This window comes from Staphylococcus sp. LCT-H4 (genome assembly GCF_001866145.1).
Classification (GTDB): domain Bacteria; phylum Bacillota; class Bacilli; order Staphylococcales; family Staphylococcaceae; genus Staphylococcus; species Staphylococcus succinus.
Genome location: NZ_MODY01000001.1, coordinates 1038088 through 1095758 on the forward strand (window position 1 = coordinate 1038088; position 57671 = coordinate 1095758).

Consider the following 57671-nt stretch of genomic DNA (forward strand, 5'->3'; position numbering starts at 1 on the left):
ATGTGACTATGAGTAACCTATACAATACACAAGTAATTCGTATTCAGCCGTTCTTTAAGTTGTTTGGACTTTAAACACTTATATAGGACATATATACCAACGTTGATGTTAGTCTAACTTTTATACATATAATTGGGAAATGAATGTAGAAGGTTTAATTACAACAGCACAAGTTATAAGTTGGAGAATCACTGATTTTGGTATTGCAAGTTCACTCATAGATCCTGAAACTAAGTTAGTTTAGGGTTTTTTTTGTACACAAAATGAGGAGGTTTTTTCGAGTGGATTTGTTGAAACAGAAAGTCGAAGCAGATGGTGTAGTGATTGATGAAAAGATTTTAAAAGTTGACGGATTTTTAAATCATCAAATTGATGCAAAGTTAATGCATAGCGTGGGACAGACTTTTTATGAACAATTTAAAGAAGCAGGTATTACTAAAATATTAACGATAGAAGCTTCAGGTATTGCCCCGGCAATTATGGCGGCCATGCATTTTGATGTGCCATGTTTATTTGCTAAAAAGGCAAAACCTAGCACTTTAACAAAAGAGGCCTATCAAGCAGATATTCATTCATTCACAAAAAACACAACAAGCACTGTCATCGTCGCTAAGGAGTTTCTTGGAGCGCATGACCGTGTATTAATCATCGATGATTTTTTAGCAAATGGTGATGCTTCACTTGGATTAAATGAGATAGTACAACAAGCGCAGGCAACAACTGTGGGCGTGGGTATAGTAGTAGAGAAGAGTTTCCAACCAGGTAGAGAACGATTAGAGCAAGCAGGTCTTAAGGTTTCATCATTATGTAAAGTGGCTTCTTTAAGTGGTAATAAGGTAACATTTGTAGGAGAAGAAGTATGAAAACCTTCATTTTAAGTTTACAGCATCTGTTAGCAATGTATGCAGGGGCTATACTTGTACCAATAATAGTAGGAACAAGTTTAGATTTTACGCCAGAACAAATTGCTTTCTTAGTTACTGTGGATATATTTATGTGCGGTTTAGCAACATTCTTACAAGTTTGGAAAGGCACGGGTACCGGTCTTCCTATTGTATTAGGGTGTACTTTTACAGCTGTTGCACCGATGATCTTAATTGGACAAACGAAAGGCATTAGTGATTTGTACGGTTCTTTATTCTTATCGGGAATTTTAGTCGTAATCATTGCGCCATTTTTTTCACATCTAGTGAAGTTCTTCCCGCCAGTAGTTACAGGAAGCGTTGTAACAATTATTGGTATTAACTTAATGCCTGTTGCAATGAATTACTTAGCGGGTGGTGAAGGCGCAAAAGATTATGGTGATGCTAAGAATATTATACTTGGAGCAACGACATTAATTATTATTCTTATAGTACAACGGCTAACGACGGGATTTTTAAAATCCATTGCTATCTTAATAGGATTGATTGTTGGCACAGTTCTAGCATCATTCTTAGGTATCGTAGATGTAAATCAAATCGGGTCTGCGCATTGGTTTGCGCTACCGCAACCATTTAGATTTGCTACGTTTAGTTTTGATTTCGGTGCAACACTTGTATTCTTTATTGTTGCATTAGTCAGTTTAATTGAATCCACAGGTGTATATCACGCTTTAAGTGAAATTACTGGGAAAAAGCTTGAACGTAAAGATTTTCGCAAGGGTTATACTGCGGAAGGAATTGCCATCATATTAGGATCAATATTTAATGCGTTTCCTTATACAGCATATTCGCAAAATGTTGGTTTAGTATCATTGTCAGGCGCTAAAAAGAATAATGTTATTTATGGCATGGTTATATTATTGCTTATTTGTGGCTGTATTCCTAAATTAGGTGCCTTAGCAAATATGATCCCACTTCCAGTTTTAGGTGGCGCTATGATAGCAATGTTTGGCATGGTTATGGCATATGGTGTTAGTATATTAGGTAATATTAATTTTAAGAATCAAAATAATTTGTTGATTATTGCTGTATCAGTTGGACTAGGAACGGGTATAAGTGCAGTACCTCAAGCATTTAAAGCCTTAGGTGAGCAGTTTGCATGGTTAACGCAAAATGGTATTGTCCTTGGAGCAATTTCGGCAATTATTTTAAATTTCTTTTTTAATGGAATTAAGTATCAACAAAAAACGGAAGTTATGAAATAATGTAACTATCAAACAAATAATAGGAGGCTGTACGAGTATGTGGGAAAATAAGTTTGAAAAAGAATCTTTAACTTTTGACGATGTGTTATTGTTACCAGCAGAATCAGATGTTTTACCGAAAGAAGTAGATTTAAGTGTTCAATTATCAGAAGGTGTTAAATTGAACATACCAATCCTTTCAGCAGGTATGGACACAGTGACTGAATCAAAAATGGCTATAGCAATGGCGAGACAAGGTGGTCTTGGTGTTATTCACAAAAATATGAACATCGAAGATCAAGCAGATGAAGTTCAAAAAGTAAAACGCTCTGAAAATGGTGTTATTTCGAATCCATTCTACTTAACGCCTGAAGAAAGTGTTTATGAAGCGGAAGCATTAATGGGCAAATATCGTATCTCAGGTGTGCCGATTGTTAATAATACATCAGATAGACAGTTTGTAGGTATTATTACTAACCGTGATTTACGTTTTATTGAAGACTTTTCTATTAAAATTTCTGATGTTATGACAAAAGATAATTTAGTGACTGCTCCAGTTGGTACAACTTTGGATGAAGCTGAACATTTATTACAACAGCATAAAATCGAGAAACTTCCATTAGTAAAAGAAGGTCGCTTAGAAGGTTTAATCACAATTAAAGATATCGAAAAAGTACTTGAATTCCCGAATTCTGCTAAAGATGCTCATGGTAGATTATTAGTTGGAGCAGCAATTGGTATTGCGAAAGATACTGATATCCGTGCTGAAAAATTAGTAGAAGCTGGCGTAGATGCATTAGTTATCGATACAGCGCACGGTCATTCTAAAGGCGTATTACAACAAGTTAAACACATTAAAGAGAAATTCCCACAAGTTACTTTAATTGCTGGTAATGTTGCTACAGCTGAAGGTACAAAAGCATTATACGAAGCAGGCGCCGATGTTGTTAAAGTTGGTATAGGTCCTGGTTCAATTTGTACTACACGTGTAGTAGCAGGTGTTGGTGTTCCACAAATCACAGCTGTTTATGATTGTGCAACTGAAGCACGTAAACATGGTAAAGCGATTATTGCTGATGGCGGTATTAAATTCTCAGGAGACATCATTAAAGCATTAGCTGCTGGTGGACATGCAGTTATGTTAGGTAGCTTACTTGCTGGTACAGAAGAAAGCCCAGGAGAAACTGAAGTATTCCAAGGTAGACAGTATAAAGTTTATCGTGGCATGGGTTCTTTAGGCGCTATGGAAAGTGGTTCTAACGATCGTTATTTCCAAGAAGATAAAACGCCTAAAAAATTCGTTCCAGAAGGTATTGAAGGACGTATTGCTTTTAAAGGACAACTGCAAGATACAGTTTATCAACTTATGGGCGGCGTAAGATCTGGTATGGGTTATACTGGTTCACGTAATTTGGAAGCTTTAAGAGAAGAAGCTCAATTTACACGCATGGGACCTGCTGGTTTAGCAGAAAGTCACCCACATGACATTCAAATCACAAAAGAATCACCAAATTATTCATTCTAAGTTAAAGGAGATTTAAAGTTATGGAAATGGCGAAAGAGCAAGAGCTCATACTTGTTTTAGACTTTGGTAGCCAATACAACCAGCTAATTACACGTCGTATTCGTGAAATGGGTGTATATAGCGAATTACACGACCACGAAATAAGTATTGATGAGATTAAGCAATTAAATCCTAAAGGTATTATTCTTTCTGGTGGACCAAACTCAGTATATGAAGAGGATTCATTTACGATTGATCCAGAAATTTATAATCTAGGCATTCCTATTTTAGGAATTTGTTATGGTATGCAACTAACAACTAAATTACTAGGTGGTAAAGTTGAACGTGCCAACGAACGTGAATACGGTAAAGCAGTTATAAATGCTAAGACAGACGAGTTATTCTTCGGTTTACCTGAAGAACAAAATGTTTGGATGAGCCATTCAGATAAAGTAATCGAAATCCCAGAAGGTTTCGAAGTGATTGCTGATAGTCCAAGTACAAATTATGCAGCAATTGAAGATAAAGCACGTCGCATTTATGGCGTACAATTCCATCCAGAAGTACGTCACACTGAATTCGGCAATGATTTATTACGTAACTTTGTTCGCCGTGTCTGTGATTGTACAGGAGAATGGTCAATGGAAAATTTCATTGAAATTGAAATTGAAAAAATTCGTAACCTAGTTGGAGATCGCAGAGTATTATGTGCCATGAGTGGTGGCGTAGACTCATCTGTTGTAGCAGTATTACTACACAAAGCAATTGGTGATCAATTAACGTGTATCTTCGTAGACCACGGTTTATTACGTAAAGGCGAAGGCGATATGGTTATGGATCAGTTCGGTGAAGGCTTTAACATGAATATTATTCGTGTCAATGCACAAGAACGATTCATGAGTAAATTAAAAGGTATTTCAGATCCTGAACAAAAACGTAAAATTATCGGTAACGAGTTTGTGTATGTATTTGATGATGAAGCATCTAAATTAGAAGGCGTAGATTTCCTAGCACAAGGTACGCTGTATACAGATGTTATTGAATCAGGTACGAAGACTGCTCAAACGATTAAATCACATCACAATGTGGGCGGATTGCCAGAAGATATGGACTTCCAACTTATAGAACCAATTAATACATTGTTTAAAGACGAAGTACGTGAATTAGGTATCGAATTAGGTATTCCAGAACATTTAGTATGGAGACAACCATTCCCAGGACCAGGTCTAGGTATTCGTGTCTTAGGTGAAATTACAGAAGATAAACTAGAGGTCGTACGTGAATCTGACGCAATTTTAAGACAAGTTATCCGTGAGGAAGGGCTTGAACGCGAGATTTGGCAGTATTTCACAGTATTACCAGGCATCCAATCTGTAGGTGTTATGGGAGACTACCGTACGTATGATCATACAGTAGGTATTCGTGCAGTAACTTCTATTGATGGTATGACAAGTGACTTTGCACGTATTGACTGGGAAGTCTTACAAAAGATTTCAAGTCGTATTGTAAATGAAGTGGACCACGTTAACCGCGTTGTCTATGACATTACTTCTAAGCCACCAAGCACAATCGAGTGGGAATAATAGTATAGAATGAATCAACCCCCTTAGGCATAGGCTAAAGGGGGTTTTGTGCTGATACTTTTATTCTAATGGGTGAAAATCATAATTTAAAAGTATTTATTAAAGTTTATATATACATGAAATTGTTGAAACTATTCACCGCATTGAGTCAATGAATATTAAGAGAAGTAGTTACTTGTTCATGATGAAATACATACAATCATAAGGATTTATATATAAAATAATATGTAGTTTAATACAATATATTTAAGCTACAGATTAAATATTTAAATTAAATTACAAAAAGGGGTATACAAACACAAGTATTACAGTTATAATAGGTATTAAGTAATTTAGTTCGTGAAATTGATTTGTAGTTTTATTCTTTTGAATTTACTCCTTTTGATTTTTTTAGACAGATTACAAATATTCGTGCAAAAGCACATGGAGGAATTTAATATGAATAACGGTACAGTTAAATGGTTTAACGCAGAAAAAGGTTTTGGTTTCATCGAAGTTGAAGGTGGAAACGACGTATTCGTTCACTTCTCAGCTATCACTCAAGACGGTTACAAATCATTAGAAGAAGGACAAGCTGTTGAATTCGAAATCGTTGACGGCGACCGCGGTCCTCAAGCAGCAAACGTTGTTAAACTATAATAACGGTTAAAAGACGAGTCTAACTCGTCTTTTTTTTTATGTCTTTTTTTAATAATATAAACAACCTCTATATAATGAATATAGAGGTTGTTTATATTATTAAGTTAAAAACTATCGTCAACTTTTTATTTCTAATTACAATTAATAGAACATTGACGATACTAGCTAATATACCAATCATCAAAACATAATTCGAACCTAACGTAGCGATGAATAAACCGCCTATAAACGTACCAATTGTTGTTCCTGTATTAACAGCGGATAAAAAGATTCCATTAGATAAATCAGGTGCATCAGGCGCTGATGAAGTAATCATAAACTGAGTTGTATTTGCGGTAAGGCCTGCTAAAATTCCCCATACCATTGTAATAACCATCATAGGAATAAAAAATGATCCTAAACTAAACATAAATCCATATACTATAATTAAAGCAAAAGGTAATAATAACATTGCTTTTTTAGGAATCATCGTTAATAATTTTCCAGCAATAATATTACCTAATATATTTGAAAAGCCATATAAGAAAAGTGTAATTGAAACGAGGTTTCCATGAATTTCTGTAACGATATTTAAGTAATCAGTCAAATAACTATAAACACCAAAAATGGCTGCATTAAAAAATATAGCTGCAATGATTGAAATCCAAGTCAATGGTCGTTTTAATACTTTTAATTGTGAACTATACGAGTGAGATGATTCGCTTGGCATGGTAGGTACAAAGCATAAAGTCAAAATAAGAACAATGAGATTTATTAGTGCAAAGAACAATAAGGCGATTTGTAAGTTAAATTGAGTAGCTAAAAAATTAACGATAGGAACGCCCACAACCATGCCAGCTGATACACCAATAAATACACGTGATACAGCCTTAGGTACATCTTTTTTATCTACTGAATCAGCTGCAACTGAAAAAGCTAAAGCAGTATATACTGGGTGGAAAATAGCTGGAATAATTCGTGCAAGTAATAAGACAGCAAAACTTGATGTAAATACAGATATCAAATTACTTATTACGAAGATGGTTAAAACGAATAACATTACTTTTTTTCTTTCTATTTTAGACAGTAGTAATGGAGTAATTGGTCCAGATAAAGCAATACCAATTGCAAAAACTGAGACTAACCAGCCAGCAGTAGCAGTAGTCACATTAAATTGTTTGGCAATTTGAGGGATTAACCCTATAAATCCCATCTCAGTATTTAAAATACCAAAAACACCAATAGTTAATATGAGTACGATTAATTTATTGTTGTTCAAAGTCGATACACTCCTCAATAAATGATACAAAGTTTGATACATAAAGTGTAAAGGGTATAATAAGATATAACAAATACCTAATTATTATCTCCAGATATACAAAAAATGAATAACAAAGGTGGGTATTAAATGGAATTGAGAACCTTATATTATTTTGTCACTGTAGCAAAAGAAGAAAGTATCACACGTGCAGCAAACGCCTTACATATTACGCAACCAACATTATCACGCCAAATTAAAGACTTGGAGAGTGAAATGGGCGTTAAATTATTTAAAAGAAGCAATCACAATATTCACATTACGGAAGAAGGCATTTTATTAAAGAAAAGAGCAGAAGAATTGCTTGAAATGTCGCAAAAAATACAAGATGAATTTAAATTTTTAGATAAACAAGTAGAAGGTAATGTCTATATTGGTTGTGGAGAAACAAAAGGTATTAGAATTATTGCGGATATCTTTAGGCGCATTCAAGTACAACACCCTAATATACATTTTCATGTCTATAGTGGTAATGCGGAAGATATTACAAGTAGATTGGATAAAGGGTTATTAGATTTTGGAATCTTAATTCAACCAGCAAATTTAAATAAATATAAAGCTTTAAATTTACCTTCTTATGATGAATGGGGTATAGTCGTAAAGCGGGATCACCCTTTATCCAAAAAATCATTTATTGAAAAAAAAGAGCTTCTCCACATGCCACTGATATGTTCGAGACAAGTACTAGATAGGTCACTTTCAAATAATGAGTTTGCAGGGTGGTTTGGCGATGCTTTTGACCAATTGAATATTGTAGCAACATTTAACCTAGCCTATAATGCCGGATTGATGGTCAAAGAAGATGTGGGTTATGCCATTACTTTAGACAGTATCATTGAAGCATCTGTTGAAAATAACTTATGCTTTATACCATTAAAACCACAATTAATTGCAAAACATAATATTGTTTGGAGAAAAGATCATACTTTTTCAAAAGCAGCACAATTGTTTTTAGAACGAGCAAAAGATGTTTGTAAATAAATCGATTCGAAGAGGTGATTTTATAGTCCTATAATTCAAATAAAAAGCCCCCATCACTATGGATGAGGGGCTTTTTATTATACTTCACGACTGTTTGTAATTTCTTTTTTCGTACGAATCATCAATGTTAGGATAAATCCGATAATCAACAGTACTGTTGTAAATCCAAAGGCAGCATCTACGCCAAGTACAGTAGCGTGTTGTATAGAGTGACTGTTACCAGATTCAACATAATGTGAACGAACTATAGAAAGTATGGTAATCATGATTGCAGTACCAATTGCACCAGCAATAATTCTTAAAGAGTTCATGATTGCAGTACCATGAGAGATATCTTTATTATCTAAAGCATTAATACCAATTGTGTTTAAAGGCATAATGATTAATGCTACGGCAAACATTCTGACAGCGTAAATAATAACAATATACCAATAAGGCGTATCTGTTGTTAAGAAACAATGTAAGATGGTCATAACAATTAATAAGATAAATCCTGGTATCGCTAATACTTTCAACCCATATTTATCGAAAATTTTACCAGTATATACTGACATAAATGCATTGACTACTGCACCTGGTAAAATGACGAATCCTGATAGGATTGCAGATAATCCTAGACCAGATTGAATATACATAGGAATTAATAAAGCAGGACCTACGATTCCAATAAATAACACCATTGATGCAAATGCAGATAGTGAAAATGTTCTATTTGCAAATACACGCATATTTAATAAAGGATTGTCGATTTTAATTTGTCTTGTAACAAAAACAGCGACGATAATTAGTCCGAGAATTAATGAAATGATAACGATTGGTGACGTGAAACCAAGGTTACCCGCACTACTAAAGGCGTAAAGCATAAGTCCAAAACCAAAAGTAGAATAAATTACTGATGATTTATCTAATTTTGTATGTTTTGTTTCATTGTTACTTTCTACAAAAATTGCACCAATAATAAATGCAATAAGTGCTATAGCAGCAACGACTAAAAATGGAGCTCTCCAACTATAGGAATCAATTAAGAAACCAGTTAGTGTAGGGCCAATTGCTGGTGCAGACTGTGCCACAATACCTGTAAGTCCCATTGCAAATCCACGTTTTTCAGTTGGAAATAATGTGAATACAGTGAATTGCATTAACGGTAATAGTATACCTGCACCTATCGCTTGGATGACTCGTGCAAACATCAGTAAACCAAAAGTAGGTGATAATGCTGCGATAATTGAGCCAAGTAAAAATGCACTCATAGAGAAAATATAAAGTGGTTTGGTATGGAATCTATCCATAAGAAATGCAGTTAGTGGAATCATTATTCCATTAACTAACATAAATCCCGTAATAAGCCATTGGGCGGTTGTTTCAGTTATTTGCAACCCTGTGATAATTGCAGGTAGCGCTGTGTTAAGTAGTGTTTGATTCAGCATGGCAACAAATGCACTACTTAACATAACTAAAATAATAGTATTTCTTTTTTTGCTCGATAAAACTTTCTGCGACATTACAATTACATCTCCTTTTACTTCATCCCAACAGTAAATTTTAATAAATTTAAGTTAGCAAAGCAAACCATTAGGTTTAAAAAACTAAATAAATTTGAAACTATTTTTTATTGAAGTTATTATTTTTATAAGGTTGGTCGGAATCTATTTAGGTGATTATTTAAATGAAATAAATTATTAAGTATAAGATATAAGAAAATGTTTTATTTTATTCTTTAAGCTACAATATAGGGGTAATAGGAAAGGATGTTGTTAATGGAAATTGAAATTCACAATCCTCATCATGAATGGCAACAAGTGTTTGAAATTGAAAAAATTAAACTTGAAAAGCTCTTTGAAAAAGAAATGTTAAGTATACATCATATAGGGAGTACTGCAGTGCCTGGTTTGAAAGCAAAACCAATAATAGACATATTATTAGTGGTTGAAAATATAGAAAAAGTAAATAAATTTAATAAAAGGATAGAAGGCTTAGGTTATGAAGTCTTAGGGGAAAATGGCATTAAAGGTAGAAGATTTTTTATAAAGGGAGCAAAACCAAGAACACATCACATTCATGTATTTCAAAAAGACAATAGTTTGGATATTAATCGTCATTTAGCAGTGAGAAACTATTTGATTTACCATCATGATGTGGCGAATGAATACGGTGAATTAAAGGTAAAATTAGCGCAGCAATTTCCAAATGATAGAACAGGATATTGCAATGGCAAAGCCCATTTTCTAAAGCAATTAGAGCAAAAAGCGCTAGAGTGGGATCTGAAGCGTTAGAGAAAATGAATAATAGAGTCAATATATGCAATAGAGCTTAATATACGTAAACACACCATACTAAAGAATAAGTCTAGTATGGTGTGTTTAGTTTTATGAATCGAAATCAATGATATCTGAGACATATAAAGCGATCCGGATATTGAGTGAATGTAATGGATCTTCTATATTTGTACCTATCATATTGCTACATTTATTAATTCTATATTTAACTGTATTACGGTGGATGTAAATTTTTTCAGCTGTTTTTGTTATATCACATTGATTATCCATATAAACTTGTAACGTTTGTTTGAGTTCCAAATCTTTTTTGGTTTTAGGATAACTTAGGGGCCCTAATGTATGTTTGATAAAGGGCTGTAGTTTTTCATTTGGAATAAGTTGCAACAGTTCCTTGATATCTTTTGAATGATATTGTGAGATAAATGATTTTTCATTACTGAATAAGGCATTTTCATAAGCCTCATTTGCTTCAAAGAACGATGAAGGTAACTGAGAAAATTCTGTAACTTCATTGCCAATGCCAAAAGAAACACTACCTTCAAAAGTGTTGCCGTAATCGTCTTGAATACGTTTTAAATAATCAAAATAATGCTGATGATGATTTTGTAATAAAATAGCGAATCGATTATTACTTGGTAGTTTATAAATACTTATATAAGGATCAATGTCAGTCAACATATGCTTTAACCAATGGAATGTGAGCTGTTGACGTTCATTAAGATAATAACTATTTTCTAAAGTACTTTGAGTATCGATATTACAAATAATAATTTGATAATAATCTGATTTGAAAATATTGTATTGCTTGAGTAATTCAGTATGCTTATTGATTGATAATGCTTGATCTGTTTGATTATGAACGAGTGATTCAAAAAAACGATTAATGTCATTTTGTTCTGCTTCTTCAATTTTAGTGTTTTTATATAGTGCAAAACTTAGGACACTGACCACTTGTTCGATAGTTAATAAACTAAATGGGTAGGAGAGTTTATTAACTTGGGAGACCATAAGATAGTATGGGAAATAAGTATATCCTAGAACTTTAAAAATTACGTGATCTTTATCTTCGAAAACTTGTTTGTTTTTATCATAAACGAGTGCCTCTTGATAATGATTATGAAAGTATCTTATATGGTCAGTGGCTAATACTTTATTTTGTTTATATTGATGACTCATTGCTTCTGGTGATTTGAATGGATCGAAAAGTATAATAGGCACGCCTAGTAACTTACTCATACGCTCAATCATAGAATTAATACTAAACCCTTTAATCAATAACTGATTTAATTCTTGTTGAATGTGTAAAGCATAATTTAATTTTCCAGTTTCTGAATCTGAAATATAAGAAGATATTTGATGTGTGATTTCTCCTAAATTCCAACTTTCAGGAATCTCAATTAATGGAAATGCTAAAGCATCAGCAAAATCAATAACGTCCTGATCAATTTCATGTAAAAATCTAGACGTTTTGATTCCAAGACCAGCTGTATGAATATCGCTTAAGTCTTTGATTAATTTTTTTAAGTTTTCTTGATTGTCTTGAAAAAGTACGCCAGTTGTTAGAATAAATGAATTTTCAGAAGTAAAATGCTTGATATCATTATTCTCTGTTATATCTAAATTTGTGACCTCCGATGATAAATCTCCGTTCTTGTTAATCAGTTCTAGTCCTTTAAATTGAGGAACGGATAAAATTTCGTTAAGTGTTGTCATAATTCAGTCCTCCGAGTCTATAGCTTTATTATTATCAGAAAAATTAAAATAATCAAATTTTTAGCTGCAAAATTATTAGTTAAATGGTATTTTTATAAACATGGAATGTTTATTTATAATTGTATGAAATGACCTAAGTTATATATTATACATAATAAATTATACACATATTTTGTTCGAAATATATAATTTCAACATATAGATATGTCATTCTAAACAAAGAAAAACGCTTTCATAAGTACTAAACTAATAGTTAAGCATGATACATAAAGTTATAAGCTTATTAAAGCAAAGGAGACATATAGATGGGAAGACAGGGGAACGAAACGGTATATGACCATACCTTTTTTGAAAAGCGTGGTTATAATAAAGATATTATGCCGAAATCACCAATGCAGAGAAATAATTCTGCGTTTAACTTTTTCACATTATGGATGGGTGCTGTACATAATATACCTAACTACACGGCTGTTGGAGGATTCTTATTAATTGGATTATCTCCACTTCAAGTCATTTTTGCATTGATATTAAGTTCATTTGTTATTGCGCTTTTATTAGTCGCTAATGGTTATGCAGGATCCAAATATGGTATACCGTTTGCGATGCAACTCCGTGCAACATATGGAGATGTTGGTGCAAAATTACCAGGCGTATTACGTGGTGTTGTCGCTGGTATCGCATGGTTTGGTTTACAAACATTTGCAGGATCCCAAGCACTACTTATTTTATTAAATAAAATTTTTCCAGGATTCAGCGATGTTGGTCATGGCATAAATATATTAGGTATTTCCATTCCAGGACTTATAGCATTTTTAATTTTTTGGGCTATTAGTTTTGCAATTGGTTTTGGTGGCGGTGAAATACTAAATAAATTTACTGCTATTTTAAATCCATTGATTTATATCGTATTCGGCGGTATGGCTATTTGGGGTGTAACAGTAGCAGGTGGATTAAGCAATATTATGAACTATGAAATTGCAACAAAAACAGACGGCATCATCTACCCAGCCGTGCTATCATTTATCTTAATATTTAATTCATTATTAGGCGTATGGGCTGGTCCGGGGTCTAGTGTTGCTGATTTTACACAAAATGCTAAATCTACGAAATCACAAATTATAGGACAAATTTCAGGAATTGTTGTTGCTCATATTCTCTTCGCTATTGCAAGCGTATTTATTATTATTGGTGGCTCTATCTATTTAGGTCATCAAGAATGGAATATACTAACTATTATTAATGAATGGGGAAATTTCTGGGCTATTTTGATTTCTACGGGCGTACTATTAATGACGACGATTTCTACTAATGCAACGAGTAACATTATCCCGGCTGCATATCAGTTGAGTGCCTTATTACCTAAATGGATAAATTATCGCCGTGGTGTAGTCATTGCATCAGTTTTAAGTGTAGTTATTATGCCTTGGAAAATGATGGAAAATGAAGGCAGTATATTTTTATTCTTAAATGCCATTGGTGCAATTTTAGGGCCAGTAGCAGGTGTAATGATTGTTCATTTCTATTTCGTATCTAGATGTCATATCGATATTGATAAACTATATTTTGATTTGTATGACAAAGACATCAAAATACAACGTATCAATGTCTCAGCTTATATTGCCACAATCATAGGTGTTGTTATTTCTTTACTTGGTTTCTTACCAGCGTTTGCTGTAATAGCAGATTTCTCATGGTTTATTGGATTTATGATATCTAGTGCAATTTACATTGTTTTGCACTACGCAACGAAAGTATTCTCAAAGGAAAAAGAAGGAGTGAAGTATAATGAAGTATGATTTGATTATTAAAAATGGTTTGGTAATTTTAGAAAATGGTGAACACAATGTAGAAGTGGCTGTAAAAGATGGAAAAATTGCTGCAATCGGTCAAGCGCTTGGCGAAGCAGAACAAATTATTGATGCGCAAAACCAAATTGTTTCACCAGGTATGGTTGATGCACACGTACATATCACTGAACCTGGAGGCGGTTACCGTGATGGTTGGGAAGGGTATGTAACTGGTACAAACGCAGCTGCAAAAGGAGGCGTTACTTCATTTATTGAAATGCCTTTAAATCAAGTGCCCGCAACAACAGATCAAACATCTATTCAAGCGAAATTTGATGCTGGAGAAGGTGAGTTATCAGTTGATGTAGCGAGCTATGGCGGTCTGGTACCTTATAATTTAAATGGGGGTATTCAAGAACTAGACGAAGCAGGTGTAGTGGCATATAAAGCTTTCTTAGCAACTTGTGGAGATCGTTCAATCGAAGGTGATTTTGAAAATGTAGATGACTATTCATTGTATGAGGGGATGAAACAAATTGCAAAAACTGGCAAAATTTTATCCATCCATTCTGAAAATGCGACAATTACAGACCGTTTAGGTGAAATTGCAAAAGCAAATGGTGAAACAACGATGCGTGCTTACGTAGATAGTCGTCCTGTATTTACTGAAGTAGAACCTATTCGCAAGATTATCTTATTCGCTAAAGAAACTGGATGTCGCGTACATATTGTACACGTTGCTTGTGAAGAAGGCGTCGATGAGGTGGTTAAGGCACAACAAGAAGGTGTTGATATTACTTGTGAAACTTGTACGCATTATTTATATTTCTATAAAGAAGAATTAGATGATATTGGTGCAGTAGTAAAATGTTCTCCTCCAATTCGCGAACAATCACGTTTAGAGGGCATGTGGGAACGTGTGATTGAGGGTGATATTAGCTTTGTCACATCAGACCATTCGCCATGTACGCCTGATTTAAAAGATACAGATAATGCTTTTGAAGCATGGGGTGGTATCGCAGGTTTACAAAATAATGTCGATATTCTATTTGATGAAGGTGTTCAAAAACGTCAAATGTCATTACAAAAGTTTGCCGAAATCATCGCTACAGCTCCAGCACAACGTTTTGGTATGGAATCAAAAGGTAGTATTGCTATTGGGAAAGATGCTGATTTTGTATTTATTAAACCTAATGCCTCTTACACGTTATCTGCTGAAGATTTAGCTTATCGAAATAAAATGAGTCCTTATATCGGCCGTGAAATTGGCGCACAAGTAACACGTACTATTTTAAGAGGTCAAGAAATTTATAATCAACAAACTGGCATTTCAGATGTGAAAATTGGTCGTTTTATTTAGTGGATGATTAACATGAAAGATTCTGGTTTACATGAAGTGAAACCAGCCTATCAATCAATTCATTATAAATTGTATGCTGTTTTAAAGATTTTCTTAATTCTATACAATACCCCCTCAAATTGCTACGCGAATGCGCGGCTCTATTTTGAGGGGGTATTGTTTATAATAAGTGGGTGGAACTTCTCGTAGGTAAATGAGAAGTTTGATTATAACTTACCACATCACTATCTTTTGATGTTAAGCGAATGGTATTTAATCCACCGTTTGCAAGCTTCGTCAGGCCAGTACCTATTGTTCCATTAGAATAATGATAAAGTATAGCGCTTATAAAAGCGCCATGAGAGACAATTAAAATACGTTGATTATGATATTCCTGAGTTACTGTTTGGATTCCTTTAAGAAAACGGTCAGTGACAATATCAGCTGCTTCCTTATTAGGATACTGTCGATCTGGATATAAAATATCTCTTTCATGTTGAGCTAAGCCTTCAGCCTCACCAAAAGCTATTTCAATAAATGCTTCTCGTTCAATGAGTGGAATATCCAATTTTTGTTGAATAATCGTAGCGGTATGTTTAGCACGCTGCAAAGGGCTTGTGATAATTACATCCCATGATGATTGTGAGAGAAACTCTGAACATGCTTCGGCTTGCTTAATGCCAAACTGGTTTAAAGGAACATCCGTGCGACCTTGTAATTTTCCAATTGTATTCCAATCAGTTTCCCCATGTCTTACAAAACAAATTTCAGTCATTATAACCAACCTTCATCTAATTATTATATAGTGATACGTTTATCCGTATTTGAATGTTATCAATCGATGTGTTTGCTAAATCTGCATTCATTTTAAAAGTAAATCATTATATTTTCTAGAGATAAGTTTCTCATGGATAGCAATATTTTTCAAAAGGTGAAGTAAATATGAGTGATGCATTTAACAATAAAAGCAAGTGCACCGCTTGGGAAGCACTTGCTTTAAAAAAGATTTTTATAATATGTTAATCTTCTAATATTATGTCTGATTTTGCCAATTCAATCGTTGTGTGTATCAAGAGATTAACACCTTTTTCAACTTGTTCATAAGTAACGGATTCTTTTGGAGAATGACTGATACCATCTTTGCAAGGGATGAAAATCATACTTGTTGGACAAATTGGTGCAAAATTCATGGCATCATGACCGGCACCACTATACATATAACGGTATTCATAATTTAAATGTTGACATTTTTCTTCAGAAATTTGAGCAATCGTTTGATTGAAACTGCGAGGAGTGTCTTGTCCTAAATCTTCTATATGATAATTGCTACGGCGATGTTTAGTAATTGCATCAATAGATTGATGCATTTCTGAAACTACTTGTTCACGGATTGTTTTATCTTTTCCACGGATATCTATGAGTAACGTCACTTCACCTGGAATGGCATTCATGGTATTAGGATAAACTTGAGCATGGCCAACAGTAGTGACGATGCCTTTATCATGATAAGCTTGCCCCAATGCTTCGATTTTCAAAATAATTTCAGCAGCGGTTGTGAGAGCATCTGTTCTCATAGGCATAGGTGTAGAACCAGAATGACTCGTTACACCCTGCACTTTTAGTTTGAAACGATGTGGTGCAGCAATATCAGTTACAATGCCTATATCTTTATGATTATTTTCAAGTATGGGTCCTTGTTCAATGTGTAATTCTAAAAATGCTTTGATTTTATTGCGTTCAAATAAAGCTGTCTTACCGTGCATATCTTGGGCGAGCGGTGCCACTATATCATAAAGTATATTGCCCTCATTATCTTTAATAAATTTCATATCTTCTTTTGTCATCTTACCAGTAAGATATTTACTACCTAAGGTTGCTTCGTTAAAACGAGTCGATTCTTCACAAGCAAAAGCGATAATAATAATGGGGTGGTCAGTTTCAATGTTATGAGTATTTAAATGTTCGACTACTTCTAGTGCCCCTAATACGCCGAGCAAGCCGTCATATTGGCCTCCATCTTTTACTGTATCAATATGAGAACCTAAAACGATGGGTTTTAAGGATGGATATTTTCCTTCTCGACGTGCAATCACATTTCCAAAGAAATCAAAATATACATCTAAACCTGCTTTTTGGCATAGCATAGAAAATTTCAATGCGGCTAAACGTTCAGGATGTGTAAAGGCAATACGATTAATACCGCCATTGGCTTCATTACGTGCAAAGTTATTAAAGGTCTGAAAATTTTCAATTACATTTTGTAAATGCATTACGCCTCTCCTCCATTACTTTGGACAATTTGATCTAAAAATTGTACTGCTTGTCTGTAAATTGATTGGGCTGTTTCATTTACGTCTCTATCAAAATCATGGCTTTCTAAGGAAAGTGATTTGAAATGACTGTGGTTAATATATCGATGAATATGCTCGCTTTCACTATATGGAACATCAGGATCTCCAGTACAATGAACAATAAATGTTGGTGGAAATGCTTTGAGTTGTTTCGGTGAAATATTGTAATCACTTTGTGTCGAAGATTGAATGCCTAAGTAAGCCATCCATTGAGCTTGTCCTCGGACATATAAATAAATGGGATATCTTGTTTGAATCGGTCCAGATATCAAAGGTTTCGACTGAATGAGTTGATTTAATATAGCTGGTGTAATTTGTGACGATAACGCTTGATATTGTTTGTTTGGACGTAGAAATGCTGGTACGTGTATACGACAATAACCATAGAAATCAATAACACCATCCACGTTACGATGATGTGCTGTTAACATTGCTAAAAAAGCGCCAGCTGAACGGCCAAATGTGAATATGGGAAATGTTGGATATAGTTGTTGTATTGTATCGTATTGGGTCAAGGCATCGTTAATAATCACATCGATATTGCTCTCGGGTGCTAGACGATACGATACAAGTATAAGGTGATAATTTTCTGTGAGTATATCAATATAATCTTGGGGTAGATCATTGGATTGACCAAATATGAGACCACCTCCATGAAAATAAAGAATAACGCCTTTAGCTGAGGGGTTTTTGGCCTCAATAATTGTATATGGTAATGTAAAGCCATCTATGGTTGTGCAATTTGTCGTGGTTTCAATCATTATGACAATCCTCCTATAGATACATTTTGCTAAATATAGTATCTCAAAAAAATGAAAAGAAGTATTTGTATAAATCGAATAAAAGTATTAAGTATTATTGTGAGAAATGTGAATGATAACTAAAATGTAAACGCTTATAATTAATTATGAAATAGAAAAGGAGTTGAATTGTATGGACATCAGATCTTCTTTTGAAGCTTTAGATAACAAACTTACATCATGTGGTGGTTTAAACGGTGGCGGTATTACACGCTTACTTTATTCAGAAGCATGGTCAAATGCAATACATACATTAAAAAGTACATTAGAAAACGAAGGATTCGAAGCGCGTTTTGATAGTGTAGGTAATTTAAAAGGACGTATCGAAGGCAGTAAATATCCTGATGAGACAATTATGTCTGGGTCACATATTGATACGGTAGTAGAAGGTGGACATTTAGATGGCCAGTTTGGTGTGTTAGCTGCTTTGGTTGCAATGCAATCATTAAAAGCTGAACATGGCCAACCTTTACGGTCATTGGAATTGTTAGCATTGGCTGAAGAAGAGGGGAGTCGTTTTCCTTATGCGTTTTGGGGGAGCAAAAACTTCTTCAATTTAGCCAATAAAGCTGACGTATCATCTATCGCTGATGGTGAAGGTGTCAACTTTGAAGACGCAATGCATGAAGCAGGATTTGATTATCGTACAGTAGACAACGATTTTAGTTATATAAAATCATTTGTTGAAGTGCATATCGAACAAGGTAAAGTACTAGAAAGTGAACAAAAAGCAATTGGTATTGTTAATGGAATTGTAGGACAGAAGCGCTACACAGTTAACCTCAAAGGCGAAGCTAATCACGCGGGAACAACGCCTATGGGATTAAGGAAAGATGCGGTCGTTGCTTTTAGTAAAATAGCAAACGAATTAACTGATCAAGCCCGCGCATTTGGGGATCCATTAGTGATTACGTTTGGTCGTGTGGACCCAGTACCAAACACGGTGAACGTGGTTCCAGGTGAAGTTACATTTTCTATAGATTGTCGTCATATTAACCAAGTTGAGTTAAATCAATTTGCCGAAAAAATTGATGCATGCATCAAGCGTGTGTCAGAAGAAGAAGCGGTAGAATATGATATTGACTTGTGGATGGATGAAGCACCAACGTTAATGGATGAACAACTGGTAAGCGAAGTCAAAAAGGCTGCAGAACACGTTGTTGGATCATCAGATTGTAAAGTAATGCCATCAGGTGCAGGACATGATTCTCAAATATTTGCTAAATATATACCGACAGCGATGATATTTGTACCTTCGATTAACGGCGTCAGTCATAATGTTGAAGAAGAAACTGATATAGAGGATTTGGTTAAAGGCATAGAAGTCTTGAAACAAGTATTGTATCAACTGGCTTACAAAGAATAATATCAATCATCAAGCTAAATTTTTCATCAAATGTGCTATTGAGCATATCTAAATATACAAAAATAGATAAGGTAAAGGAGATTTTATATTTATGGGTTACTTAAATCATAATCAAGGTTACAGAGAAGGTTTATTAGAAACACGTTCAGTGATTAAGAAAGATAACTATGCGGTAATTACACCAGATGGTTTAGTGAATAATGTTGTTCCTGGCTTCGAGGACTGCGATGTGACAATTTTAGGATCACCAAGAATTGGAGCGCATTTTGTAGATTATTTAGTGACATTAAAAAATCAAGGTGGCAACACACAAGGATTTGGTGGTAACGGTGTTCAAACATTTATATATGTAGAATATGGAAATATAAACGCATATGCAGATGATAAAAAATATGAATTAAATGCAGGTGGATATTTGTATGTACCGCCACATTTAGTAATGACTTTTGAAAATAGTAATCAAAACAATGATAGCCGCATTTTCTTATATAAAAAACGTTACCAACCTATCGAAGGGTATACGCCAGACATCGTCACAGGAAATGTAAATGATATGACTCAAGAACCGTATGAAGGTATGGAGGAAGTGAAAATTCTCGATTTATTACCAAAAGAGTTAGCATATGATATGAATATCCATATTCTTTCATTTAAACCCGGTGCCTCACATGGCTACGTTGAAACACATGTGCAAGAGCATGGTGCATATGTATTAAGTGGCCGCGGTATGTACAACCTTGATAATGACTGGCTACCTGTAGATAAAGGAGATTATATATTTATGGGGGCTTATTCTCCTCAAGCGACCTATGCGGTTGGTTTAGATGAACCTTTTGCATACATCTATTCAAAAGATGCCAATAGAGATATAGAAATTTAAGAAAGGTTGTTAAGTATGGACGCAGAAGGATTAGTGTATGTCGAAAAAGGTAAATTACGACATTTATTTAAAGAGAAACTCATGAATGTTGGTTTGCCTGAAGTACAGGCTGATAAGACAGCTGATTTATTAATATTTGCAGATGCTCGAGGCATACATTCGCATGGTTCTGTACGCATGCAGTATTACGCAGAACGTATAGTGAAAAAGGGGTATAATCTCCAACCTAAACTAAAATTTACACAACAAGGACCATCATCAGGGACATATTTTGGAGATAATGCAATCGGTCATTATGTCGCTTTTGAGGCTATGGAAGAAGCAATAGCATTAGCGCAATCTAGTGGTATTGGCATGGTGGGCGTTCAAGAAATGGGACATAGTGGTGCGATTGGTTATTTTGTAGAACATGCTGCACAACAAGGAATGGTTGCACTAACGGTATGTCAATCAGACCCAATGGTTGTTCCTTTTGGTGGTACCGAACCGTACTTCGGTACCAACCCAATAGCTTTTGCTTCGCCACGAGAATCTGGGGATCCAATACTATTTGATATGGCTACAACTGTACAAGCATGGGGGAAAATTTTAGATGCCCGTTCAAAGCAAAAAGCTATTCCAGATACATGGGCTGTTGATGCACAAGGTGAACCAACGACAGATCCATTTGAAGTAGCTGCTTTATTGCCTGTAGCGGGACCTAAAGGTTATGGGCTCATGATGATGGTGGATATTTTAGCTGGTAGTTTATTAGGATTACCCTTTGGTAAACATGTTACCTCAATGTATGAAGACTTAAGTCAATATCGTAGGTTAGGGCAATTTCATATTGTCATTAATCCTGCTTACTTTGGGGATGAGGCACAGTTTTTAAGGCAAGTTTCTGACATGGTAGATGAGTTACATGATATCGAACCTGCGAAAGCATTCGATCAGGTCTACTATCCAGGTGAAATTCAAGAAGAAGTTAAAAAGAATTATGCTGAAAGTGGTATTCCAGTAGCGCGCAGTATCTATGACTACTTAATATCTGACGCTAGTTATTAAATACATTGAAGAAGTGAACAGGGCAATTGTATGTATAAATAATAAATGACGATTTGTTCTCAGTAGCTTCTTTTTAATGCACATATTATTTGAATATTTAATTTATGAAAAAATTATTTTTAACATTGGATAAAGTATAAATCCAACAATATCGATAAAAAGTGAATTGTTACAGAATGATAAAAATAAGGAGGTATGAAGATGCGTATATCAAAAGAAAAATTATTTGACTTAATGAAAAATAAATTAGTTAAAGCTGGGTTGAATGAAGATGCTGCGAGTGATGTTGCTGATGTACTTACTTTCGCAGATTATAGAGGTATTCATTCGCATGGAGCGGTAAGAGTAGAATATTATGCAGAACGTATTGCTAAGGGTGGTATTACTACGAAACCTAATTATCAATTTGAACGTACTGGACCTTCTACAGGTGTGTTTGAAGGAGATAACGGTCCGGGACATCAAGCTGCAAAAGAAGCTATGGACAAAGCGATTGATATGGCTAAAGAAAACGGAGTGGCTGTAGTAGGTGTGAAGCATATTTCTCATAGCGGTGCTTTAGGTTATTTCGTAGAGATGGCAGCACAGAAAGATATGGTTGGTTTAAGTATGTGCCAATCTGACCCAATGGTAGTGCCTTTTGGTGGAACTGAACCATACTTTGGTACAAATCCAATTGCGTTTAGTGCACCTTCAAATGATGAACGTATGATTACATTTGATATGGCTACAACTGTACAAGCTTGGGGTAAAGTACTTGATGCACGTGCAAAAAATCAATCCATTCCAGATACATGGGCTGTTAATGCGCAAGGCGAACCAACAACAAATGCTAGAGATGTACATGCACTTGTGCCTGTAGCGGGGCCTAAAGGTTATGGGCTCATGATGATGGTTGATATTTTGGCAGGAAGTCTACTAGGTGTGCCACATGGTGTCCATGTTTCATCTATGTATAAAGATTTGACGAAAGGGCGAGATTTAGGACAGCTTCATATTGTCATTAATCCAGCATTCTTTACTGATTTAGAGCAATTTAAGGTTAGAATTTCAACAATGTTAGACGAACTTAAAGCACAGCCGGCTGCAGAAGGATTTGGTGAAATATTCTATCCAGGCGAACGCGGACGCTTGCGTAGTGATAAATATGACAGTGATGGTATTGAAATTGTTGATGAAATATATAACTATTTAGTGTCAGATAATGTGCACTATGATCGTTACCACGGAAAAAATCGATTTGCTGAATAATAACGGAGGAATAGTATGCTATACACAATAATTAAAGAAAATACGTATCAAGATTCGATTGTATTAATGTTATTATCGAATAAATTATCTGCTATTGAAGGTGTGAATCAAGTATCTATTATGATGGGCACACCTGCAAACAAGGATATCTTCAAATCTTCGGGATTAGGTACTGCAGAATTAGAAAATGCTAAACCTAATGATATTTTAATTGTCATTGATACAGATGATGAAACGAAAATAGATGAAGTTGACCAAGAGATAGAAGCTGAATTAAAAGGAAAAGCAGAAAGTGATAGTCAGACACACAAACAAGATGAAGCTTCGAATTGGAAGCGTGCATTAGAACTAGCAGAAAATCCTAACCTTGCACTTATTTCTATACCAGGTCAATATGCGGCAATGGAAGCAGAAAATGCACTTAACCATAATTTGAATGTATTTATGTTTAGCGATAACGTTGCAAAAGAAGATGAAGTACGTTTAAAAGAAATGGCGCATGATAAAGGTCTTTTAGTTATGGGGCCAGACTGTGGAACTGGAATTATACATGGTTTGCCACTTGCATTTACTAATACTGTCAATGCAGGTGACATAGGCGTGGTAGGTGCTTCTGGAACAGGTATTCAAGAAGTAACGACAATTATTGATCGCGAAGGTAAAGGCGTGACAAATGCGATTGGAACTGGTGGCAGAGATTTGTCTACAGAAGTCGGCGCAATAACAATGCTCGATAGTATTAAAGCCTTAAATCAAGATCCTAAAGTGAAAGTGATCACTGTGATTTCTAAACCACCAGCTAAAGCAGTTGAAGAAAAAGTACTTAATGTATTACGAAATATTGATAAACCAGTAGTAGCATTGTTCTTAGGAGCTAAACCTACCTATACAGAACCTAATATTTATCATGCTTATACGTTAGAAGAAGCGGCGCGTGTGTCAGTACAACTATCTAATGGAGATACACCAAACTTCAAACCAAAAGTTTTGGATAATATTTCAGTCAACTTAACTGCTAAACAAGATGGTATTAAAGGATATTATTCAGGTGGTACATTAGCTTCCGAAGCGGCAATGTTAGTGAAAGATACATTGGGAGATGACTCAGATAGCGAAACACCGGAAGGATTTTCTTATAAAGGTGGTAATCATGAAATCATTGATTTAGGTGATGATATCTATACACAAGGTAGACCACATCCAATGATTGATCCGACTAAGCGTATTGAAATGTTAGAAAAATCTGCAGAAGATCCATCAACAGCAGTGATTATGTTAGATAATGTCATTGGCTATGGTAGTCATGATGATATGGCGAGTGAGCTTGCGCCAACAATTCAAAACATACGCGCTAAAGTGAGTGAAGATGGTCGTTCTCTAGCAATACTTGTTACAGTGGTTGGGACAGAACATGATCATCAAGACTATCATGCACAAATTAATACTTTAAAAGCAGCAGGCGCTATCGTTTGTGATACCAATGATCAGATGGTTCGTACGGCAATTAATTTAATTGGTGGTACGGTTGCACAACCAGAACGAGAAGTACAGAACTTTGATGTGGAAGCAGTGGATTTAACTATAGATGATAAAATAATGAATTTGATAAATCATAAACCAAGTGTCATTAATATTGGATTGCAAAGTTTTACTGAAGCTATTCAATCTAATGAAGCGCAAGTGGTTCAATTTAATTGGCGCCCAATTGCTGGTGGTGATGAAAAATTAATGAAAGTACTACAATTTTTAAATAACTACGAAGGAGAGACAGTATAACATGGGTTACAAAACAATAGATGAAGCTAACCAAGCGGTTATTGACAAAATGATTGCAGCAGCGCCATTTTTAGTAGATGTGGTACCTGCCAAATCTAAAATTCCTGAACTTACAGACCATGTCTTGCTACATGCTGGACCGCCAATTGAATATGAAAATATGACTGATCCGATGCAAGGTTCTTGTGTAGGTGCCATTCTTTTTGAAGGTTGGGCGAGTAACGAACAAGGTGCACGTGAATTATTAGAAAATGGAAAGATCACTCTAATACCTTGCCATCATGTAAATGCTGTGGGGCCTATGGGAGGTATAACATCTGCAAATATGCCTGTACTCGTAGTTGAAAATAGAGAAAGTGGTAATGAAGCTTATTGCCAAATGAATGAAGGTATCGGTGCGGTGCTACGTTTTGGTGCTTATAATGAAACAGTAGTCAATCGTCTGCATTGGATGAAAGATGTATTAGGTCCAGTATTAAGTAAAGCCTTGCACCAAATGAAAGATGGTTTGAATGTAAATGTGTTAATTGCTAAAGCGATTGCCATGGGTGACGAATTCCATCAACGTAATATTGCAGCTTCATTAGCGTTTCTTAAAGAAGTGACGCCAATTATTAGTGACTTAGAAGATGTTGAACAAGCACAGCGTACAGAAGTTATTCAATTCTTAGCTGATACAGACCAATTTTTCTTAAATATTGCTATGGCTACTGGAAAAGCAATGATGGATGCTGCGCGTCAAATCGAACATGGAACCGTAGTGACTGCTATGTGTCGTAATGGTGAAAATTTTGGCGTACGTATTGCAGGTATGGGCGATCAATGGTTTACTGCACCTGTTAATACACCACAAGGCTTATATTTCACTGGTTATTCTGCGGATGATGCTAATACGGATATTGGAGATTCTGCAATTACGGAAACGATTGGTGTAGGTGGTATGGCAATGATTGCTGCACCTGCTGTTACGAGATTTGTTGGAACGGGCGGTTTTGATGATGCCTTAAAAATCAGTAATGAAATGACAGAGATTTGTATTGGTGAAAATCCTAACTTTGCGATTCCGACATGGAACTTTAAGGGCGCTTGTCTAGGCATAGATGCACGTAAAGTTGTAGAAACAGGTATTACACCTGTAATTAATACAGGTATTGCGCATAAAATAGCTGGTTATGGTCAAATTGGTGCTGGTACTGTCCATCCTCCAATAGAATGTTTTGAAAAAGCAATTACAGCTTACGCTGAGAAATTAGGCTTTAAAGCGTGATTTTTCACGCTACAGCGATAGGCAAGATTGCCCAGGAAATATTGGAAAAGAGAAAATCGTTCTACGTGCATAGTATTTTTAAAAAAGGATTTAATATTGTAAGTGAGAAACAAGAGCTTATATTTGTAGGAAGTGATGAAAATGGAACTTTTCCGTTTGGTATTGTCATTGATCAACAAACAAAAGCTCAATTACTTAAGGTGATTGATAAGGGCCAAACTATCAAATTAGGCCCTAATGCAATTTATCTTAATGCATCATATCAACTTGTATGGCAAGTTGAACAATTACCAATTAATGACTGGAATAGCACTACACATATTAAGCAATTTGAATGTAACATAAAGCACTACGATTTTTCAGAGTATCATCAAACAGACTTTGATTACGAAAAAATGAAAAAGTTTATGCACTTATTAGAGTACGAAAACGGGGAAACAGTTGAAACTTATTATCGCCATATTATAGGTAGAGGACAAGGACTCACGCCTTCAGGTGATGATATATTAACAGGTATGTTATTTGTTCATTTTATTCATCCATATATAACGAATCGAAATTTAGAAATATTAGCACATATACTTAAAAAGCCGCTTACTACGCTAGTCGGTGAAACTTTTTTGAAATGTGCACAAAAAGGACAATTTAGTTCGAAAATTTCAGTGCTACAACATGATCCATCATTATATCACATGAACCAATTGTTAGAAGTTGGATCAACTTCGGGAAAAGATACATTGTATGGTATGTATGTAGCACTAACTTTAAGGAGTGAAACATATGGGTAAGCGAGTTGTACTTGCCTTAGGCGGGAATGCAATATTACAACCTAAACAAGAAGCATCATATGAAAATCAATATAACAATGTATATGCTGCTACACGTAAAATGGCAGAGTTAAAAGAGAAAGGCTACAATGTTGTAGTCACACACGGTAATGGTCCGCAAGTGGGGAATATTATAGCGCAAAATGAAGCGGCGAAAGAAATTGTAGAACCGTTACCTATTAACGCATGTAATGCTGAATCACAAGGCTTTATTGGGTATATGATGGAAGAAGCCTTAAAAAACCACTTGGAATCTTTAAATATTGATAGCAGTGTTGTAACCTTACTTACAATGGTAGAAGTAGATAAAGATGATCCAGCATTTAAAAATCCATCAAAACCTATTGGCGTATTTTTTAACGAATTAGAAGCTAAACGTTTAGAGGAAACACACGGTTTTGTAATGGTCGAAGATGCAGGTAGAGGGTACCGTCGTGTCGTTCCGTCTCCAGAACCTTTAGTGATTCATGGCGTAGAGCAGATTAAGTCGTTAATTAATCAAGCGATTGTAATTTCTTCTGGCGGTGGCGGTATACCAGTTTATAGAGACGAAAATGGAACAATCCATGGTGTAGAAGCTGTTATCGATAAAGATCGCTCAGGGTTAAAGTTGGCGCAACAAGTTGAAGCAGATACGTTCATGATGCTGACAGATGTTCCAAATGTATATGTGAATTTTGGTAAAGCTAATGAACAAAAGTTAGAAACCATTTCTGTTGAGCAAGCTAAAAATTATGTTGCGGAAGGACAATTTCCAGCAGGGAGTATGTTACCTAAGATAGAAGCTGCGATTCAATTTGCTGAATTGGGTAAAGAATCTATTATCTGTTCATTAGATGATGCAATTGATGCACTTAATGGTAAAGCCGGCACACGTATTGTCTTAGAAAAAGCGACAGAAATAGTTAATTAAAGAGAATTGTTTATATACGAATCGTTCAAATAAGATATGTTTGATCGATTCGTTCTATTATTATAACTAAAGATGAAAAAGAAAGGTGGTATAAGATGACAGAACCGGTTCGTATACATAGAATTAAAGAAAATTGGGGCGTGGTATTAGCTATTATATTCATTGCTTCTACTTTACGTGCACCACTTACTTCAGTGGGTCCAGTAGTAGATGAAATTAAACAAATCATGGATATTAATAATAGTATTGCTGGCATTCTAACTACTATACCGCTAATTATTTTTGCTATTGTCTCTCCGCTGGTATCAAAGGTCACATCTCGTTTAACAATGTCTCGAACGATATTATATTCTACTATACTGTTAATTATAGCTTTATATTTAAGAGTAGCTGGAGATTTTAATGTGTTTTTGATTGGGACAATATTACTCGGTGTCGCTATTGCATTTGGTAACGTTATGCTACCGAGTTATGTTAAATGGTATTTTCCAATGCAGATCGGATTAGCTACAGGTATTTATAGTGGGACGATGAACTTTACTGCTGGATTAGGAGGTGGATTAAGTTTCCCCCTTTCAGAAATAACGCCAATAGGTTTTAGACTATCTTTAGCATTTTGGATTATTCTTGCAGTAATTGCCATTATACTTTGGTTGCCCAAAGCGCGTAAAGGTACTGAAATGGAGAAAGCTACTGCCACTCAATATCAGACAAAGAAAACTAAAAAGGTAAGTATTGTAAAATCAAAATTAGCATGGATGGTTGCTTTGACAATGGGTTTTCAGTCAATGATATTTTATACCGTTGTGGCATGGGTGCCATCAATACTCGTTGATAGAGGATTAGATCCATCAACTGCTGGCTATTTACTAATGTTAAATCAATTTTCCCAAGTGCCAATGACGTTCACATTTCCAATTATCGCATCTAAGTTGAAAGACCAACGTATTTTAATAGTGATTATCACGATTTTATTTTTACTAGGGTTTAGTTTATTCTTTACTCAATCACTCGTATTGCTTGTAGTAGGTATTATTATTGCTGGATTGGCGATGGGGGCATGCTTCAGCTTATGTATGACGTTTTTTTCTATACGTGCGCGCACGAGTGAAGGTAGTATTGCATTGTCTGGTTTTGGGCAATCAGTGGGTTATTTAATAGCAGCTATCGGCCCATTCTTGATTGGTTATCTACATGATGCTACAGGAAATTGGGTTTCAGGTATTATAGCTTTAATTATAATGTCTATACTATTCTTTATCTTTGGTTATCCTGCCTCGAAACAAAACGTGATTGAAGATAATTAACTACATCTTATTTAAAAATAAAAAGCAGCCGCTATGAGTCAACGGCTGCTTTTTTGTGTATGGAGATTATTCGCTTGTTTCATAATATTTGAGCAAAGTGCTTACAGCTTGTTCTAGGTTAAGGTTATCTACGCCTTGATATGCGAGATAAATTGAAAAAGCAGATAAGAAAGTTAAAATGTTTTGCTTCTCTATGGCGTAACCCATGATTCCAATTCGCCAAATTTTTCCTTGTAATTCGCCGAAAGAACCTGCAATTTCGATACCATAGTTTTTGAGTAATCCTAATCTAAAAGCATTGTCATCTACACCTTGTGGTATTTTCACACAAATAACCATTTTCATTTCATTAGATTCGTCGCCAAAAATTTCAAGGCCTAATGCTTTTAAGGCTAACTTTAACCCTTCTTGATGATAGCTATGGCGATGGGCACGATTTTCAATACCTTCTGCGAGTGCTAATTTTAAACCGGTATATAAAGCGTAAATTGATGTAGTAGATTCAGTGTGATGATTTAAACGTTTAGGGCTCCAATAGTCTTGTAACTGAGTTAAATCTAAATAGTTACTTCTGATGAAATCATCTTGTTCAGTGATTTCATTAGATCGTATACCGAGTTCTACACGTTTACGACGGTTGATTTCTTCGCTAAATCTATCATTGAATGTAATAGGGGTGATACCAGAAGGGATAGATAAACACTTTTGAGCACCACCGATTACGGCATCTAATTCCCAATCATCAACAGGGATGACCATGCCTTGATATGTAGCTACAGCATCTACAACTGAAAAAATACCACGAGTTTTACAAGCGTGGCCAATTTTATCAATAGGCTGTAAACGACCAGTAGATGTTTCACCGTGTACGATTGCAAGAACTTTTGGATTAATGCGATCTAAAGCTTCTATGATTTCATCTTGATCAAAAACTTCTCCCATTGGTTTTGTTATATTATGTACAACTCCGCCAGCGCGTGTTACAAGTTCTGTAAACAAGTAACCGAAGCGACCAATAATTGGTACGAGCACATCATCTCCTGGTTTCACGATACTTGCAATGACTGCTTCTAAACCAGCACGACTTGTGCCATCAATAGGGAATGACCATTTGTTTTGTGTCAAAAATGACTGGCGAATAAGTGCCATTGTTTGATTCATAATATCTACAAATTCATAATCAAATTGACCTAAAATAGAGTTAGACATAGCCTGAGAAACGCGGGGGTCCACGCTTACAGGGCCGGGTGTCATAATTAAGCGCTTATTAATTTTCAATGCATCCATTTTTATTACCTCATTTTCTATAAATTACGTCATAATATATTATACATTATTACAGAAAGCGAATATTTGTTGAAATTGATGAAATTTATGCACTAATTTGTGTGAATATTACAAAAATTAAAAAGAAATGATTTTATATATTAGATATGTTTATGAGTTTACTTCTTGTAGAGCAGCATCTACAGCGCTAGCAAATGCATACATTTGATCACTCCAATTACTTGGATCATTTCGGGAGTAACTTGAGAGGTTGCCGTTAATAAAAAATGATTGGCGTAGAGCAGTTGTTAACTCTAATTGAACTCCAGCCCCTTTGGCATTTCTATTTGCAATATTTTGAGATGATGTGCCTTGTAGATAGCTTGGCGTTGGTGCCACGTTAAAGTTTCTACGTTCTAATTGTTCTTTGATAGCTGCACGTAATGTATCATCACTGCCTCCAAGGTAAACAGCAGGTTCATTCCCGCCAGCACCGTGTATCATTACAGAATTTGACATTTGAGCTTGCATATTTTCAATAATAGGTTCGTCGTAATGAGTTGAAGTTACATGTAATTCGGAATTATTAACTGAGCGAATACCTTCGAAACTATAGTAATTATAATTGCCATCGTCAGCAATTATCTTTGACAGTTCAGTGGTACCAGCTTCAATACTACCTCCGTGTATGGCAGCAATAATGTTTGCGCTATATGTTTCATCGGTTGAGATAATCCAGTCGGAGCCCTCTTCGGTATTTTCCATTAATTCTGACATAGAAGCATAGGTATCTGCAGCATAAATAGGTTTGAAAGAGGACATAAACAGGTAAAAGAATGAGAGTAAGAGCGTAATGATACATATATTCAATTTAGTAAAACGCTGTGTGTATTCATTTTTGATTATCATATAGGACTCCTCTTAATTTTAAAAAGTAATTTATACATTTTATAATATCATATAATTTGAGTTATTATAAATTAAATATATAATAACTTTAAGTAAATTTTTGTTTTTAAAAACACTTCATAAAAAAGGATGCATGTTATAAAATTAATTAGTAGTATGTTTATGTGAATGCTTATCATTGAATTTGATAAGTTGTTTTTGAAAAGGTGATTGCTATATTTTAACAATAGATTATATGTTACACTACATATCTTTCCTTATAAATTAAAATATTGGAGGTGTAAAATTATGATAAATATTATATCGGCAATCGGTTCACTGGGAACATTTATCATGGCGATATTTTATTTTGTGTCTGTAAGTATCCAATTGTATCAAATGAAGATTAGCTTTCTGCCAGCGCTTAGTTTTAATCAAATATTGATTACGCGTGACCATAATCAATTACAGTTGAAAAATACAGGTATTGATAGTGAATCTGAACAAGATTATATGAAATTATATAACTTGGGTGGCGGGGCAGCTAAGAATATAAAAATTGAAATATACATTGGCTCGGAGGATGTACTACAAGAAAAATATGTAAACATTTTACCAAGTAAAGAAGGTTATTTACTTCCTATAAATAAAGATGTATTTACTGAAATAGAAAACACCATTCAAAATAACGGATATCAATCAGATTTAAACGTGAAAATCACTTATAAACATAACGTTAGTAGAAAAACACAAGAACTACATCTTAATGGAAAAATAGATAGTTTTAATACTTATGATGAAAAATCTGTCTATGAGTTACAATTTTTTGATAAAAAGCAATATAATTAAAATGAAGTTGCCATTATAGGTAACTTCATTTTAATTGTTAATGACTTAGTTAAAAAGTATTAAAGTCAGTTGTTAACTATAGGATTTTGTATGTTTCTTTGATATCTATTAGAATGAGTAATGAATTTGAATTTTGGAGTGACAATTAATGATCAAAGTTAAAGCACCAAGTCCAATATTTTTGGAAAGCAACCAATCAGAACATGCTATATTATTATTACATTCATTCACAGGTACTGTACGTGATATGAAGCTATTGGCAACTCAATTAAACACTGCAGGATTTACGTGCTACGTGCCTTCATACAAAGGTCATGGGTTAATGCTTGAAGCGCTTATGACTTATGATACAGATCAATGGTGGCAAGACGTATTAGAGGGGTATCAGTTTTTAGTAGAAAAAGGATATTCGAAAATTAGTGTCTGTGGTCTATCTTTAGGTGGATTATTAGCATTGAAATTAGCAGAGCACAAACCGATTGATTCAGTTGCAATCATGTCCACACCGTATAGAAAAGACGACGCTGGGCTTGCTGATAGATTAAAATATTATGGGCAGCGTATGGGGGATTTAATTGGGTTAGAGCAACAGGAAATAACTAATCAACTAAACCAAATTGAAGACTATACTCCTGAATTAAACAAGTTCCAGCTAATGGTAGAAGATATCATGTCAAAGGTTAACCAAATTAGTGCACCTATTACGATAAAATACGGTGAACAAGATGATGCGTCATATGAAACAAGTGCGCAATACATATATGAACATATTTCACATGAACAAAAAGAGATTCAAGGATATAAGTTATGCAAACATTTAATGACCTATGGTGAAGGTCATATTGAAGTTGAACAAGATATCATAGCCTTTTTTGAAGATTATGAATAATATTTAAAATAAGGTTTTTGCAGGTTGAACTGTAAAACTGTGACAACATTTCGAGACGTTGTCACAGCTTTTTTATTAATAATTAAGATCTCCAAAAAGTAGTACAGTTTACCTTGTCTTCAATATTGTAATGAATCATGTCTTTAAGAAGATTGAAGTCGATTTCTTGTGTCCACTTTATACGAAATAAATTATTGGTTTGTGAATAACCCGCTACATTGATACGCTCATTAAATGCATTCAAACATTTAGCTTCAGGGGCAATTGAAAAATGTTGCTTGGATTTACTGAATGCGATGATAAAAGTGCCGTGGTGTGTAAACATGGGTTGATTCCATTTAATAGTTGTTTCAAGTTCAGGAAATGTTTCTACAACCCATTTTAAGACGTCTGTCATAATTTCTTTATGTTTATCATTCTCAAAAGATTGTAAAAAGTCGTTAAATTGGCTCATTTATCATTTCTCCTACAATAAAATTTTGAAATTGCAATGTGCTCAGGTCAGGTTTGATACATAATAATACTTCAATATTAAATAATATTGATTATGTTCATCATAGCAAATTTATATAATATAAAACATGTTAATAGGTATTTGTTTAATAATATTAATAATAGGAAGTAGACGAAAAAGTCCAACCAAGCATTTAAGCTTCGTTGGACTTTTTTATTTTATAGTGTAGTTTTATTATGATTTTTAATGGAAAAATCTATGACTAAACCGAGTAGTAGTAATACAATGAATGGCAGAAGCCAAGCAAGTTGTATATTAGCTAATGGCAAAGCTTGGTACAGATGTACTAAAAGCGTAAATAAGTTGAAATCATTAAATATCTGTAATATTGAAATTATTAAAGTTACTATCGTTGGTATGATAAATGCGTATTTCAGTTCAAAGGGAATAAAGATACTAATCAACGAAATAATGACCAAAACAATAGAAGTTGGATAAATAAACGTTAATAATGGTTCGGCGATTTGTAATATTAGGTCTAGACCTAATATTGAAACTAAGAAGCCGAGCAAAGAAAAGATAAGAACGAACATCTTATAAGATATCTTCGGCAATTTTTTCATAGCAAAAGCCGCGCACGCATTTACAAGACCTACACATGTTGTTAAACACGCAAGTATAACGATTACGCCAAATATTAAGTTACCAACTGGTCCGAATACGCGTAAGGCATTATAAGTCAAAATACCTGTACCATCTTGTAGCCCTGCATGACTTGTTGTGGCGCCTACATATGCTAAAGCAAAATAAATGATAAGTAATAAGATAGCGGAAATAAATCCAGACTTGATAACATTTTTCACAAGTGTCTTATGATCATTTACACCACTGAGCTTAAACATTTGTACTATTACTACTGAGAATGCTAAAGCAGCGACTAAATCCATTGTGAAATAGCCTTGCAATATACCAGAGACAATAGGTGTCTTGGCGTATTCTCCATTGGCATGACCAATAGATCCATCAGGATTAATAATTACAAGAATACATAAAACGGCTATGATAATAATTAAAATGGGTGTTAAATATTTTCCTAAGTTATCTATAATACGGCTTGGATATAAAGCGATAAAATAAACAATAATGAAAAAGATAATAGAGAAAATAAGTAATGTTAAATGATTGTGTACTGGTAAAATATGATTTGTCCCGATTTCGTAAGCAACATTAGCAGCTCGAGGGATACCATATAATGCACCGATAGATAAATATATACAAATAGCAAATATTGTTCCAAAAATAGGATGAACTTTGTTCCCAATACTTTCGACGCCGCCGTTCATATAGGCTACGACAACGACTGTAATATATGGCAATAAGATGCCAGTTATAGCGAATCCAGTCATAGAAATCCACATATTTTCTTGAGCTGTATAACCTAACATTGGTGGGAATATTAAGTTACCTGCTCCAAAGAAAAATGAGAAGAGCATGAGACCAGATATTAATACGAGTCTATTCATTTCATATACCTCAATTTCAAGGAGATTTACTTGCACAAAACACAAGCAACTTTAACATAGAATACAACCTAATTCAATAAAATTTCTGACAATTTATAATATTGAAAGTATTGTGTTTTGTGAATTGACACAGAATATACAATTTAACTTAACAGTACCTATTTTGAAGGAAATTTTATTGCTGTAGAACATATCTTGAAATTACTATTGAGTGCAAGTGCGAAAAATGGTATAGTATATGCTATCTCACACAAACGCTTTAACGCAATAAAGTTTTGCAAAATATAAAGGATGTAACGTTATGAATAAACAATCACAATGGAAGTCGTCGACCGGCTTTATTTTAGCAAGTGCAGGCTCTGCAATAGGACTAGGCGCTATGTGGAAATTTCCATATATGGCAGGTATATATGGTGGTGGCGCATTTTTATTAATGTTTTTAGTATTTACGATATTTGTTGGTTTGCCTTTGCTTATGATGGAATTTACTGTAGGTAAAATGGGGAAGACTTATACAACAAAAATATATGAAAAATTAACAAAGAAAAAATGGCTCAATATTATTGGCTGGAATGGTAATTTAGCAGTATTTGTACTATTTGGTTTTTACAGTGTTATTGGTGGATGGATTATCATATATATATTTAATGTAGCGTTACAAATAGTAACGTTTAGTGATAATAAACTAGGAAATATACAATTTGAAGCAATTATTGGCAATCCATTTTTAACAATAATAGGGCAAGGTGTTTTTATATTATTAACGATGATTATTGTGATGATGGGTGTAGAAAAAGGGTTAGAAAAAGCCTCTAAATTTATGATGCCATTGCTATTCATCTTTTTAATTGTCATAGTTATTAAATCACTCACACTTGATGGTTCTATGGAAGGGCTAAAATATATATTACAACCTCGTTTAGAAGATATTTCCATGCAAGGTATATTATTTGCATTAGGACAATCCTTTTTCACATTATCATTAGGTACTACGGGTATGATTACTTATGCAAGTTATGCCTCTAAGGAAATGACAATTAAGACCTCAGCCGTTTCTATAGTAGCTATGAATATATTAGTTTCTATTTTAGCAGGCTTAGCGATATTTCCAGCAATCACTGCTTTCGGCTATAAACCGACAGAAGGTCCAGGGTTGTTATTTAAAGTATTGCCAAAAGTATTTGATCAAATGGCCTTTGGTTCAGGGTTTTATTTAATCTTTTTAATATTATTCTTGTTTGCAGCACTGACATCTTCAATTTCACTATTAGAGTTAAATGTGTCGAATTTCACTAAGAATGATAATGCTAAACGAAAACCTGTTGCATTTTGTGCTAGCGTTCTAGTATTTATTATTAGTATACCAGCGACATTATCGTTCGGTAGTTTGAGCGGTATACAATTTGGAGCTGGTACAATTTTTGATAATATGGACTTTTTAGTTTCTAATATATTAATGCCTTTGGGTGCTTTAGGCACAACGTTGGTAGTAGGACAGTTATTAAACAAAAAAGATTTGAAAGCGCATTTTGGTAAAGATAAATTTAAGTTATTTATGCCATGGTATTATTTAATCAAGTTTGTTTTGCCAATAGTTATAGTTCTGATTTTTGTCGTTCAGTTCATATAGTAAAAACTTCTCGTGCATTTTGTACGAGAAGTTTTTATTTTTGTGTGTAAATATATTTTTTTGTATGTTAGCGCAAACATTTGTGTTTAGTGGAATTAAAACAAGCTCTCAATATTATAATATTGAGAGCTTGTATAAGCCTTAAGCATTATTTACCTGTGAATAAACCGATGATTTTTTTGATGATGTCGATGATAAATGACATAGTTTTTCACCTCGCTTTGTTTTGTTAATTACATAATAATATAATTGTGCGTCATTTTGTTTTGCAATTCCTAAATAGTAATGGAATATGCTTATATGAATTTAAATAAATTTTAAAAACAATTGCGCATCCCTAAGTGTCTTTAAATACACAGATAAAAGCACAATCATAAGCTTTATACTAAGCGTTTTTATGATTGTGCTTTTAAATCGTTTAATTATTATAAATTTAATTTAATCAGTGATAGCACCTTTAGAAGCTGATGAAACAAGTTTTGCATATTTCGCAAGGGTTCCTTTGGTCGCTTTTAAAGGAGGGCATTGCCATTGTGCACGACGACGTTCTAACTCTTTCTCAGAAACATCGAAACTAATTTCTAGATTGTCGGCATCGATAGTGATTTTATCATCTTCTTCCAATAAAGCCATAGGGCCACCAACTTGTGACTCAGGTGCTGCATGACCAATTACGAGACCATGAGAACCACCTGAAAAACGGCCATCGGTAAGTAAGGCCACGGATTCCCCAAGTCCTTTACCAACTAAAATTGAAGAGGCTGAAAGCATCTCTGGCATTCCAGGTGCCCCTTTAGGACCGGCATATCGTATGACTACAACATCACCAGGTTTGATTTGATTATTAAGAATCGCTTTTGTTGCTGCAGATTCAGAGTCAAAGACACGTGCTGGTCCATTGATATAAGTCACACTAAGCCCTGAAATTTTAGCAACTGCACCCTCGGGAGCAAGGTTACCTTTTAAAATTACGAGTGGTCCTGTTTCATGTTTGGGTTGCTCAAAATTAATTATTTCTTTATTATCTGTAAGGTCTGCTTGATGTTCTAGATTTTCAGCAACAGTTTTACCTGTTACAGTAAGACAGTCACCATGAAGCAATCCTTTGTCATGTAAAAGTTTCATTACAGCTGGTATGCCGCCTACTTCATCAAGGTGTGCCATCACATATTTACCGCTTGGTCGCAAATCTGCGATATGTGGGACACGCTTACGAATTTTTTCAAAGTCATCTAATGTAAGGTCAACTTCTATAGTGTGTGCAATGGCAAGTAAATGTAAAATGGCATTTGTAGAACCACCTAAAGCCATAACCACTGTAATTGCATTTTCAAAAGCATTTTTAGTCATAATATCTTTTGGATAAATACCTTGTTCTAATAATTTATATACTGCTTTACCTGCGGCACGACTATCTTTAGCTTTATTAGCTGATACAGCAGGATGAGAGGCGCTGCCAGGTAGACTCATACCCATTGCTTCAATTGCTGAAGACATCGTATTGGCAGTGAACATGCCTCCACATGCGCCAGCACCTGGACAAGCAGCACATTCTACTTTGTGCAATGCTTCATCATCAATTTCTCCATTGTTATACTGTCCAACCCCTTCAAACGCGGATACGGCATCGAGGTCCTTTCCATCTAAATTACCAGGCAATATTGTGCCCCCATAAACAAATACAGCTGGTAAATTCAGGCGTGCGATACCAATCATGCAACCAGGCATATTTTTATCGCAACCTCCGATAGCTACGACTGCATCGAGGTTTTCTGCGCTTACAACGGTTTCTATAGAGTCGGCAATAATTTCACGACTCGGTAGAGAAAAGCGCATTCCATCAGTTCCCATTGAAATACCATCCGAAACAGTTATTGTGTTAAAAATTAATGGTGAGGCGCCTGCTTCGCTAACACCTTGTTTAGAGGCGCGTGCCAAACCATCGATATGCATATTACATGGTGTAACTTCACTCCAGGTACTAGCAATTCCAATCATTGGTTTCTTGAAATCTTCATCTTCAAAACCAAGGGCACGTAAATAAGCGCGATTTGGTGTACGGCTCACACCTTCACTAATAACTTTGCTTCGGATACGCAAGTCTTGATGATTTTCGTTATTTTCTATTTCTTTAGTCAAATGATTACCTCCAGTAATACGAATTAATTATTGTTAGAATACTCTGATAATTTAAAAACTACAAATATTATGGAAATGTGTAAAAATGATGTGTGATATTAGTCGTCTGTGTTGGGATACGTTTCTATAGCTATTGATATCCATTACAAATTCAATTTCAGACGTAAAATACCAAAATAATTTCAATACCATATCGGTACCCACAGTATAGACATATCGTTCACATGTCAATGCTAAATATTGATTATACTACGCTATACCTAACGATAATTAAAATAAAAAACGTAATATGATGCTATATGATGTACATTTTAACGCATAGGTCAAAGGGGATTGAACTGGAAATAATATATAATGTGCAGTATATAAAGAGAAAGAGAAATATATTGTCTTATGTGTTATAGAATTGCTTGCTATTGTAATAATAATGTCATATAAATAATATACTAAATTGTGGCTTTAAGATGTATAATGGGGTAGTGATCATGTGTACATAGCGTACAATAAAATTTTGGGAGGTTTACATAATTGCGTAAAAAAATAATTGCAACTGTAATAGGGACGAGTGCGTTGGCAGCTGCTACTTCAACGAATGCAGAAGCTGCTTCAACATACAAAGTTAAAAGTGGTGACTCACTTTGGTCAATAGCGAATAAATTTAATGTTTCAGTAGCTAAATTAAAATCATTAAATAATTTGACATCTAATGTTATTTTTCCAAATCAGTCATTGAAGGTATCTGGGACAACAAGTTCTAATACAGCTTCTAATACGTCATCAACTTCAACATACACAGTAAAATCAGGTGATACTTTATCTGGTATTGCGGCTAAATATGGTACAAGCTATGAAAAGATTATGAGCTTAAATGGTTTGTCTAGTTATAATATATATCCTGGACAAAAGTTAAAAGTGTCAGGTTCGACTTCAACAAGTGGTTCAAGTAACACAAGTAGTGGTAGTACAACTACTTATACAGTAAAATCAGGTGATTCTTTATCGGCAATTGCAGCTAAATATGGAACGACATACCAAAAAATTATGAGTTTGAATAATTTAACAAGCTTCAATATATATCCTGGACAAAAGTTAAAAGTATCAGGTTCGACTTCAACGAGTGGTTCAGGTACTTCAGGTTCGTCAGGATATTATACACCGAAATTTAATCATTCTAATTTGTATGATTGGGGACAATGTACGTGGCATGTATTTAACAAACGTGCACAAATTGGTAAAGGAATCAGTACCTATTGGTGGAACGCTAATAACTGGGATACTGCATCAGCAGCAGACGGTTATACTGTAGATCATAGAGCGACAGTTGGATCTATATTGCAATCAGACGCAGGGTATTATGGCCACGTAGCTTTCGTAGAATCAGTTAACTCAAATGGTAGTATTACAGTTTCTGAGATGAACTATAGTGCTTCTCCAGGTATTGCTACGACGAGAACAATACCAGCATCACAAGTAAGTTCATATAAATATATTCATTAATTCATTTTATAGATAAAAAACACGTATAGAATACATTGAAGAACCAATGTATTCTATACGTGTTTTATTATATATCAGAAGCCTTGATAGTGTTTACTAAATCATTTGAACATCTATTTAGATTGGCTGCGCAAAGATTTCACTCGTTTAGCAGTTGTATATAACGTACTTGCTAATGTAAATGTTGAGAAAACTTTAGTAAATTTACGTGGTGATTTCAAGGCAGTATAAAAATCAAGTATAGCTCCCACGCTTGATATAGTCATGCTTGCATACATTAATTTCTTATTTTTAGATTGATAAGCATACCAGTTAAATCCTTCTACTGCTATACCTACAAAGTTGATAGTGTTAGAAACACGATTGAGTTTTGATTTTTTAGCCATTACTTTAGAACCTCCATGTTAAGTGTATCGTACAATATTATAACATTTATTTAGGGAGAAGTAGTTAAATCTATGCTTGTATTGCACGTAAAGGTGAGATTGAATAATAAAATATGATACCATAAAGCTATGAATTTAAAACAATAGTACGCTCAATTCGTGAGATAAAATTACTGATACGTGTGAGGTGAATCAAGCATGATTAAATGCGTTTGTTTAGTAGTGCAAGAGGAAGAGAGAATATTGCTTGTACAAGCGAGACATCGGCAAAAGTATTACTTTCCAGGTGGCAAAATAGACGAGGGTGAAACACATAAACAAGCTTTACATAGAGAGCTACAAGAAGAACTGCAAATTCATATACCAGAAACAAGCTTACATTATATTACAACTGTGGTTGGCGATGCTTACCCTCAAAAAAATACAAAGACTGAACTTAATTGTTTTTATACAACAGAAAAAATAGATTGGTCCAATATAAAACCTGCTCAAGAGATTACGGATTTAAAATGGATCTATAAAACAGATCGTGAAATAATAGCACCAGCCGTTCTAACATGGTTAGATAACGATTTTAACTGTAAGTTAGAAGATAGACTTGAATTCGAACCCTATGGTGCATCACTTTTTGATGATGTACTAGGAATTAATATTGCAGAGTCAGACCTTCAATTTACTAAAACACCTCAAGAAAATATCAAACTTGCAAAAGAGGATTTAGATCGACATCCGACTTTAATATACAACCAGCAACAGCAATGTATTGGATTCTTTACTTTACACGAAGGCCAAGGCGTAGAAGCGTATACTGCTAATCCGAATGCGATATTTTTCAGATCATTTAGTATAGGCGTTGATTATCGTGGCCAAGGATACGGAAAGCAAGTTATTCAACAATTACCACATTATGTGAAACAATATTTTCCAAGTATTAATGAGATTTATCTCACAGTTAATGATGATAATGAAAAGGCGCAACAGTTGTATAAACATTGTCAGTATGAATATGTAGGAGAAAGTTTATTAGAAGATCGACCCGTGTATATTATGCGTTATAGAATATAAATCAATCGTAAAACGCGTCATGAAAGTTAACACATAGTGTTATTTTACATGACGCGTTTTTGCTATTTTAATTGAGGCATCGTATGATTTTTTTCAAAGGGGTGAGAGAATTGAATATGAATGATACGCTATTTCTATTTTTATGTACGCTACTCGTTTGGTTGATGACGCCTGGATTAAGCTTATTCTATGGTGGACTCGTACAATCGAAAAATGTTTTAAATACTGTTATGCAGAGTATGTCTGCAATCGTAGTGGTGACATTTGCTTGGGTGATTTTGGGTTTTAGTCTTAGCTTTGGGTCTGGAAATACATTTTTAGGTGATTTTACATATTTAGGCCTGCAACATGTTGGTTTCGGTACTCAAGCGGATATTTCTCCAAATATTCCTTTAGCTTTATTTATGCTATTTCAATTAATGTTTTGTACAATTGCAGTTTCTATTTTGTCGGGTTCAATTGCTGAAAAAATGAAGTTTATACCATATTTGGTATTTGTGTTTTTTTGGGTGATTCTTGTATATAGTCCAGTAGCTCATTGGGTTTGGGGCGGCGGTTGGATTGATCAGATAGGCGCAATTGATTACGCTGGAGGTACAGTCGTACATATTACTTCAGGTGTGTCTGGCTTAGTGCTAGCAATTATGATTGGAGCTGGAAAGAATTTTGATAAACGTCCACCGCATAATCTAATCATTACGCTTATTGGCGCTATACTAGTCTGGGTAGGTTGGTATGGTTTTAACGTTGGTAGTGCTTTGACATTTGATGGTATTGCAATGACGTCATTTGTAAATACAGTCTTAGCAGCAAGTGCTGGCGCATTAGGTTGGTCAGTGATGGAGCATCTAATGAAAAAGACAACGAGTTTGATTGGGATGTTATCAGGCGTGCTGGCTGGATTAGTTGCAATTACTCCGGCAGCTGGTTTCGTTGGCTATATGAGTGCAATAATTATTGCGCTTATAGGTGGTATTTGTTGTTATTTTGCAATCAATTATATCAAAGTGAAGTTGAAATATAATGATGCATTAGATGCGTTTGGTATACATGGTATTGGAGGCGTTGTAGGTGCAATTTTAACAGGTATTTTCCAATCCCATAAAGTGAATGAAGGGGTTACCAATGGTTTGATCTTTGGAGGCGGCATACAAACAATCACTGTACAAATCATTGCTGTGGTCGTCACAATCATTTTTAGCGGTGTGTTGACTTATATTATTGCAAGGGTCATTGGATTATTTAGTGCACTAGGTACAGATAAAAAAGAAGAAGAACATGGTTTGGATTATGTGGTCCACGGCGAGCGTGCATATTTTAGCGGAGAATTAAATAAATTTAATAGACGTCCGTGACGATAGTTATCTAAACAAAGCCGTTTAATAACAAAAGTTAGTATTTATAGGGACAATGCTTTGTTTAAAACTTTCTATTAAACATTAATAATAGTGAAGTGAACTACTTTTAAATTAAAAAACCACCAACGCTATTGTGAAATGATAGTGTTGGTGGTCGTTTATTAATCTACTGTATGTTCTGATTTTTTATCGATGGGCTTTTCATTTTTAATTAATAATGAAGATAACCAAGCTGTTATTGGAATACTGATGGCAACAGCGATACCACCTAATAAGATAGAAATGAATTCTTGCACAAAAATCTTAGAATTAATGATGTGACCAAAAGAATAATTTAACTTAAAGAACCAGAAAAACAAAGTTAATTGGCCTCCGAAATATGCGAGATAAATCGTATTTGCCGATGTTGCTAAAATTTCTCTGCCTACTCTCATACCTGAATGAAATAATTCTTTTTGGCTTAAATTAGGATTGGCTTCATTTAATTCATACATTGGAGAACTTATTGTGATTGCTAAATCGATAACCACTGCTATTACTGCTAAAACTACAGTGAAGACCATAAATTTCACCATATCTATACCAATATTCATGGAAAAGATATAGGTCTCATCTTGTTGCTCGGTAGTGAAACCTTGTAAATGCCCGATGGCAACAGAAAGATAGATGGCAGCAATCAAAATAATCGTAGTTAATAGAGTAGCGTAAAACGCTGCTTTAGTCTTAGTATTATAACTATTTAATACAAATAAGTTACACGATGCAATGACGATACAAAAAATGATTGTCACAACGTAAATAGGCGCACCGAATATAATAATAACAATGGCGATGAGTAAGATGACGAAATTCAAAAATAACGTCAAATAAGAAATTAAGCCTTTTTTACCGCCAAAAGCAATCATTAAAATGAAGAGTAGGATAGCTAAAATTGTTATTGCACTCATTGTCTGACACCTCGCAATTTAAACCATAATTGCATTAATAAAATTGTGATGGGGATAGTTAAGACGATACCTATACCGCCTGTGATTGCCCGGGAAATTTCTAATGACCAATTCATGGAAATGGTGTATGTAATGGTATTTTCATTTTTTAAATATAGAAGTATCATCGGTAAACTTCCAGATAGATATGAGAAGAGTAAGATATTGGTCATTGTTCCCATGATATCTTGGCCGATATTACGCCCAGCTAATGCCCATCTGGCCATGCTAATCTTAGGTGTACGACGTAATATTTCATTCATACCACTGGCAATCGTAATAGCAACGTCCATAACAGCACCAAGTGAACCGATCATCACTGAAGAGAGGAACACTTCTTTAGGTGGTAATGTTAAGAAAGTCATTGTTTCAAATTTTAAGCCTTGGCCACCTGTCAGTTGAATAACTAGTTGCGTAAGCCCGATACAAAGAAAAGTTCCGAGTAAGGTACTGATAATCGTGATGAGTGTACGCCATTGCCAACCGGTGACTAATAATAGCGTTAATGTCGTAGAAATAACAATACCTACGCTCATTAAAGCAAACAAACTAACTGTGGGTGATTGATTATGGATATAAATGGCTAATATAACTATTAGAGTATTAATAATTAAAGATAAAATGGATTGTAAGCCGATTTTTCTACCAACGAGCAATACAGTTAATAAAAATAAGCCGGTCACAGCGACCACAAGACTGTCGCGTTTTTTCTCGGTAATATAAGCATCATTTGGATGTTTATCTATATGTAAGAGTACTTTGTTATTTTTTGAAAAAGCTTCGCTATCTGCTTGAGATTCTACATAATCATGTTGAATCGTTGCCGTTTTTCCTTCAAATTTACCGTTTAAAATTTTGATTTTAAAAGTTTCTTTATGCTTAATATCTTTATTATGATGTTCATCTGTAATTTGGGAAGTTGATTTATTTTCAATATGTGTAATTTGCCCGATTGGCGTTTGATAAAACTTTTCATTTACAAATGTGAAAATAAATAAACCTACAAAGATGATACAAAATAATAAGATGACCCAATTAAATGGGCGGTTGAATGCTGATTTCACTGCCATTGTCTTAATTCAGTCCTCTCTCTTTATAGACAATGTGATTATACGCCCCTAATATAACGAATTCAAAGATTTATATGTTTATTGGTTTTAATAATAAATTAATGATAAGTTGCACTTCGACTAAGTAATTGATCGATAGTTGCATTCATTAGCTGTATATCATGTTTTTTATTATCTTTACGAGTGACACTGCAAATAGTACGTTTGAGTTCTGTATGTTCTAGTGAAATATCTACCCATTTTCCAGGGTTTTTATCTAATAAATGATAAGAAGCGGTGATAATATAGGCGCGTTGATGATTTAATAAATATTGAGCTAATTGAGGATGGGTGACTGTACGAATTGGCGATTCAATCACTTTACCTAATATCTGTTTCATGCTCTGAGGTAAAGCATAAAGTTCATAAATCAATGTATTTGAAAATTGTGCTAATGGCGGATTGGTAGCCATTGTGATAGGGTCATCTTTTGGTGCGTAAATATGATAATTTTCTTCAAATAATGGATTTACTTTTAATGTGTGATTTTGTTTAATTTCATGTGATAATTCTGTAAAGGCAATATCGATTTGATCAGTAAGTAATGCGTTTAAAATTTCGCTTTCCTCCATTAGAATAGGTTCGACTATAGAATCACTTTCGTTTTCAAATGATTGAATGAGTAAGGTGAGAACTTGAGAGATATAGCTTTCAACATAGCCAATATGAATTACAAAATGATTAGACTCTGATTGGTTGTGGAATAAACGAATTGTTTCATCTAATTGTTCGATGATTTTAGTAGCTTCTGAAAATAATTGTTTTCCTTCCTCGGTAAGATAAATATTTCTTCCTTCGCGTTTGAATAAAGTAACTTGTAATTCTTTTTCCAATTGTGTGATTTGGCGACTGATTGCAGATTGTGCAATATCCAATTCAAGCGCTGCTTCAGATAAATGTTCTCTCTTGGCAACTTCTATAAAATACTTTAATTGTTTAATTTCCAATGATTCATCCTCCTAACATTGCAACCGTTCTAATAATTAGAATGATATCATCTATTTTATATATTGAACAGATTAATTAACTGCTATATAGTTTACTTACTTATTTAATATTCAGAATTTTCTTAAAAGAGGTGAACATCATGCTCGAATATAATAAAAAATTGGGCTTATATGATAGTCGTGAAGAACATGATGCATGTGGTATTGGATTTTATGCCAATATGGATAATCAAAGAAATCATGATATAGTTGAAAAATCATTAGAAATGTTACGTAGATTAGATCACCGTGGTGGTATTGGCGCAGACGGTATTACCGGTGATGGTGCAGGTATTATGACTGAAGTACCTTATGCTTATTTTGCTGAACAAACTGATTGGGATTTACCAGAAGAAGGGCAATATGCAGTTGGAATGTTTTTTACAAATGAGAAAATTGCAGGTTCTCAACATGAAGGTCAATTTAATGCGCATTTTGAAGTTGAAGGATTAACTGTTATTGGTTATAGAGATGTGCCAGTAGACGTCAATGCAATTGCTGCACATGTTGCTGAAACAATGCCTCATATTCAACAAGTATTCGTTGCATTAAACGATGTTTCACATATAGAACGCAAGTTATTTTTAGCGCGTAAACAAATAGAAAACTACGCAAATCAACAACATTTAGATTTATATTTTACAAGTTTATCTAATAGAACGATTGTTTATAAAGGATGGTTACGTTCTGATCAAATCAAAGCATTGTATAAAGATTTGAATCATGAAACATATGTATCTAAATTAGGACTTGTACATTCTCGTTTTAGTACAAATACGTTCCCGAGTTGGAAACGTGCGCATCCCAATAGGCTGTTAATGCACAATGGTGAAATCAATACCATTAAAGGTAATGTGAATTGGATGAGAGCACGTCAAGCAGAACTTATTGAAACTATTTTTGGTGATGATAAAGATAAAGTAAAAGAGGTTGTCGATGAAGACGGAAGTGATTCTGCAATTGTTGATAATGCTTTGGAATTTTTATCTTTAGCGATGGAACCAGAAAGAGCAGCTATGTTAATGATTCCTGAACCATGGTTATATAATAAAGCGAATGATGCGAATGTCCGTGCATTTTATGAATTCTATAGTTATCTTATGGAACCTTGGGATGGTCCAACAATGATTTCGTTCTGTAATGGAGACAAAATAGGGGCATTAACTGACAGAAATGGTTTAAGACCAGGACGTTATACGATTACTAATGATAATTATATAGTTTTTTCATCTGAGGTCGGCGTCATTGATGTGCCAGAGGAAAATGTGGCCTATAAAGGACAATTGAATCCTGGTAAATTATTATTGGTTGATTTTAAAGAAAATAAAGTCATTGAAAATAATGAATTGAAAGCACGTATTGCAGATGAACTTCCATATGAAAGTTGGTTAAAACAATTTACAGTTGATTTGGACTTAGATCATGTTACTTATCAACCGTCGCAATGGGATAAATCTACACTTGAGCGTTTACAAAAACAATTTGTCTATACTAGAGAAGAAATGGACAAATATATGACAGAGTTGGTAGAAAGTAAGAAAGACCCAATTGGTGCCATGGGTTATGATGTGCCAGTAGCAGCCTTGAATGAAAAAGATGAAACACTATTCAATTACTTCAAACAATTATTTGCGCAAGTAACTAATCCGCCTATCGACGCGTATCGTGAGAAGATTGTTACGAGTGAATTGACTTATCTTGGTAGCGAAGGTAATTTATTAAATCCAAACGAAGATGTATTGAATAGAATTCAATTGAAACGTCCTGTCATCACTGAAGGGCAACTAGATGCTATTGAAAATAGTAGATTTAGTGTGAAGCATCTTTCAACATTATATAAAGATGATTTAGAAGTTGCATTAGAAGCATTGGGTGATCAAGCGATTCGTGCTGTGAAAGAAGGAAATGAAATATTGGTGCTAAATGATCGTATGTTAGCTACTGAAGAGGGCTATGCAATGCCTATTTTACTTGCAGTGAGTCATATTCATCAGTTGTTAATTAGAGAAGATTTACGTATGCGTACGAGTATTGTCGCTTTATCAGGTGAAACGAGAGAAGTGCATCATGTGGCGTGTTTACTAGGATATGGCGCGAATGCCGTAGTACCTTATTTAGCACAACGTACGGTTGAACAATTAGTGTTAGAAGGGCGTATAGATGGGGATGTTTATGAAAATGTTCAAACCTATACAGATACATTATCAGAGGGCGTCATTAAAGTCATGGCTAAAATGGGTATCTCTACTGTGCAAAGTTATCAAGGGGCACAAATATTTGAAGCAATTGGTCTTTCGGATGAAGTTGTAGAAAAATATTTCACAGGTACACAGTCAAAATTGTCAGGTATATCTATAGATATGATTGATAAAGAGAATAAAGGAAGACAAACACCTAAAAGTGAATATTTAGAATCAGGTAGTACATTCCAATGGCGTCAACAAGGTCAACATCATACCTTTAACCCAACATCGATTCATTTGTTACAGCATGCTTGTCGTGCGAATGACTATGCAAAATTCAAGCAATTTTCAACAGAAGTAAATCATAAACGTACGGATCACATTCGACACCTCATGGAGTTTAAGAAACGTGAAGCGATTGATATCAGTGAAGTTGAACCAGCGAGTGCAATTGTTCAACGATTTAATACAGGTGCAATGAGTTACGGTTCTATTTCTGAAGAAGCGCATCAGACACTTGCAGAAGCTATGAATAGAATGGGTGGCAAGAGTAATAGCGGTGAAGGTGGTGAAAACCCTGAACGTTTTACTATCGACGAAGAAGGGCGTAATCATTCAAGTGCGATTAAACAGGTAGCATCAGGACGTTTTGGTGTAACAAGTGATTACTTGCAACATGCAAAAGAAATTCAAATTAAAGTTGCACAAGGCGCTAAACCGGGTGAAGGTGGACAACTACCGGGCACGAAAGTGTATCCATGGATTGCAGAAGTAAGGGGCTCTACGCCAGGTATTGGATTGATTTCGCCGCCGCCACATCATGATATTTATTCTATTGAAGATTTAGCTCAATTAATCCATGATTTAAAAAATGCTAACAAAGATGCAAACATTACGGTGAAGCTTGTTTCTAAAACAGGTGTCGGTACGATTGCAGCTGGAGTCGCTAAAGCATATGCAGATAAGATTGTTATCAGTGGTTATGATGGCGGAACAGGTGCTTCACCGAAAACAAGTATTCAACATGCAGGAGTACCTTGGGAAATTGGTTTGGCTGAAACGCATCAAACATTAATGTTAAACGATTTGAGATCAAGAGTTAAAGTTGAAACTGATGGTAAATTACTTACAGGTAAAGACGTTGCCTATGCTTGTGCTTTAGGAGCTGAAGAATTTGGGTTTGCGACTGCTCCATTAGTTGTTTTAGGTTGTATCATGATGCGTGTTTGTCATAAAGATACTTGCCCAGTAGGTATTGCGACACAAAACCAAGACCTACGTGCATTATATAGAGGTAGAGCAGATCATGTTGTTAACTTTATGCACTTTGTTGCAGAAGAACTTAGAGAAATATTAGCTGAATTAGGATTGAAATCTGTTGATGAATTAATAGGTAGAACGGACTTATTGCAACGTACAACAAACTTGGCTTCGCGTCGTCCGAAAGCCGCTTCAATGGATGTCGAAGCATTATTATATCAACATGAAGGTGACCGCTTCAAAAAAATTGAACAAAATCATCATTTAGATATTGGTTTTGACCTTACAGAATTTTATCCTGAAGCGCAATCTGCTATTGAACAAGGTAAGTCATTCAAAGGTGAATACCGTTTAAATAATGAACAACGGGATGTAGGCGTAATTACAGGTAGTGCCATTACGCGTGTACACGGTCGAGATGGTTTACCTGAAGATACAATTTATGCTAAGACGATTGGTCATGCTGGACAAAGTTTGGCAGCATATACACCAAGTGGATTAACAATTCATCATACAGGAGATGCAAATGACTACGTTGGTAAAGGTTTGTCTGGTGGTAAAGTTATTGTAAATGCGCCAAATGAACAACGTGAGCGTGAAATTATTGCTGGTAATGTTTGTTTCTATGGAGCTTCACATGGTAAAGCATTTATTAATGGTAAAGCAGGTGAACGTTTCTGTATCCGTAATAGTGGTGTCCACGCAGTAGTTGAAGGCATTGGAGATCATGGGCTTGAATATATGACTGGAGGTCGTATCGTTGTACTAGGCGATGTAGGTAAAAACTTTGGCCAAGGTATGAGTGGTGGCGTAAGTTATATCTTCCCTTCAGACATTGCACAATTTAAAGAAGAAAATAGTCTTGATACATTGGATTTTGATGCGATTACAGTTGATGAAGAACGTGCTGTACTCAAAGAAATGTTAGAAGAACATGTGAAATATACAGACAGCACAAAAGCTAAAGCGATATTAGCAGATTTTGAAAATGTGGCTAATAAAGTCGTAAAAGTTATACCAAAAGATTACAAACTTATGATGCAAAAAATAGATTTACAAAAACGTGAGTCAAGCGAATTAGATGAAGCATTATTAAATGCCTTTAATGATAAGCGTACGCACATAGAACCAGAACAACAACTGACTGCTGTATATTAAACATAGAGGGGGGATTTGTCATGGGCGAATTCAAAGGATTTATGAATTATGACAAACAACAACTACATGAATTATCATTAGTTGAACGCTTAAATAACCATGAGGCGTTCCAACAAAGATTTACTAATGACGAAGCAGCGCAACAAGGCGCGCGTTGTATGGATTGTGGCACACCATTTTGCCAAACAGGTGAACCATTTGGTAGAGAAACAATAGGTTGTCCTATAGGGAATTATATTCCAGAATGGAACGAGCTCGTATATAGACAAGATTTTAAAACGGCATATGAACGTTTGAGCGAAACAAACAACTTCCCTGAATTTACGGGGCGCGTTTGTCCAGCGCCTTGTGAACAATCATGTGTAATGAAAATCAATCGAGAATCTGTTGCTATCAAAGGGATTGAGAGAACAATTATAGATGAAGCTTATGAAAATGGCTGGGTTCAACCTACGATTCCTAGTGAGCGTAAAGCTGAATCAGTAGCCATCGTAGGAAGCGGTCCAGCTGGTTTAACTGCTGCAGAGGAATTGAATAAATTGGGGTATAATGTGACGGTATATGAACGTGCGCATGAACCAGGTGGGCTATTAATGTATGGTATTCCTAATATGAAACTAGATAATGATGTCGTACGTCGTCGAATCAGTATAATGGAACAATCCGGTATAGTATTTGTAACGGATACAGAAATTGGTGTCGATATAAGCCATGAAGAACTAGATGAAAAACACGATGCGATTATCTTATGTACAGGTTCACAAAATGCGAGAGATTTACCATTAGAAGGACGTATGGGGTTTGGTATTCATTTTGCGATGGATTATCTAACGGAACAAGGGCAACTTTTAAATGGTGAAATCAGTGAGCCAACAATTTCAGCAGAAGGTAAAAATGTTATTGTTATTGGTGCTGGTGATACAGGTGCTGACTGTGTAGCGACGGCACTTCGAGAAAATTGTAAATCTATTGTTCAATTTAATAAATATACAAAACAGCCAGAAGAAATTGAATTTGATGAGAATACGTATTGGCCGCTTGCTATGCCAGTATTTAAAATGGATTATGCACATAAAGAATATAAATCACGTTTCGGTTTTGAGCCACGTGCTTATGGCGTACAAACGATGCGTTACGATGTAGATCATATCGGTAATGTTAAGGGTGTTTATACGCAAATTCTTGAAGAGACAGATGAAGGCATGGTTGTGGTTGATGGTACTGAGCGTCATTGGCCAGCTGATTTAGTGCTATTATCTATCGGTTTTATTGGTACTGAAACGACAGTTCCGCATGCTTTTAATATTCAAACTGAACGTAATAAAATTGTAGCGGACAATAAAGATTTTAGAACCAACCAGCCACACATTTTTGCAGCGGGTGACGCTAGAAGAGGGCAAAGTCTTGTTGTATGGGCGATTCAGGAAGGTAGAGCAGTTGCAGATTCTGTAGATCAATACTTGAAAGAAAAAACACTTGTTTAACATAATAAAAATTATTGACTTTTATAGCGAGCTATAATATTATAAATATTGTGTTCGTTTGGAGGAATACCCAAGTCCGGCTGAAGGGATCGGTCTTGAAAACCGACAGGGGCTTAACGGCCCGCGGGGGTTCGAATCCCTCTTCCTCCGCCATTATTTTTAAATACCAAGACTAATATAAATAGAGTAGGCAAGTATTCAATCGTGTATTGATTACTTGCCTTTTTTATTTTCTTTTTTTATAGTTCGCTCTCTTTAAAAAAGAAAAATACCGAAGTTCTCGAAAAATTGGATTGCTAAAGCCTAGGTAGATAATATTAAGATTCTCTTTCTTTAATGTAAGCCTTTACAAAACTTGTATAGACAAGTTATAATTTTAATAACATTAAAAGAACAAAAGGGAGTGGGTCGTCATGGCTGTAAAAAAGAAAGATGTACAAGATATCGTCGAAGCTATTGGGGGCAAGGATAACTTAGAAACTGCAACACACTGTGTGACGAGGTTGAGGTTGGTTTTAAAAGAGGATGATAAGGTAGATAAAGAAAGACTGGCTGACAACGATTTAGTGAAAGGTCAATTTAAAGCAGATAATCAGTATCAAATTGTGATTGGTCCTGGAACGGTAGATGAAGTCTATAAGCAGTTTATAGATGAGACGGGAATGAATGAAGCATCTAAAGATGATGCTAAAGCTGTAGCTGCTAAAAAGGGGAACCCTATTCAGAGACTCATTAAATTATTGGGAGATATCTTCATACCTATATTACCTGCAATCGTTACAGCAGGTTTGTTAATGGGTATCAATAATTTACTAACTATGGAAGGTCTTTTTGGTCCGAAACCATTAGTAGAGCAATTTCCACAGTTGGGTGATATTTCTAATATTATCAATGTAATTGCGAGTACTGCCTTTATATTCTTGCCAGCATTAATTGGTTGGAGTAGTATGCGAGTGTTCGGTGGGAGTCAAATATTGGGTTTAGTACTTGGTTTAATTCTGATGAACCCTCAATTAGTATCGCAATATGATATAGCTAAAGGGAATATTCCGACATGGAATATTTTAGGCTTGGAAATTAAGCAGCTTAATTATCAAGGACAAGTATTACCTATATTATTAGCTTCATATGTACTAGCTCAAATTGAAAAAGGTTTAAACAAATTCGTACATGATTCAATTAAGATGTTGGTCGTAGGACCAGTAGCATTACTTATTACAGGATTTTTAGCATTTATTATCATAGGGCCAATAGCCTTAGGGCTTGGTACAGGTATTACGAATGGAGTAACATTTGTATTTGAACATGCTGGATGGTTAGGCGGCGCGATTTATGGTTTACTCTATGCACCGCTCGTCATAACAGGATTACATCACATGTTCTTAGCGGTAGACTTCCAACTCATGGGCAGTCAATTAGGTGGAACCTATTTATGGCCAATACTTGCGATTTCTAACATTTGTCAAGGGTCTGCAGCTTTTGGTGCATGGTTTGTTTATAAAAAACGTAAAATGAGAAAAGAACAAGGTTTAGCAATGACTTCAGGTATTTCAGGGTTTTTAGGGGTCACAGAACCAGCGATGTTTGGTGTTAATTTACCATTGAAGTACCCGTTTATAGCCGCTATCTCGACATCATGTATCTTAGGTGCAATTATTGGTGCGAGTCGTGTACTTGGCAATGTCGGTGTTGGTGGTGTCCCAGCAATTATTTCGATTCAAAAAGAATATTGGGTAGTGTATAGCATTTGTATTTTAATTGGTATCATTGTGCCATTTCTTCTTACAATATTCTTATCACGATTTAGTAAAGAAGAAACAAAAACACTTGTGAAAGAATAAATAATATAGATAACTACAATTAAACTCGCTAAAATTAATTAGTGAGTTTCTTTATAGAAAAAACAGTGAATTAAAGGTGGTAATTGTATGGCTCAGAATGATTGGAGAAAATCAGTTGTTTATCAAATTTATCCTAAGTCTTTTAATGATACGACGGGAAATGGCGAAGGTGACTTACAAGGTATTATAGAAAAAATGGATTACTTACAATATTTAGGCGTGGATTACATTTGGCTAACGCCTGTATATGAGTCTCCGATGAATGACAACGGTTATGACATTAGCAATTATTATAAGATAAATGAAGCATTTGGAACAATTGAGGATTTAGAAACATTAGTTTTTGAAGCACATAAGCGTGGATTAAAGGTGATGTTAGATATCGTTATTAATCACACTTCTACAGAACATGAATGGTTTAAAGAGGCCTATAAAAATAAAAATAGCCCTTATAGAGATTATTATTTTTTCAGAAGGTCAGCAAATGAATGTCCACCGACCAATTGGGAATCTAAATTTGGTGGGAACGCATGGAAATATGATGTGTCGACTGATGAATATTATTTACATTTATTTGATGTAACACAAGCAGATTTGAATTGGGATAATCCTGAAGTACGTCATGCTTTATATGACGTCATCAATTATTGGATTGATTTTGGCGTAGATGGATTCCGTTTCGATGTTATTAATTTAATTTCTAAAGGTGAATTTAAAGATTCTGAAAAAATAGGTAAAGAATTTTATACTGATGGTCCTCGTGTTCATGAATATTTGCATGAGATGAATCGTCATACATTTGGAGATAAAGATATGATGACGGTAGGTGAAATGTCTTCGACTACAATAGGAGATTGCATTAAATATTCTAACGAACACCGCCAAGAGTTAAGTAGTGTATTCAACTTCCACCACTTAAAAGTAGATTATATTAATGGAGAAAAATGGACGAATGCCAAACTTGATTTTCATAAATTGAAACAGATACTTATGGAATGGCAACTTGGTATATACAATGGTAAAGGATGGAATGCAATATTTTGGTGTAATCATGATCAGCCACGTGTTGTTTCAAGGTTTGGTGACGATTCTACAGAAGAATCAAGACAACAGAGTGCTAAAATGCTAGCTACAGTGTTGCATATGTTGCAAGGTACACCTTATATATATCAAGGCGAAGAAATTGGCATGACAGATCCTCATTTCACAGATATCAACCAATATAGAGATATCGAATCATTAAATGCCTATCATAATATGAAAAATGCGGGGTATGATGAACAAGAGATACTTAAAATATTAAGTCAAAAGTCTAGAGATAATGCTAGAACGCCTGTGCAGTGGACTAGTGGAACGCAAGCTGGATTTACTTCTGGTGAATCATGGATTGATATACCAAATAATTTTGATAAAATCAATGTTGAAGCAGCTATGCAAGATGAGCAATCTATATTGCAAACATATAGAAGACTCATACAGTTACGTCACGAGTATGACATTATCACATATGGAAGTGTCGAACCGTTATATATGAATCATGAAGCGTTATTTGTATATAAGCGTCATCTTAATGATGAAACATGGTTAATTATTGCGAATTTCTCAAATGAACCTGTAGACCTTCCAGCAGATATAAATTTAACTGGAGAAGTCATGATACAAAATGGTCATATTGAAAATGGTGCGATTGGAGCATATAGTGCAATTGTAGTTGCCCAATAATTAAAAGGTAGAGAGTGAGTGCGAATGGTACAGAAAAAATTTATTACGATATATGAAACGATACGTAAAGACATCCTAGAAACACGATTATCGTATGGTACTCAATTGCCATCAGAGCATGAATTAGTAGAAACGTATGAAGCTTCCCGAGAAACTGTGCGTAAAGCGCTGAATTTATTGGTTAGGGATGGTATGATACAAAAAATTCGTGGTAAAGGTTCTGTTGTAATTTATCAAGGCTTGACCGAGTTTCCTTTTGCAGATTTAAAGAGTTTTAGAGAAGTGCAACATGGCTTAGGGCTTCCATATGAAACAGAAGTTAAAGTATTAGAAAGTATCTTTGCGGGTGATGTACCTCTAGTAAAGGACATATTAAATGTTCGTCAAAGTACGAAGTTGTGGCATATTATCCGCACGAGAGTAATTAATAATAAGGTGAAAATTATAGATGAAGATTATTTCGTCGCTGATATTATTCCGAACGTGACTATTGATAAGGCAAAACAATCATTATATCAATATATTGAACAAGAATTACGGTTAGAAATTAGTTATTCTAATAAGTCTATTACTTTTGAACATTTTGGAGATTTGGAATATGAAGCATTTGGCGAGGTTACACCACCTTATACTGCAACAGTTCGTGGTATTGTACACTTAAAAGATACTACGAAATTTCAATATAATATCTCTAAGCATCTAGCTACGGAATTTAAGTTTAATGACTTTTCAAGGCGGCATAAGGTGTGAAATGTGATGGGCGATGAGTGTATTTTGAATGACTTATATAGATAAATTATAAAATCAACGATATGTAACACTTGCATTCAGGTCTGATATTATAGTATGATATATTTTGCCGTGCTAGGTGGGGAGGTAGCGGTTCCCTGTATTCGAAATCCGCTTTATGCGAGACTGAATTCCTTTGCTAAGGGTGCGTTTTTGTAAAGTCTGCCCAAAGCACGTAGTGTTTGAAGATTTCGGTCCTATGCAATATGAACCCACGAATCATGTCAGGTCCTGACGGAAGCAGCATTAAGTGGATCATCGTATGTGCCGTAGGGTTGCTGAGGTTTAGCTGTCGACTTTGGTTACGTTTATGATACGCATTCGAAGCGAAGGTGCACGGCTTTAATTTTTAAATAATGTAATAAAGACATATAAATGTGGAGTGACTTATCTTTTGATAGCAGTCACTCTTTTTTTATATTAAAATATAAGCAATACTTTACTTTGGTGTAATAAAGATATCGTTTGGAAAAACTGATGTAAAAACGAAGTAGTTAAAGCAAAGTTTAAAATGAAATGCTATAGGAGGCGCCAATGCAAATTTATTTAAGTTCTTTAACTGAAAATGATTATGACACGAGCCTACAAGCAATTAAAGCAGCGTTTGAAAACGTAATGGAGTCAAACCATGATGAACAAGACTTGGTAGTGAGGTTGAGAGAAGCGCCAGAATACAATTATGAATTAGAAGTTGTCGCGAAAAATGGCGATGGTGAAGTTGTGGGACATATAATGTTGTCTGAAATAGAGATAGTTAACGATAAGCGAAGTTATATTGCTTTAGCGTTAGCACCTCTATCGGTTATACCAGAATACAGAAATATGGGTCTCGGTAAAGCGTTGATCCAAGCGGCGGAAGAACGTGTGAAAGCACAAGATTATACAACGATTATCGTGTTAGGAGATCCAGAATATTACGGCAAGTTTGATTATAAAGAAGCGGCGCAATTTGATATATATAGTCCTTTTGACGTGCCTTCGAAAAATTTCATGGTTAAATTCTTATGGGAGCAACTAGCAGACCAACCTAATGGTAAAGTGATTTATCCTGAATCTTTTAATTAATATTCAAGTATCAAGTACAATGCTATAATAATTGGTGAATGCTATTGGAGGTGCGAAAGTGAATTATCAAGCTTTATACAGAATGTTCCGACCGCAAAGTTTTGAAGATGTTGTAGGACAAGAACATGTAACT

At 34.8% G+C, this 57671-nt stretch carries 46 protein-coding genes, 1 tRNA gene, 1 other RNA gene and 1 riboswitch (2 of these 49 only partly in view); of the genes, 33 read left to right on the plus strand and 15 right to left on the minus strand.

Going from position 1 to position 57671, the window contains the following annotated elements; genetic code table 11:
- Positions 1 to 29: riboswitch (purine riboswitch) on the plus strand (it extends 74 nt beyond the left edge of the window).
- A 252-nt stretch (positions 30 to 281) separates the two neighbouring features.
- The 5 genes from xpt to cspD all read left to right on the plus strand — a co-directional run bounded on the left by xpt (position 282) and on the right by cspD (position 5833).
- Positions 282 to 863: a xanthine phosphoribosyltransferase gene (gene xpt / locus BK821_RS04670; RefSeq protein ID WP_046836892.1), complete on the plus strand. Its 582-nt coding sequence runs from the start codon at positions 282 to 284 to the stop codon at positions 861 to 863.
- A complete protein-coding gene (gene pbuX / locus BK821_RS04675; protein ID WP_071331317.1) occupies positions 860 to 2128 on the plus strand; it encodes a xanthine permease PbuX in 1269 nt (422 codons plus the stop codon). The genes xpt and pbuX overlap by 4 nt, the downstream gene beginning before the upstream one ends.
- 37 nt (positions 2129 to 2165) lie before the next feature.
- The gene (guaB, locus tag BK821_RS04680; RefSeq protein ID WP_046836890.1) at positions 2166 to 3632 is read left to right on the plus strand and encodes an IMP dehydrogenase; all 1467 of its coding nucleotides are present in this window, start codon (positions 2166 to 2168) and stop codon (positions 3630 to 3632) included.
- Between the two features lie 20 nt (positions 3633 to 3652).
- The gene (guaA, locus tag BK821_RS04685; protein ID WP_046836889.1) at positions 3653 to 5194 is read left to right on the plus strand and encodes a glutamine-hydrolyzing GMP synthase; all 1542 of its coding nucleotides are present in this window, start codon (positions 3653 to 3655) and stop codon (positions 5192 to 5194) included.
- A gap of 438 nt (positions 5195 to 5632) precedes the next feature.
- Positions 5633 to 5833: a cold-shock protein CspD gene (gene cspD / locus BK821_RS04690; protein ID WP_046836888.1), complete on the plus strand. Its 201-nt coding sequence runs from the start codon at positions 5633 to 5635 to the stop codon at positions 5831 to 5833.
- A 91-nt stretch (positions 5834 to 5924) separates the two neighbouring features.
- Here the strand turns inward: cspD and BK821_RS04695 are convergent, their stop codons facing one another.
- Positions 5925 to 7091: an MFS transporter gene (locus BK821_RS04695; protein WP_071331318.1), complete on the minus strand. Its 1167-nt coding sequence runs from the start codon at positions 7089 to 7091 to the stop codon at positions 5925 to 5927.
- 129 nt (positions 7092 to 7220) lie between these two features.
- Here BK821_RS04695 and BK821_RS04700 point away from each other — a divergent pair, with 129 nt between their 5' ends.
- On the plus strand, positions 7221 to 8111 hold the full coding sequence (locus BK821_RS04700) for a LysR family transcriptional regulator (protein WP_071331319.1): 891 nt from the start codon (positions 7221 to 7223) through the stop codon (positions 8109 to 8111).
- Positions 8112 to 8188: 77 nt separating this feature from the next.
- On the opposite strand, the gene BK821_RS04705 is transcribed toward BK821_RS04700, so the two are convergent.
- A complete protein-coding gene (locus BK821_RS04705) occupies positions 8189 to 9613 on the minus strand; it encodes an MDR family MFS transporter (RefSeq protein ID WP_046836885.1) in 1425 nt (474 codons plus the stop codon).
- Positions 9614 to 9868: 255 nt separating this feature from the next.
- Here BK821_RS04705 and BK821_RS04710 point away from each other — a divergent pair, with 255 nt between their 5' ends.
- Positions 9869 to 10384: a GrpB family protein gene (locus BK821_RS04710; protein ID WP_046837025.1), complete on the plus strand. Its 516-nt coding sequence runs from the start codon at positions 9869 to 9871 to the stop codon at positions 10382 to 10384.
- Between the two features lie 93 nt (positions 10385 to 10477).
- Here BK821_RS04710 and BK821_RS04715 read toward each other — a convergent pair whose 3' ends face one another.
- Complete coding sequence (locus BK821_RS04715; RefSeq protein WP_046836884.1) at positions 10478 to 12100, minus strand: PucR family transcriptional regulator; 1623 nt, start codon at positions 12098 to 12100, stop codon at positions 10478 to 10480.
- A gap of 305 nt (positions 12101 to 12405) precedes the next feature.
- Between BK821_RS04715 and allW the strand changes: the two genes are divergently transcribed.
- Positions 12406 to 13896, plus strand: a complete 1491-nt coding sequence (allW, locus tag BK821_RS04720) for an allantoin permease (protein ID WP_071331320.1) — start codon at positions 12406 to 12408, stop codon at positions 13894 to 13896.
- Positions 13886 to 15247: an allantoinase AllB gene (gene allB, locus BK821_RS04725; protein WP_071331321.1), complete on the plus strand. Its 1362-nt coding sequence runs from the start codon at positions 13886 to 13888 to the stop codon at positions 15245 to 15247. Before allW ends, allB begins: the two co-directional genes overlap by 11 nt.
- A gap of 160 nt (positions 15248 to 15407) precedes the next feature.
- Here allB and BK821_RS04730 read toward each other — a convergent pair whose 3' ends face one another.
- From BK821_RS04730 to BK821_RS04740, 3 genes are all read right to left on the minus strand, one after another.
- The gene (locus BK821_RS04730; protein ID WP_071331322.1) at positions 15408 to 16001 is read right to left on the minus strand and encodes a histidine phosphatase family protein; all 594 of its coding nucleotides are present in this window, start codon (positions 15999 to 16001) and stop codon (positions 15408 to 15410) included.
- 244 nt (positions 16002 to 16245) lie between these two features.
- The gene (locus BK821_RS04735) at positions 16246 to 17496 is read right to left on the minus strand and encodes a Zn-dependent hydrolase (RefSeq protein ID WP_071331323.1); all 1251 of its coding nucleotides are present in this window, start codon (positions 17494 to 17496) and stop codon (positions 16246 to 16248) included.
- Entirely contained in the window at positions 17496 to 18338 is an 843-nt protein-coding gene (locus BK821_RS04740) for an alpha/beta hydrolase (protein WP_071331324.1), read from the minus strand. Before BK821_RS04740 ends, BK821_RS04735 begins: the two co-directional genes overlap by 1 nt.
- 172 nt (positions 18339 to 18510) lie before the next feature.
- Here BK821_RS04740 and allC point away from each other — a divergent pair, with 172 nt between their 5' ends.
- From allC to BK821_RS04785, 9 genes are all read left to right on the plus strand, one after another.
- Entirely contained in the window at positions 18511 to 19743 is a 1233-nt protein-coding gene (gene allC / locus BK821_RS04745) for an allantoate deiminase (RefSeq protein WP_071331325.1), read from the plus strand.
- A gap of 91 nt (positions 19744 to 19834) precedes the next feature.
- A complete protein-coding gene (allE, locus tag BK821_RS04750; protein ID WP_071331326.1) occupies positions 19835 to 20623 on the plus strand; it encodes a (S)-ureidoglycine aminohydrolase in 789 nt (262 codons plus the stop codon).
- 15 nt (positions 20624 to 20638) lie between these two features.
- Positions 20639 to 21670 carry an ureidoglycolate dehydrogenase gene (allD, locus tag BK821_RS04755; protein WP_046836876.1) on the plus strand — a complete coding sequence of 344 codons (1032 nt, stop codon included), beginning with the start codon at positions 20639 to 20641 and terminating at the stop codon, positions 21668 to 21670.
- 201 nt (positions 21671 to 21871) lie between these two features.
- Positions 21872 to 22921, plus strand: coding sequence for an ureidoglycolate dehydrogenase (gene allD, locus BK821_RS04760; protein ID WP_071331327.1), 1050 nt, complete (start codon positions 21872 to 21874; stop codon positions 22919 to 22921).
- A gap of 15 nt (positions 22922 to 22936) precedes the next feature.
- Positions 22937 to 24697 (plus strand): acyl-CoA synthetase FdrA, encoded by a 1761-nt coding sequence (locus BK821_RS04765; RefSeq protein WP_071331328.1) that lies wholly within the window; start codon positions 22937 to 22939, stop codon positions 24695 to 24697.
- 1 nt (position 24698) lies between these two features.
- Positions 24699 to 25964 (plus strand): YlbE family protein, encoded by a 1266-nt coding sequence (locus BK821_RS04770; protein WP_046836873.1) that lies wholly within the window; start codon positions 24699 to 24701, stop codon positions 25962 to 25964.
- Between the two features lie 41 nt (positions 25965 to 26005).
- On the plus strand, positions 26006 to 26752 hold the full coding sequence (locus tag BK821_RS04775; RefSeq protein ID WP_256201617.1) for an oxamate carbamoyltransferase subunit AllH family protein: 747 nt from the start codon (positions 26006 to 26008) through the stop codon (positions 26750 to 26752).
- Positions 26745 to 27704, plus strand: coding sequence for a carbamate kinase (gene arcC / locus BK821_RS04780; protein WP_071331330.1), 960 nt, complete (start codon positions 26745 to 26747; stop codon positions 27702 to 27704). The genes BK821_RS04775 and arcC overlap by 8 nt, the downstream gene beginning before the upstream one ends.
- A 95-nt stretch (positions 27705 to 27799) precedes the next feature.
- Entirely contained in the window at positions 27800 to 29011 is a 1212-nt protein-coding gene (locus BK821_RS04785; RefSeq protein ID WP_071331331.1) for a CynX/NimT family MFS transporter, read from the plus strand.
- Positions 29012 to 29077: 66 nt separating this feature from the next.
- Here BK821_RS04785 and BK821_RS04790 read toward each other — a convergent pair whose 3' ends face one another.
- On the minus strand, positions 29078 to 30298 hold the full coding sequence (locus BK821_RS04790; RefSeq protein ID WP_071331332.1) for a pyridoxal-phosphate-dependent aminotransferase family protein: 1221 nt from the start codon (positions 30296 to 30298) through the stop codon (positions 29078 to 29080).
- A 150-nt stretch (positions 30299 to 30448) separates the two neighbouring features.
- Positions 30449 to 31186: a poly-gamma-glutamate hydrolase family protein gene (locus BK821_RS04795; RefSeq protein WP_071331333.1), complete on the minus strand. Its 738-nt coding sequence runs from the start codon at positions 31184 to 31186 to the stop codon at positions 30449 to 30451.
- Positions 31187 to 31474: 288 nt separating this feature from the next.
- Between BK821_RS04795 and BK821_RS04800 the strand changes: the two genes are divergently transcribed.
- Both BK821_RS04800 and BK821_RS04805 read left to right on the plus strand, forming a co-directional pair.
- The gene (locus tag BK821_RS04800; protein WP_071331334.1) at positions 31475 to 32014 is read left to right on the plus strand and encodes a hypothetical protein; all 540 of its coding nucleotides are present in this window, start codon (positions 31475 to 31477) and stop codon (positions 32012 to 32014) included.
- Between the two features lie 148 nt (positions 32015 to 32162).
- A complete protein-coding gene (locus tag BK821_RS04805) occupies positions 32163 to 32903 on the plus strand; it encodes an alpha/beta hydrolase (RefSeq protein ID WP_046836867.1) in 741 nt (246 codons plus the stop codon).
- Between the two features lie 82 nt (positions 32904 to 32985).
- On the opposite strand, the gene BK821_RS04810 is transcribed toward BK821_RS04805, so the two are convergent.
- Together BK821_RS04810 and brnQ are read right to left on the minus strand one after the other, a co-directional pair.
- Complete coding sequence (locus tag BK821_RS04810) at positions 32986 to 33357, minus strand: iron chaperone (RefSeq protein ID WP_046836866.1); 372 nt, start codon at positions 33355 to 33357, stop codon at positions 32986 to 32988.
- Positions 33358 to 33575: 218 nt separating this feature from the next.
- Positions 33576 to 34880, minus strand: a complete 1305-nt coding sequence (gene brnQ / locus BK821_RS04815) for a branched-chain amino acid transport system II carrier protein (protein ID WP_071331335.1) — start codon at positions 34878 to 34880, stop codon at positions 33576 to 33578.
- Between the two features lie 301 nt (positions 34881 to 35181).
- On the opposite strand from brnQ, the gene BK821_RS04820 reads away from it, so the two are divergent.
- Positions 35182 to 36510 (plus strand): sodium-dependent transporter, encoded by a 1329-nt coding sequence (locus BK821_RS04820; protein ID WP_046836864.1) that lies wholly within the window; start codon positions 35182 to 35184, stop codon positions 36508 to 36510.
- Positions 36511 to 36948: 438 nt separating this feature from the next.
- On the opposite strand, the gene ilvD is transcribed toward BK821_RS04820, so the two are convergent.
- The gene (ilvD, locus tag BK821_RS04825; RefSeq protein WP_046836863.1) at positions 36949 to 38649 is read right to left on the minus strand and encodes a dihydroxy-acid dehydratase; all 1701 of its coding nucleotides are present in this window, start codon (positions 38647 to 38649) and stop codon (positions 36949 to 36951) included.
- A gap of 528 nt (positions 38650 to 39177) precedes the next feature.
- Between ilvD and BK821_RS04830 the strand changes: the two genes are divergently transcribed.
- Positions 39178 to 40146 (plus strand): LysM peptidoglycan-binding domain-containing protein, encoded by a 969-nt coding sequence (locus BK821_RS04830; protein ID WP_046836862.1) that lies wholly within the window; start codon positions 39178 to 39180, stop codon positions 40144 to 40146.
- A 113-nt stretch (positions 40147 to 40259) separates the two neighbouring features.
- Here BK821_RS04830 and BK821_RS04835 read toward each other — a convergent pair whose 3' ends face one another.
- A complete protein-coding gene (locus BK821_RS04835) occupies positions 40260 to 40532 on the minus strand; it encodes a hypothetical protein (protein WP_046836861.1) in 273 nt (90 codons plus the stop codon).
- Positions 40533 to 40730: 198 nt separating this feature from the next.
- Here BK821_RS04835 and BK821_RS04840 point away from each other — a divergent pair, with 198 nt between their 5' ends.
- Together BK821_RS04840 and BK821_RS04845 are read left to right on the plus strand one after the other, a co-directional pair.
- Positions 40731 to 41597 carry a GNAT family N-acetyltransferase gene (locus BK821_RS04840; RefSeq protein ID WP_046836860.1) on the plus strand — a complete coding sequence of 289 codons (867 nt, stop codon included), beginning with the start codon at positions 40731 to 40733 and terminating at the stop codon, positions 41595 to 41597.
- 110 nt (positions 41598 to 41707) lie between these two features.
- Complete coding sequence (locus BK821_RS04845; RefSeq protein WP_046836859.1) at positions 41708 to 42952, plus strand: ammonium transporter; 1245 nt, start codon at positions 41708 to 41710, stop codon at positions 42950 to 42952.
- 164 nt (positions 42953 to 43116) lie between these two features.
- On the opposite strand, the gene BK821_RS04850 is transcribed toward BK821_RS04845, so the two are convergent.
- From BK821_RS04850 to gltC, 3 genes are all read right to left on the minus strand, one after another.
- Positions 43117 to 43902 (minus strand): YibE/F family protein, encoded by a 786-nt coding sequence (locus tag BK821_RS04850; RefSeq protein ID WP_046836858.1) that lies wholly within the window; start codon positions 43900 to 43902, stop codon positions 43117 to 43119.
- Positions 43899 to 45011 carry a YibE/F family protein gene (locus BK821_RS04855; protein ID WP_071331336.1) on the minus strand — a complete coding sequence of 371 codons (1113 nt, stop codon included), beginning with the start codon at positions 45009 to 45011 and terminating at the stop codon, positions 43899 to 43901. The genes BK821_RS04850 and BK821_RS04855 overlap by 4 nt, the downstream gene beginning before the upstream one ends.
- A gap of 98 nt (positions 45012 to 45109) precedes the next feature.
- Positions 45110 to 45997 carry a glutamate biosynthesis transcriptional regulator GltC gene (gltC, locus tag BK821_RS04860; RefSeq protein WP_046836856.1) on the minus strand — a complete coding sequence of 296 codons (888 nt, stop codon included), beginning with the start codon at positions 45995 to 45997 and terminating at the stop codon, positions 45110 to 45112.
- 140 nt (positions 45998 to 46137) lie between these two features.
- On the opposite strand from gltC, the gene gltB reads away from it, so the two are divergent.
- The 9 genes from gltB to dnaX all read left to right on the plus strand — a co-directional run.
- A complete protein-coding gene (gene gltB, locus BK821_RS04865; RefSeq protein WP_071331337.1) occupies positions 46138 to 50637 on the plus strand; it encodes a glutamate synthase large subunit in 4500 nt (1499 codons plus the stop codon).
- Between the two features lie 20 nt (positions 50638 to 50657).
- The gene (locus tag BK821_RS04870; protein ID WP_046836854.1) at positions 50658 to 52121 is read left to right on the plus strand and encodes a glutamate synthase subunit beta; all 1464 of its coding nucleotides are present in this window, start codon (positions 50658 to 50660) and stop codon (positions 52119 to 52121) included.
- A gap of 60 nt (positions 52122 to 52181) precedes the next feature.
- Positions 52182 to 52274: transfer RNA gene (locus tag BK821_RS04875), tRNA-Ser, on the plus strand.
- 260 nt (positions 52275 to 52534) lie between these two features.
- On the plus strand, positions 52535 to 53962 hold the full coding sequence (treP, locus tag BK821_RS04880; RefSeq protein ID WP_071331338.1) for a PTS system trehalose-specific EIIBC component: 1428 nt from the start codon (positions 52535 to 52537) through the stop codon (positions 53960 to 53962).
- 87 nt (positions 53963 to 54049) lie between these two features.
- On the plus strand, positions 54050 to 55684 hold the full coding sequence (treC, locus tag BK821_RS04885) for an alpha,alpha-phosphotrehalase (RefSeq protein ID WP_071331339.1): 1635 nt from the start codon (positions 54050 to 54052) through the stop codon (positions 55682 to 55684).
- A gap of 24 nt (positions 55685 to 55708) precedes the next feature.
- The gene (treR, locus tag BK821_RS04890; protein WP_046836851.1) at positions 55709 to 56434 is read left to right on the plus strand and encodes a trehalose operon repressor; all 726 of its coding nucleotides are present in this window, start codon (positions 55709 to 55711) and stop codon (positions 56432 to 56434) included.
- A 109-nt stretch (positions 56435 to 56543) separates the two neighbouring features.
- Positions 56544 to 56813, plus strand: an RNA gene (gene ffs, locus BK821_RS04895) — signal recognition particle sRNA large type.
- 194 nt (positions 56814 to 57007) lie between these two features.
- The gene (locus BK821_RS04900) at positions 57008 to 57538 is read left to right on the plus strand and encodes a GNAT family N-acetyltransferase (RefSeq protein WP_071331340.1); all 531 of its coding nucleotides are present in this window, start codon (positions 57008 to 57010) and stop codon (positions 57536 to 57538) included.
- A gap of 58 nt (positions 57539 to 57596) precedes the next feature.
- Positions 57597 to 57671 carry the beginning of a DNA polymerase III subunit gamma/tau gene (dnaX, locus tag BK821_RS04905; RefSeq protein WP_071331341.1) on the plus strand. The gene runs 1644 nt beyond the window's last position, so only the first 75 of its 1719 coding nucleotides appear in the window; its start codon is at positions 57597 to 57599; its stop codon lies beyond the right edge, outside the window.

What these genes read in the sequence shown, in the direction of transcription:
- pbuX (WP_071331317.1), top strand. Translation starts at nt 860, where the DNA reads ATGAAAACCTTCATTTTAAGTTTACAGCATCTGTTAGCAATGTATGCA.
- guaB (WP_046836890.1), top strand. Translation starts at nt 2,166, where the DNA reads ATGTGGGAAAATAAGTTTGAAAAAGAATCTTTAACTTTTGACGATGTG.
- guaA (WP_046836889.1), top strand. Translation starts at nt 3,653, where the DNA reads ATGGAAATGGCGAAAGAGCAAGAGCTCATACTTGTTTTAGACTTTGGT.
- cspD (WP_046836888.1), top strand. Translation starts at nt 5,633, where the DNA reads ATGAATAACGGTACAGTTAAATGGTTTAACGCAGAAAAAGGTTTTGGT.
- BK821_RS04700 (WP_071331319.1), top strand. Translation starts at nt 7,221, where the DNA reads ATGGAATTGAGAACCTTATATTATTTTGTCACTGTAGCAAAAGAAGAA.
- BK821_RS04705 (WP_046836885.1), bottom strand. Translation starts at nt 9,613, where the DNA reads ATGTCGCAGAAAGTTTTATCGAGCAAAAAAAGAAATACTATTATTTTA.
- BK821_RS04710 (WP_046837025.1), top strand. Translation starts at nt 9,869, where the DNA reads ATGGAAATTGAAATTCACAATCCTCATCATGAATGGCAACAAGTGTTT.
- BK821_RS04715 (WP_046836884.1), bottom strand. Translation starts at nt 12,100, where the DNA reads ATGACAACACTTAACGAAATTTTATCCGTTCCTCAATTTAAAGGACTA.
- allW (WP_071331320.1), top strand. Translation starts at nt 12,406, where the DNA reads ATGGGAAGACAGGGGAACGAAACGGTATATGACCATACCTTTTTTGAA.
- allB (WP_071331321.1), top strand. Translation starts at nt 13,886, where the DNA reads ATGAAGTATGATTTGATTATTAAAAATGGTTTGGTAATTTTAGAAAAT.
- BK821_RS04730 (WP_071331322.1), bottom strand. Translation starts at nt 16,001, where the DNA reads ATGACTGAAATTTGTTTTGTAAGACATGGGGAAACTGATTGGAATACA.
- BK821_RS04735 (WP_071331323.1), bottom strand. Translation starts at nt 17,496, where the DNA reads ATGCATTTACAAAATGTAATTGAAAATTTTCAGACCTTTAATAACTTT.
- BK821_RS04740 (WP_071331324.1), bottom strand. Translation starts at nt 18,338, where the DNA reads ATGATTGAAACCACGACAAATTGCACAACCATAGATGGCTTTACATTA.
- allC (WP_071331325.1), top strand. Translation starts at nt 18,511, where the DNA reads ATGGACATCAGATCTTCTTTTGAAGCTTTAGATAACAAACTTACATCA.
- allE (WP_071331326.1), top strand. Translation starts at nt 19,835, where the DNA reads ATGGGTTACTTAAATCATAATCAAGGTTACAGAGAAGGTTTATTAGAA.
- allD (WP_046836876.1), top strand. Translation starts at nt 20,639, where the DNA reads ATGGACGCAGAAGGATTAGTGTATGTCGAAAAAGGTAAATTACGACAT.
- allD (WP_071331327.1), top strand. Translation starts at nt 21,872, where the DNA reads ATGCGTATATCAAAAGAAAAATTATTTGACTTAATGAAAAATAAATTA.
- BK821_RS04765 (WP_071331328.1), top strand. Translation starts at nt 22,937, where the DNA reads ATGCTATACACAATAATTAAAGAAAATACGTATCAAGATTCGATTGTA.
- BK821_RS04770 (WP_046836873.1), top strand. Translation starts at nt 24,699, where the DNA reads ATGGGTTACAAAACAATAGATGAAGCTAACCAAGCGGTTATTGACAAA.
- arcC (WP_071331330.1), top strand. Translation starts at nt 26,745, where the DNA reads ATGGGTAAGCGAGTTGTACTTGCCTTAGGCGGGAATGCAATATTACAA.
- BK821_RS04785 (WP_071331331.1), top strand. Translation starts at nt 27,800, where the DNA reads ATGACAGAACCGGTTCGTATACATAGAATTAAAGAAAATTGGGGCGTG.
- BK821_RS04790 (WP_071331332.1), bottom strand. Translation starts at nt 30,298, where the DNA reads ATGGATGCATTGAAAATTAATAAGCGCTTAATTATGACACCCGGCCCT.
- BK821_RS04795 (WP_071331333.1), bottom strand. Translation starts at nt 31,186, where the DNA reads ATGATAATCAAAAATGAATACACACAGCGTTTTACTAAATTGAATATA.
- BK821_RS04800 (WP_071331334.1), top strand. Translation starts at nt 31,475, where the DNA reads ATGATAAATATTATATCGGCAATCGGTTCACTGGGAACATTTATCATG.
- BK821_RS04805 (WP_046836867.1), top strand. Translation starts at nt 32,163, where the DNA reads ATGATCAAAGTTAAAGCACCAAGTCCAATATTTTTGGAAAGCAACCAA.
- BK821_RS04810 (WP_046836866.1), bottom strand. Translation starts at nt 33,357, where the DNA reads ATGAGCCAATTTAACGACTTTTTACAATCTTTTGAGAATGATAAACAT.
- brnQ (WP_071331335.1), bottom strand. Translation starts at nt 34,880, where the DNA reads ATGAATAGACTCGTATTAATATCTGGTCTCATGCTCTTCTCATTTTTC.
- BK821_RS04820 (WP_046836864.1), top strand. Translation starts at nt 35,182, where the DNA reads ATGAATAAACAATCACAATGGAAGTCGTCGACCGGCTTTATTTTAGCA.
- BK821_RS04835 (WP_046836861.1), bottom strand. Translation starts at nt 40,532, where the DNA reads ATGGCTAAAAAATCAAAACTCAATCGTGTTTCTAACACTATCAACTTT.
- BK821_RS04840 (WP_046836860.1), top strand. Translation starts at nt 40,731, where the DNA reads ATGATTAAATGCGTTTGTTTAGTAGTGCAAGAGGAAGAGAGAATATTG.
- BK821_RS04850 (WP_046836858.1), bottom strand. Translation starts at nt 43,902, where the DNA reads ATGAGTGCAATAACAATTTTAGCTATCCTACTCTTCATTTTAATGATT.
- BK821_RS04855 (WP_071331336.1), bottom strand. Translation starts at nt 45,011, where the DNA reads ATGGCAGTGAAATCAGCATTCAACCGCCCATTTAATTGGGTCATCTTA.
- gltB (WP_071331337.1), top strand. Translation starts at nt 46,138, where the DNA reads ATGCTCGAATATAATAAAAAATTGGGCTTATATGATAGTCGTGAAGAA.
- BK821_RS04870 (WP_046836854.1), top strand. Translation starts at nt 50,658, where the DNA reads ATGGGCGAATTCAAAGGATTTATGAATTATGACAAACAACAACTACAT.
- treP (WP_071331338.1), top strand. Translation starts at nt 52,535, where the DNA reads ATGGCTGTAAAAAAGAAAGATGTACAAGATATCGTCGAAGCTATTGGG.
- treC (WP_071331339.1), top strand. Translation starts at nt 54,050, where the DNA reads ATGGCTCAGAATGATTGGAGAAAATCAGTTGTTTATCAAATTTATCCT.
- treR (WP_046836851.1), top strand. Translation starts at nt 55,709, where the DNA reads ATGGTACAGAAAAAATTTATTACGATATATGAAACGATACGTAAAGAC.
- BK821_RS04900 (WP_071331340.1), top strand. Translation starts at nt 57,008, where the DNA reads ATGCAAATTTATTTAAGTTCTTTAACTGAAAATGATTATGACACGAGC.